The following is a 57,671-nucleotide window of genomic DNA, read 5'->3' on the forward strand; positions in this document are numbered from 1 at the left end:
CACGATCGGGTCGACGCCCCAGGCCTGCATCGAGTAAACCTCCGAGGCACTGGCTCCCACGAGTCCTTGGACTGCTGACCGCTGCTGCGCTCGTCACCGCGTTCATTCTCCTCCGTGGTGTTTTCGCTGGCCCCGCCGTCACGAAAGAGGCGACGTTCGGCGACACCGTGCGTCTCGCGAATGAGACCGAGATCACCGCGCGCGACTTCGACGTGGTCTTTCCTGGCGCCGATCAGACGGAGTACATCGTCAGTGCGACCATCGAATTCTGCGCGGGTGGCGACACCGATGCGGATGATCTGCCTCCGGAGACCCAGCGCACCGTTTCGCCCGAAGACTTCGTGATGGTGAATAAGGATGGGCAGGAGGGCCGGCTCATCGACAGTGATGACCAGCTCACCAAGGTCACCCTCGACCGCGACGAGTGCACAACGGGCGAGCTGGTCTTCGAGAGCCCGGAAGTGTTCACTCCCGCGATCGGTTACGCCAACGAGGTCGGCGACGAGATCACCTGGCTCGAGTAGCCCGGTCAGCCGGCTCGTGGGATCAGGCTCGGGTTACTCGGCGACGCGGGCGGCGATATCCGTCCGGAACTGTGCGCCCTCAAGCCGGATGTGGCCGAGCGCGTCGTATGCGCGAGCGCGCGCCTCGGTGAAGTCGTCACCGAGCGCAACAACGCTGAGCACCCGACCGCCCGTCGACACGAGGTCGGCGCCCTGTTTCGCGGTTGCGGCGTGTGCGATGTGAACGCCGGGGACGGCATCCGCTTGCTCAAGTCCTGAAATCGGCAGGCCGGTGACGGGCGATGCCGGATAGTTCTTGCTCGCGAGGACGACGGTGACGGCGGATGCCGGCGCGAACGTCGGTGGATCGATGGTGCTGAGGGTTCCGGTTGCGGCTGCGTACAGCAGCTCAGACAGCGGTGACTCGAGGCGGGGCAGCACCACCTGGGTTTCGGGGTCGCCGAACCTGGCGTTGAACTCGATCACCCGGATGCCCCGGTCGGAGTCGTTGTCGCGTTTCGAGGTGAGGATGAGGCCCGCGTACAGCAGCCCGATGAACGGGGTCTGCTCCTCGGCGAGCTGTCTCACCACGGGGATGGCGATCGTCTCGAGTACTTCGGCGACGAATGCGCTCTCGCTGCCGAACGACTCATCGAGCCAGGGGAGCGGCGAGTATGCGCCCATTCCGCCGGTATTCGGGCCTTCGTCGTTGTTGCCGAGGCGCTTGTAGTCCTGGGCGGGGGAGAGTGGCACGACCGTGTGCCCGTCGCTCACGAAGAAGAGCGACACCTCCTGGCCGTCGAGGAACTCCTCGACGAGCACGCTGCCGCGCTCGAGGTAGGTGCGTGCGTGCGTGAGCGCGGCATCCCGGTCGGTGGTGACGAGCACTCCCTTGCCGGCGGCGAGGCCGTCGGCCTTCACGACGTAGGGTGCGCCGAACGTGTCGATCGCGGCCTCGGCTTCGGCGATCGTCGCTGCACGGCTGGCGCGGCCGGTCGGAACGCCGGCGATGTCCATGATGCGCTTGGCGAAGGTCTTGGAGCCCTCGAGCTGGGCGGCGGCCCTGCCCGGTCCGAAGACGGGGATGCCCTGTTCGCGAAGTTCATCGGCGACGCCGGCGACGAGCGGTGCTTCCGGCCCGATGATGACGAGCTCGATGGCTTCGGCGATCGCGAAGTTCGTGACGGCGACCGGGTCGTTCGGATCGAGGTCGACCGTGGGTACAGTGGCCGCGATGCCCGCGTTTCCTGGGGCGGCGATGACGCGGTGTGCGGCATCCTCCCCGACGAGGGACAGGATGATGGCGTGCTCGCGGGCGCCGGAACCGAGGACAAGTATCTTCACGCGTACTAGCCTAGAGCGCATGGCACGTGCACGGATTGCTGACGATATCGGGCGTGAGGCCGTCGACAGGGCGGTCCGCGAGGCAGCCCTCCGCGATGACATCGCCACCGCGGTGCGCTACACGCTTCAGCTGCTCGCGGAACACTCGGAGGGCAATACCCTCGAGGTCCGTGTGCCGCCGTTCGGGGCCGTCCAGTGCATCGAGGGGCCGCGGCACACCCGTGGTACCCCGCCGAATGTCATCGAGATGGGTGCGGACACCTGGCTGGACCTCGCGACGGGACGATTGTCGTGGGCTGAAGCGGCGGCATCCGGAGCGGTGCTCGCCTCTGGGCAGCGTGCCGACCTCACGGGCCACATACCGGTGTTGCGCCTGCCGAGGTAGCGCCCGCCCGCCCTCGCTCGCCGAGCGCTGCAGGTACATGCCCGCGCTGCACATACTTCTGCAGCGCAAGCATGGATGTGGCGCGCTCGGCGAAAGCGCGCCGGGCTCGGGCGCCCGGTGAGCGCGGGCCCGCCCGCCCGCTCGCGCCCGCGCTAACTAGCGCCCGGCGCTCCGAGCGCTGCAGATGCATGCCCGCGCTGCACATACTTCTGCAGCGCAAGCATGGATGTGGCGCGCTCGGCGAAGCGCGCCGGGCTCGGGCTCTCCGTCAGCGCGCGTCCGCCCGACGAAAGGGAGCCGCGCTCAGCGCCCGGGGAGGGCGTCGAGCTCGCCGAGCGACCGGCGCGCCAGGAGCGTCGCCCCCGCAGCCGCAGCCGGCATAGTGACGAGCGCGCCGAACGGCACGAGGAAGAGCAGGAAGACGGCGACACCAAAGCCGAGCGTCGTCGAACGCTGCGCGCGGAGGGCAGTCCGGCGCTGGGCGAGCGCGAGTCCACGCCGCTCGAACGCCACGGTCGACAATTCGAGCGCGAGAAACCAGCCACCGGTAACCGCGCCGAGCAGCCACGCGAGCAGCGTGCCGATCACGGGAACGAAGCCGAGCAGGAACAATCCGATACCGATGCCAATGGTGACCGCAAGAACCCGGATCGATTCGCCGATGCCCCGCGCAATCGACGCGAGAATCGGAGCCTCGACCTCGTGCGGAACGCCCCCGAGCGACTGTTCAACGCGCTCGGAGATTTTCTCGAAGAAGGGCTGGCCGATCAGCAAGGTGATGGCGGCGTAGCTGTAGACGAAGATCATCAGTCCAGCACCGACGAGCGCAGCCATCACGAGGATGCGAATCCCCGTGCGGTACACCTCGTCCCAGTTCTCGGCGAACGGCGTGACGAAGGTTGCGATGTTCTCGAGGTTGAGCGCGAGCGCCACCGCGGCGGCGACGATCAGGACGAGCGTGATCAGCCCGGGAATCGCCCCGATCAGCATCAGCCGCGGTGAGGTGGCCCACAGGCGAAACCCTCGCCCAAGCAGACGGATGCCCATGGCGAATCCCGACACGAACCCGGTCTTCGTCTTCTGATCAGTCATGCCATCAGGCTAGCGGTCCGGCCCGCACCCGGCGCGGCGGCGTTCAATCCGATTTGCCGGGCGGTGGCACAGTTTGATGGGCGAGAATAGGAGCATGAATTCTGAGCCAGAGCGGCCCGCTGCCCCCGAACGCTTCTCCGAAGAGCCTGCGACAGTGCAGGTCCGACGTTCACCGCGGTACGCCAACTTCATGTTGCTCGGCGCGCTCCTCGGAGCCATTGCCGCGTTCGTGCTCACGCTCGCCTTCCCCGAGAACCCCGACTTCGGTCGCCTCCAGGTCTTCGGCTTCCTCCTCCTCATCGGAGTGGCCGTCGGCGTCGGACTCTTCGGTCTGCTCGCGATCCTGCTCGAGCGGCTCGTCGGTCGGAAGGTGCACAGCGTACGAGCCGATAGGGTAGAGGTGCACGTGGCCCGAGCTGAGGAAATCGATGCTCGGACGGATGCCGAAAAGCCGGTTTCCGACGCGTCAACCGAGCACCATCCCCCGCAACTTCCCCCCACCAGCTAGGGCAACGCGTGAGCATGAACTCCACGATCCACGACGGCTCAACGAGCTATCGTGCAGCCGGCGTCGATACCGCGGCGGGAGATCTCGCCGTCTCGCTGATGAAGCAGGCGGTTTCCGCCACCCACGGCCCCGAAGTTCTCGGCGGATTCGGCGGGTTCGCCGGACTCTACGACGTGTCGTTCCTCACGTCATATACCCGGCCGCTGCTCGCGACATCCACCGACGGCGTCGGTACCAAGGTCGCGATCGCCCAGGCGATCGACAAGCACGACACCATCGGCCAGGACCTCGTCGGCATGGTGGTCGATGACATCGTCGTTGTCGGAGCGAAGCCGCTCTTCATGACCGACTACATCGCGTGCGGCAAGGTCGTGCCCGAGCGCATCGCCGACATCGTTGCTGGCATCGCCCGCGCCTGCTCCGCAACCGGAACCGCACTCGTCGGTGGCGAGACGGCAGAACACCCCGGCCTGCTCGGCCCAGACGACTATGACGTCGCGGGAGCCGCCACCGGCGTGATCGAGGCCGACGCCCTGCTCGGCGCACACCTCGTCGAAGACGGCGACGCTGTGATCGCCCTCGAGTCGTCGGGGCTCCACTCCAACGGATTCTCGCTCGTGCGGCACATTCTCGCCCAGCGCGGCGTCGCGTTCACCGACACATCATCCGAGCTCGGCGGTCTCGTCGGCGAAGTGCTCCTCGAGCCGACCCGCCTGTACACCACGCCGCTCCTCGACCTGATCGCCCGCCACCCGGGCGCCATCCACTCCCTCTCGCACGTCACGGGCGGTGGCATCGCCGCCAACCTCGCGCGCGTGCTCCCCGCCGGCAGCTGGGCCGAGGTCGACCGAAGCACGTGGTCGCCCGCCCCTGTTTTCCGGACGCTCAGTGACATGGCCGGTTCGTCCCTCGAGAGCGCAGAGGGTACGTGGAACCTGGGCATTGGATTCTTCGCGATCGTCAAGGCGGATGCCGTCAACGCGGTCATCGCGGATCTCGCCGCTGGCGGCATCCCGGCCTGGCAGGCCGGAACCGTGCACACGGGAGCACGGGACTTCAGCGGGTTTGAACAGGGCGCCAAGGGCGTCGACGGCGGTGCCGTCCGACTCGTCGGAAGCTACTCGCACTAACACCCCCAAGACCACCGCAACGCAAGGAGCCCGCTAGGTATGTGCGGCATCGTCGGCATCGTTTCCCCTGAGCCGGTCAATCAGCAGGTTTACGACGCTCTGCTGCTGCTGCAGCATCGCGGGCAGGACTCGACCGGCATCGCAACGGCCGACGGCCCGACCTTCCACATGCACAAGGCCAAGGGGCAGGTGCGCGAAGCGTTCCGCACTCGCGACATGAGGTCCCTCCTCGGCAAGATGGGCCTCGGCCACGTTCGATACGCCACGAAGGGCATCGCGGACAACGAGCAGGAGGCCCAGCCGTTCTACGTCAACGCGCCGTACGGCATCATCCTCGTGCACAACGGCAACCTCACGAACACCCGCGAACTCGCCGATGACCTGTTCCACATCGATCGCCGCCATGTGAACTCGACGAGCGACACCGAGATGCTGCTCAACGTCCTCGCCACCGAACTTCAGTCGCAGATCACCGGTCTTGAACTCGACCCTGACCAGGTTTTCACCGCGGTGTCGCAGGTACACGAGCGGGTAGAGGGGTCGTATGCAGCAATCGCCATGATTGCGGGACACGGCCTTCTTGCATTCCGTGACCCGTATGGCATCCGCCCGCTCATTCTCGGCCGGCGCTCCGCCGGGCTCGTTGGGGACGAGTGGATCGTCACGAGCGAGTCGCTCGTGCTCGAGAGCGCCGGTTATGAGGTCGTGCGCGAGGTCGCGCCGGGCGAGGCGATCTTCATCACGACGTCCGGGGAGATGTACTCGCGGCAGTGCGCGAAGAACCCGCGACTCGTCCCATGCAGTTTCGAGTATGTCTACCTGGCTCGTCCGGACTCCGTCATGAACGGAATCTCCGTCTACGAGGCCCGGCTGCGGCTCGGTGACCGCCTGGCGACGACCATCGCCGAGTACGCGCCGATGGGAGACATCGACGTCGTGATGCCCATCCCCGACTCGTCGCGCCCCGCTGCGATGCAGGTTGCCCAGAAACTTGGCATCGAGTACCGCGAGGGCTTCTACAAGAACCGGTACGTCGGCCGCACGTTCATCATGCCGGGTCAGGCACAGCGCAAGAAGAGTGTCCGCCAGAAGCTCAACGCGATGTCGATGGAGTTCAAGGGGAAGAACATCCTCATCGTCGACGACTCGATCGTGCGGGGAACAACGTCGAAGGAAATCGTCGACATGGCACGGGCAGCCGGCGCCAACAAGGTCACCTTCACCTCAGCGGCCCCGCCGGTTCGATACCCGCACGTCTACGGCATCAACATGCCGTCCCGCTCCGAGCTCATCGCCCACAACCGCAAGATCCCGGAGATCGCCCGAGAGCTGGGTGCCGACCACCTGATCTACCAGGAGGTGGCTGACATGAAGGATGCCATCATCCAGGGCTCGAATGTCACCGAGCTTGAGATGAGCTGCTTCACGGGGGAGTACGTCACGGGTACCGTCACCCCCGAGTACCTCGAGTGGGTCGAGCGCAACCAGCTCTCCTAGCCCGATCTGACGGGCTGCGTCGCTGGGTGACTGCCGTTCGGCGGTCTGTGATTAACTCGCACATGGCGTAAACAATGTCAAGAGCCGACAATGTTCTTCCGTAAAACTCTTACTTCGTGAGAGAGTTTTTCTAACGACGGGAGAGAGCACATGAGCATTACACACCGAAACACCGGTCGGCTGCACAGCCCTTTTACCGAGGTCCGCGAGGCCGCTCGCGACCAGGTTCTGATGACGCTGGCAAGCGCAACGGGTCTTCTCTCGGTGGTCAGCGTGACCATCATGATGGTCCTCGGTTCCGGCTGGAACTAGGCTGCAGCATCCGCGCCACTCACAACACACGCACGACGAAAGCACACAAACGCATGACACTCCTGGAGAGTTCCCCTTCCGCCCCAATGACGTGGGCGGCGACGGAGGAACCCGAAGCGCACGCCACCGCCGAGTGGCGCCTCGCCGACACCGATTTCTGGGCAGCGTCCTACCTCGGCTACTTCGGTGGGACGATCGACAAGCAGGGCGAGCACTACTTCGTTCGCGACACCTTCGCCCGTTATATCGGGGACTTCTCCGACCTGCCGACTGCGCAGCGTAAACTGGAGGCTCACCTCGCGTCTCTCCTCGTGGAGCAACGCGACCGGCCTTGAATTGACTGGCTCGGGCGATGATGGCCGGTTCTTTCCGGTTCTGACCCCCCAGAAAGGACGCGAGTGGCATGCCCCTCAACGTCGTTCGACACGAAGCCGAGCACCTCTACGCCCGCGAACCGCACCGCGCAACCGCTCTCGGTGCGGTCCAGGCGGTACTCCGTCTCCACCGCGCTGAAGAAATAAGCATCGAGCGTGTGCGCAAGGCCTCCGGGCTCAGCAAGAACGAATTCCACGCGATGCGATACCTGCTTCAGGCGCAACGCGAGGGTCGTGAGATGGGTCCAAAGGACCTCATAGTCATGCTCGGTCTCTCGAGTGCCGCAGTGACGAAGATCGTGGACCACCTCGTGGAACTCGGGCACCTCGACCGTCTCGCCCACAAGACCGATCGACGCGCCTGGATCCTGCAGCCGACCGCCGCAGGGGCGAAGAACATCGAAGGGTCATACGGCAACTTCCACCTCTCGGTGGTCGAGTCGATGGAGGCGCTCTCGCCCTCCGACGCTGAGGTGGTTGAGCGGGTGCTCTCCGAGGTCACCCAGCGACTCGAGTCTGCTGACAACCAGTAGCCAACCGTGGGCCAGGACTGGCCATCGATCCCGGTGCGCCCCGGTTCGTAGCGGAATCACAGACTCGCGATATAGCGTGTGGGGATGGTTTCAGAGGACGAGTTCGCCCGTGACATCGCCGCCGGCGAAAGCCCAGACCGGCCTGTTCGGCGGATGCTCGGCCGCGCGCGAGCGTGGATCGACGATCGACCGAGGCTCCGACACGCTTACCGCACGTGCGTGGGTATTCTCGGCGGACTGATTGCCGTCGTCGGCCTCATGCTCGTTCCCCTGCCGGGGCCTGGCTGGCTCGTTGTCTTTCTCGGGCTCGCCATACTCGGAACCGAGTTCGCGTGGGCCAGGCGGCTCGCGGCATTCGTCAAGCGCCAGTTGTCGCGCTTCTGGGCATGGTGGAACGCGCGCAAATCAGTTCGCGCAACGGGCTGCGTGCAGACGCCTGGTCAATGACGATCTCGGCGACACCGATCTATGCGGCGCAGAACTAATGCGGCGCAGAATTAATGCGACACCGAACTCTGCGGCGGTTACGCGCGCTTGGGTTCGTCCGCTGCCTTGTAGTCGTCGGCGTATTCCGCCCACTTCGCTGCCTCGCCTGCGTACGACTCGTCGTCGGAGTGCCCCGTGAGCTCGCGCTCAAGAGCGTCGTAGTTCACGTCGGGACTAAACGACTTCAGCTCACGTGCGATCTTCGTGTGCTTTGCCTTTTGACGGCCACGCCCCATGCGAGACCCCCTTACGAATTAGTAGCGAGGCGGTGGAGATCCGCCCTGTGATTTAGCCAACCAGGGAACGATAAAGACTAAATTCGATCTTAGCATGGCGGACCTTGGCTACCCGCCGTTGTCTGGCACAAAGCTGCGGGCAGTCGATCGTCGTCAGCCGCGACGTTGGCGGCGCGGATTCTTCGCCAGGAGCGGGCCTACCGGCGCGGCGGGCGCAGCGGTACTCGGGTCACCGGTCGAACGGGCTCGCCGCGGCGCGCCTGTCCGGGGAGCGGCCGCGACCGACGCCCGTAGATGAGCTCGGAAGAATCGAGCAGCCATGGCACCAGGGCGATGGTGACGCCGTGGACGAGCATGAGTTGCTGTCGCATTCGGTTGGCGCGTCGGTTGTGAAGCAGGCTCTCCCACCAATGACCGACGATGTACTGCGGCATATACACGGTGACGACCGTTGGCCCGCATTTCTCCCTGTACCTTGCAATGTAATCGATGAGGGGAGTGGCAACCTCGCGATACGGCGATTCGAGCACCACGAGCAGAACGCGGATGTCGTGCTCTGCCCACTGTCGCTCGAGCTCCTGCGTGGTTTCGTCGTCGACGGCGATGTGCACGGCGACGATGGATTGGTGACGCGCCGCGATCGCGTAGTCGAGGGCCTTGAGTGCCGGTTTTTGCATCTTGTTGATCAGCACCACGGCGAGGTCGCCGGCAGCCCCAAATGTCGTGGTGTCGTCGACGGTTATCTCCTGCTCGACGTCGCGATAGTAGCGGTTCACCCCGAGCATGAGCGTGTACAGCACGGGGATCAGCAGAAAGACGAGCCAGGCACCGTGGGTGAATTTGGTAATGGTCACGACGATCAGCACGACCGCAGTGAGCAACGCGCCGCCGGCATTGATCGCCAGCGCGCGCATGATCTCGCCCCGATTCGTCGCGCCTGTCCGAAGCAGCCGCACCCAATGCCGCACCATTCCGGTTTGGCCAAGCGTGAATGACACAAAGACCCCGATGATGTACAGCTGGATCAGCAGAGTGAGGTTGGCCTGGTAGACGACCAGAATCGCGCAGGCCGCGAGCCCGAGCACGATCATTCCGTTGGAGAAGACGAGCCGGTCCCCGCGGGTGTTGAGTGACTTCGGGGCATAGGAGTCGCGGGCGAGCACGGCTCCGAGGAGGGGGAATCCGTTGAACGCGGTATTGGCGGCGAGGAGCAGAACGCACGCGGTTGCCGCCTGGATCAGGTAGAACAGGATGCTGTTCGCCCCAAAGACCGCCGCGGCCACCTGGGCCATCAGGCTCGGTTGCGGTGCCGTTTCGCAGTTCGCGAACCCGATGAGGTGACAAGGTTCCTCGGCGTAGTGCACCTGCGCGATGAGTGCGACGGCGGTCAGCCCGGCGAACAGAACAATGGCTGTTCCGCCCATCAGTACGAGAGTCGCCTGGGCGTTCTTCACCTTCGGGCGGCGGAACGCCGGCACGCCGTTCGACACCGCTTCGACGCCGGTGAGTGCACTGCACCCGCTTGAGAAGGCTCGGAGGAGGAGCAGAACGAAGGCTGCCTGGGTGAGGCTCTCGCCTTCGACCGTAAAAGCAGCGCTCTCCGCCACCGGCGCATCGCCGACGGCCGTTCGCATGAGGCCAACAACGATCATGACGAACACGCTGGCGATGAACAGGTAGGTGGGTGCGGCAAACGCCTTGGACGACTCCCTGACGCCGCGAAGGTTCGCCGCCATCAGGAGCACCACAAATCCGACGGCCAGCTCGACCCGCCATGGATTGAACACGGGGAGGGCGGAGATGATGTTGTCGACGCCGGATGCCACGGACACCGCCACGGTGAGCACATAGTCAACAAGAAGAGCCGCGGCGACAACGAGTCCGGCTTTCTCACCGAGATTCTTGTGCGCGACTTCGTAGTCACCGCCGCCGGACGGATAGGCCTTGATGAGCTGCCGATAGCTGGCGACGACGACGAGCAGCAACACGATGACGCACGCCGCCACCCAGGGCGCGAAGCTCAGGAACGCGAGTCCGCCGAGTGTCAGGATCATCAGGAGTTCCTGAGGGGCGTATGCCACCGACGACAGCGCGTCGCTGGCAAAAATGGGCAGGGCAAGTCGCTTGGGCAGCAACTGTCCGTCCAGGTGTGCTGTGGGGAGAGGCTCGCCGATGAGGATGCGTTTGACCTGTCGGCTGTCAGACCCAGGTTTCTTACCCGGAATAGTCACGAGCGCGAACATACTCCTTCGCCACCCAGAGTCAAGAGCGGGAAGGTGACGGCGCTGAAGCGTTCAGCGCACGATCAGGAACCGGTGACGCATCTCGATGAGTGGGTCACCGGCTCCCTGGCGGCGGGGCATCAGCTCTTAAGTCCGCCGAGTGATTCCCTCACCGTGGCGCGCACGCGGTCCAGCTCGTCTTTCAACTGCCGCACGACGTCGTCGGTCACGTCGCCCCCGGCGCTGACATGCCCGCGCAACTCCGACCGGATGGCCTGACGGAAGTCGGCGAGCACGGTGTCGGCGTCGTGAAGAGCGATGCGACTCGCCGTGCGCGGTGCCGCGTCGTCGGTGGAGACGGACGGCGCACTCGTTGCCGACTGCTTGGCCTGTTGGGCGGCGGATGCCAGATCCGCTTTGAGGGTGCGCATCGCGTGCGTCACACCGGTACGAACCTCGTCGGCCAGGCGGCGGACCGAATCCGTCAGCTCGAGTTCGATTGCGTCGAGGTCGACGCGACGGTTCTCGAGTTCGTGGCGGCCTGCGTCCGTGATCGAGTAAACGGTCTTGCGGCCGTCGCTCGACTTGGTGACGAGCCCTTCTTCTTCGAGCTTCGCGAGCCGGGGATAAATCGTGCCGGCGCTCGGTGAGTAGGTGCCACCGAACCGTTCCGAGAGTGCCTGGATCAGCTCATAGCCGTGCTTGGGGCCCTCGGCCAGGAGGCTCAGCAGGTAGAGGCGCAAGCTGCCGTGGCCGAACACCGGGCTCATGCGTGGCCACCACTTATGAAGGCATCGTCATCGCTTTCCGGTTCAGTCGAGGCACCCGTCGAGGCACCTGTCGAGGCGCCCGACTGGGGTGTCTGACCGTCTTCCGCGTCGCTCCTGCGTACAACGGAGACGCTGCCGGAAACGGAATTGGCGAGCACGTCGGTGTAGAAGTTGCCGTCTCCCTCTGTCGTGCTTGAGAACCCGCGACCGCGCGTGCCCCGAATCACTGAGTTGTCGAGCTGGAGGGTGCCAGAGACCGTATTGACGACATATTTCGTGCCTGTGTGCGCGGGGAGCCGTGCGGTGAGGCTGCCGGAGACGGCGTTCGTCGAGATCCGGTCGCACCGGCCGAAGGCGTCGATGAAGACGTTTCCCGACACGGTGTCGCTCGTGAACCGGCTGATCTCGCCCGCCACAGTGATGTCGCCCGAGATGCTGTGCGCGTTGATCGCGCCGACGTGGGACTGCACGCTGATCTCACCGGACACACTGTTGAGGTCGAGGTCGCCCGTGACCGACTCGATCTGAAGTTCCCCGCTGACCGTGGAGAGGCGCGCACTGGTCGTCAGGCCGGAGATCAACGCTCCCGCCGACACCATGCCGAACGTCAGCGCGATCTTCCGAGGCACGAGCACGCTGATCTGCGCCTTCGCGGAGTTCGAGCCGAACGATTTGAAGACCTCGAGGAAGTTGTCCCAGCCGAGTTGAGGGTGGTCGATTTCGAGCACGTCGCCGTCGATTGAGACCTTGAGCTCTTTGCCGGAAACGCTGTGCACCTCGACGCGGGCGCCGGGCTCATCGTGGCCGAGAATGTCGATCTGGCCGCCGATCATGCCGACCTTGAGCTTGCGCACAAGCTCCACGTCGATGACCCGGGATTCCCCGGGGAGCACTATCCATTTTTCGAGTGACATTGTTGATCCTTCTCCTGCCGACCATCAGGGGTCGCCGTCTGTGGAAGACGAGATATATCTCGTTCCGAACACGATATATCGCGTTTTCGCGGAGGGCAAGAGGCCTCGAGCAATACTCAGGATTCAGCTGAGGAGCCGGATCAACCCTGTTCGACCGGCAGGCCGGCGTCGGTCCAGGCGTGGGTCCCGCCCTCGACGTTGACGACGGCGTAGTCGCGACTTTCCAGGTATTCGGCGACCTTCGCGCTCCGCCCGCCGAGGGCGCAGATGAGGTAGAGAGTGTCGTCTTCGGGGAGTTCGTCGATCCTGTCGATGATCTGGCTCATCGGGATGTTGATGGCGCCAGCCGCGCGCACCTGCTGGAATTCGTCTGGCTCGCGCACATCGATGACTGTGGCGCCATCGAGCGCGGCGAGTTCGGAGACGGTGATGGTGTCCATGTGGGGTCCAATCGATCAGAACGTATCCTGCGATTCTCCGCTTGCCGCGCGGCATCCGCAAAACCGATCCGGGATCCCGCTTGACCTTGACGCAGCGTCAACCTCTAGCGTGGCCTCGAACAGGACAGAGAAGGAGCAGCGGTCATGGAGTGGTCGATTCAGGAGATCTCACGCCACGCGGGCACGACCTCGCGGGCGCTTCGTCACTACGACGATATCGGGCTGCTGACCCCGACCAGGATCGGCGACAACGGATACCGGTACTACGACGAAGCGGCACTCGTGCGCCTGCAGCGCATCCTGCTTCTTCGCGATCTCGGGCTCGGACTGCCCGCCATCGGCGAGGTGCTTGCACAGGCGACGGATGCCACTTGCGCCCTCCGCGGTCACCTCGCGTGGCTGCGAAAAGAGAAGGACCGACTCGAGTTGCAGGTCGCGTCGGTCGAAGACACCATACGGAAACTGGAAAGGGGTGAACACCTGATGGCAGAGAACATGTTTGACGGGTTCGACCACACGCAATACAAGGAAGAGGTCGAGGAACGCTGGGGCACGGAGTCCTATGCGGCAGGCGACTCCTGGTGGAGGTCGCTGAGCGATGCGGAGAAGACCGAGTGGCAGGGGCGCTCAGCAGCGCTCGGCTCGGGCTGGACCGCGGCGGCCGAATCGGGGGTCGCTCCCGACAGCCGCGAAGCGCAGGAGCTGGCCCGGCGCCATGTCGAGTGGCTCACATCGATCCCGGGTACCCCGGGGGCGATCAAGGAGTACGTGACGGGGCTCGGCGAGATGTATGTCGCCGACGAGCGCTTCGCCGCCAATTACGGTGGCATCAGGGGCGCTGAATTCGTGCGCGACGCCCTCGCGCTCTTCGCGGACCGCAACCTGTAACGGCGTGGTGAACCTGTGCCAGCGGCATCCGCTCGTCGTGATTGAGGCGAGCGGATGCCGCGCGCACGGTAGGTGCACGGCAGCGTGAGGGGTGGCTGGTCAGCTCGCGGGGGAGTCGATCAGGGGTGCGCTCGGTTCGGTCGAGCCCGACAGGCGGTTGCCCGGTGCCTGATCGCGCGGCAGTTCGATCCGGAACCACGGGATCGTGATGCCGCAGAGCGGGCCGATGAGCACGGCGAAGAGCAGGGTGCCGATGCCGACGTTACCGCCGAGGAGCCAGCCGATGCCGAGCACGGTGAGTTCGATGCCGCTGCGGCCGACCCAGATCGGCCACCCCGTGAGTTCGTGCACACCGGTCATCAGGCCGTCGCGCGGGCCGGCGCCGAACCGGGCGCCGAGGTAGAGTCCCGTGGCGAGAGCGAGCGTGAAAAGTCCGGCGGAGAAGAGCAGGATCCGGGCCCAGAGCACCAGATCCTCGGGGATCAGCCAGAGGCCGAGATCCGCGGCGAGTCCGACGAGGAGCACGTTGAGGACGGTGCCGATCCCCGGCTTTTGCCGCAGCGGTATCCAGAGCAGAAGAAGGAGTGCACCGATCAGGATCGTGATCAGTCCGAAACCCCAGCCGGTCTTGAGCGAGACGCCCTGGGTCAGGACATCCCACGGCGAAACACCGATCCCCGCACGCACAATGAGCGCGATGGCAATCCCGTAGAGGAAGAGGCCAATGAGGAGCTGGAGGATGCGGCGGGTCATGGTTCCAATCCAATTTCACAATTGGCCTTCTGGCAAGAGGCCAATCTCTCTATAGTGGCCCCATGGTTGATGTCCACATCACGGCCCGCGCGCTCTCCTCCTTGCTTGGCCCCTGGCGCAGTGGGGACGCGGCCTACCGGAGCCTCGCCGACCGGATCCGCCTGCTGATCCTCGATGGCCGCATTCCCGCCGACACCCGATTGCCGGCGGAGCGGGACCTGGCCGAGCGCCTCGACGTCAGCCGTACCACGGTGACCGCCGCCTACCGTGAGCTCAGGGACAACGGATTCCTCGAGAGCGTCCGCGGGTCGGGGAGCGTCGCCCAGCTTCCCGGGGTTCGGCCGGGACCCGTGACGGCCCGCCGATCGGGCTACCTCGACTTCAGCAAGGCGGCGCTGCCCGCCATCGGAGCGATGACAGGAGCTGCCGTGCGCGCGGCCGCCCGGCTGCCGCGCTACCTCGACGATTTCGACTACGACACGATCGGCCTGCCCGAGTTACGCGCGGCGATCGCGGACCGGTACATCGAAGCGGGGTTGCCCACCTCGCCGGATGAGATCATGGTCACCCTCGGCGCGCAGCACGCGATTGGACTGATCGCGAGGACCCACCTGTCGCGCGGGGATCGGGCGCTCATCGAACACCCCACCTATCCGCACGCCCACGACGCGCTCCGCTCAGCCGGGGCACGCCTGGTGCCGATCCCGGTAACCGCCGAGGACGGCTGGGACGCCGACGACCTCGAGGACGCGCTCGACAACTCGTCGCCGACCCTTGCCTACCTCATGCCTGACTTTCACAATCCGACCGGCGCGAGCATGCCGCTGGAGACCCGCCGCCGCGTGTGTCGTGCTGCCGCCCGGCAGGGGACAGTGCTGCTCATCGATGAAACGACGCGCGAACTCGATATCGACAGGCCGGGTTCTTTCCCTCCGTTCGCGGCGTCCGATGACGCCGGAGCCAAAATCATCACGGTCGGTTCGGTGGGAAAGACCGTGTGGGGCGGCATCCGTCTTGGCTGGATCCGCGCCGACCGGGGCGTCATTCGCAAACTTGTGGCCGCCCGGTCGATCGGCGACCTCGGCACTCCGATTCTCGAGCAGCTCACCGTGCTCGAACTGCTGCCAGACATGACCTCCATCCTCGAGACGCGACGCTCACAGCTTCGGGCAACGCGTGATCGCCTCGAGGACCTGCTCGGCGATCGCTACCCGTACTGGGACGTGCCGCACGTCAACGGCGGGCTGTCGGCCTGGGTCAACCTCGGAGTGCCCGTCAGTTCACAACTCGCGCTCGCCGCACGCAACCAGGGTCTGCTGATCGCGTCAGGGCCACGGTTCGGCATCGACGGCGCCTTCGAGCGGTTCATCCGCATCCCGATCACCTACGGGGTGGACGACACCGAGCGGGCAATCGACGCCCTCGCAACGGCGTGGCAGTCAATCCTCCGCGCGCCTGTTCCCGAGTCGGCGCTCCTCGCCGAGGTGGTGTGATCGACCGAGTGGATCTCGCCCGCGGAATTACGCCATGACCCGGGCGATAACGGAACGCTGAGCATTTGTCGTACGTGCAGTTCCTGCACGGGCGCTGTGACAGAATTTGCTGTGTAGAGCGGCCACGCGTCGTTTCTCCCGCCGCGCTCGCGGCAGTCACCGCATCGCCCTCAGGAGACCCGTGCACGTCCTTGCCGTTCTAAGCATGAAGAACCGTGCGCTCATCGCACTCGTCACCATCGTCGCCGCGGTCTTCGGCGGGATTGCCCTGTCGAGCCTCAAGCAGGAACTCGCTCCGAGCGTGAGCTTCCCACAGCTCGCCATCGTTGCCAGCTACCCCGGCGCATCGCCCGAGGTGGTCAACGACGACGTCTCCACCCCGATTGAAACCGCCATCCAGGGCGTTGCCGGTATCGAGTCGACGAGCACAACCTCATCGACCAACCTCGGTCTCATCTCCGCGACTTTCACCTACGGCACCGACCTCGCCACCGCCGAGCAGAAGATCAACCAGGCGATCAACCGGATCAAGTCGACACTCCCCGAAGACGTTGAACCCGAGGTCCTCTCCGGCGGACTCGACGACCTTCCGGTGATTCAGATCGCTGCCAGTGCAACCGGCGAGAACACCGACGCGCTCGCGGACAGCCTGAACGCAACGGCCGTGCCCGACATCGAAGATATCGAGGGTGTGCGCGAAGCGGCTCTCATCGGTGAGGTCGGCAAGCGGGTCACCATCGTGACGGATGCCGTCCGGCTGGCACAGGAGGGCGTGCAGCGGACCGCGATCAGCGACACCCTCGAACAGTACGGTGTGCTCATCCCGGCCGGTGACATCACCGAAGACGGAAGTACGTTCTCCGTCCAGACCGGCTCAAAACTCGGCTCCGTCGAGGAGCTTGCCGGACTGCCGCTGGTCAGGGATGCGCCCGGGGCACCGGGTTCGGCCGTGCTCACCATCGGTGACGTCGCGTCGGTATCACTCACCGACAACCCGGTGACGAGCATCTCCCGTGTCGACGGCAAGCCGGCGCTCACCATCGCCGTGACCAAGCTTCCCGCCGCCAACACCGTTGATGTGTCCAAGGGCGTTCGCGCACTGATTCCCGACCTCGAGGAAGCGCTCGGTTCCGACGTTCAGCTCGACATCGTCTTCGACCAGGCGCCGTACATCGAGCAGTCCATTGAGTCGCTCGCGACAGAGGGCCTGCTCGGACTGGTCTTCGCCGTTCTGATCATCCTGGTCTTCCTGCTCGATGTGCGTGCGACCCTGGTCACGGCCATCTCCATCCCGACGTCGGTGCTCATCACCTTCATCGGCCTGCAGGCGACGGGTTACACCCTCAATATCCTCACCCTCGGTGCGCTCACGATCGCGATCGGGCGCGTCGTCGATGACTCGATCGTCGTCATCGAGAACATCAAGCGGCACATGGCCGCCGCGCGCGACCGAACGGCTGACGGCCGTGCCCTGTCGATCGTCACCGCGGTGCGCGAGGTTGCCGGAGCCATCACCGCGTCGACGATCACCACTGTCGCGGTGTTCCTGCCGCTCGCGTTCGTCGGCGACATGACGGGTGAGCTCTTCCGCCCGTTCGCGCTCACCGTCACGATCGCCCTCGTCGCGTCGCTCTTCGTCTCGCTGACCATCGTGCCGGTGCTCGCGTACTGGTTCCTCCGCGCGAAGGAGCGGAAACCGGCGAAGGCCGCCAAGTCGGCGACCACGTCAGTCACGGCAGCCACGGCGACAAATGACCAGAAGGCCGTTGAGCCGGGAGCGGCGCACGTCGTCACCGCCGATGCCGTCACCGATGGCGCCGTCACCCCGCACGCTGCCGGGTCCGACGCGACGGCATCCGAGGTCGTCACCGCTCGCGAGACCGCACACACTCAGAGCGCGGTTCCGGGCGACGCCTCGGGCGAGCAGCAGGCACAGCAGCCAGGGCACCGCGAGGCCGAGCCCGCCGTCTATGCCTCCGCTGCCGCCGTCGCGGTGGCCACCCGCCGGGGTCGCAAGACCGGCGTGGAAGACGAAGACGAACTCGAGCACCCGACCCTTCTGCAAAAGGGATACCTGCCGATCATCAACTGGACGCTCAAGCACTCGGTCGTCACGCTGCTGCTTTCGGTGCTCGTGCTCGGTGGCACCCTGGCCCTGGTGCCGTTCATGAAGACCAACTTCCTGGGCGACTCGGGGCAGAACACGCTGAGCGTTTCGCAGAAGCTCCCCGTTGGCTCAAGCCTCGATGCACAGGATGCTGCGGCGTCGAAGGTTGAAGACGCCTTGCGCGGCATCGAGGGAATCGACACGGTTCAGGTCTCGATCGGTTCGTCCGGTGGACTTCTCTCCGCGTTCGGCGGCGGCGGCGAAGGCAGCATCACCTACTCGGTGACGACGGATGAAGACGCCGACCAGGAAGCGCTCCAGTCCACCGTGCGCTCCGAGCTCCAGGACATCGCTGACGCCGGCGAGATCGAACTCAGCTCCGCCGGTGGTTTCGGTGCGTCGAGTGACATCGAAGTCGACATCACGGCGCCTGACCAGGAGACACTGCGGGAGGCGACGGATGCCGTCACCGACGCGGCCAAGGACCTCGAGGGAATGCGCCAGGTCACCAACAACCTCAGCGCATCCAGGCCGTACATCGAGGTGAAGGTCAACAGGCTCGACGCCGCTGCGGCCGGCTACAGCGAGGTTGCGCTCGGCGGCTACATCTCGCAGGCGATGCAACCGACATCCGCTGGTTCGATCGTGCTCGACGAGACCACCGTCAGCATCTACATCGCGACCGACAGCCCGCCAGCGACCATCGGTGAGTTGTCAGCGCTCGAGGTTCCCACCCTTCTCGGACCGGTGCCGCTCGACACCCTCGCGACCGTCGAGGAGGTCGACGGCCCGTCGACGATCACCTCGGTGCGGGGACAGCGTTCGGCCACCGTCGCCATCACTCCGGCGAGTGACAACATCGGTACGGCGAGTGCCGAGGTGTCAACCGCGCTCGACGAGCTCGACCTGCCCGCCGGTACGACCGCGACGCTCGGCGGTGTGACGGCCGACCAGGGCAACGCCTTCCAGCAGCTGGGGCTTGCCATGCTCGCCGCGATCCTCATCGTGTACATCGTCATGGTGGCCACCTTCCGGTCGCTTCGCCAGCCGCTGCTTCTGCTCGTGTCTGTGCCGTTCGCGGCGACGGGTGCCATCGGTCTGCAGGTCATCACCGGTGTTCCACTCGGTGTCGCTTCGCTCATCGGTGTGCTGATGCTCATCGGTATCGTCGTGACCAACGCGATCGTGCTCGTCGACCTCGTCAACCAGTACAGGTCGCGCGGCATGGCGGTGACCGATGCGGTGCGTCACGGTTCGTCGCGGAGGCTCCGCCCGATCCTCATGACGGCACTCGCGACGATCTTTGCCCTGGTGCCCATGGCGCTCGGGCTCACCGGCGAGGGCGGCTTCATCTCGCAGCCGCTCGCCATCGTCGTGATCGGTGGTCTCGTCTCGTCGACGCTCCTGACGCTCATCGTGCTGCCGACGCTCTACAACCTGGTCGAGGGTGCACGTGAGCGGCGTCTCGATCGGCGGGCGGAGACCGAGCGCGAGATCGAGCGTGCGGAAGCGGCGACCGAGCAGGCGGAACCGGCGAAGGCGGCATCCGTCAGCTAAACGCCGAAGGGCAACGTCACCGAGTCAGGACGCCGACGGTTGCAGCGCTCTGGTGCGCTGCGGTCCGCCGCCGCGTCACCGCGCTCGAGATCCGGTCGATGACAAATCCGAGTGCGATGGCGATCACGATTCCCGCCACCGCGCCGAGGAGTGGCTGGTCCTTCACCCAGTGCCCCGCGAGCAGGCCGATGAGAACCGAGTACGCCGCCCATGACACGCCGGCGAGAACCGTGAGCGGCCAGAACCGCCGGTGGGGGAACCCGGTGGCTCCCGCTGTCATGTTCACCGCGATCCTGCCGATGGGGATGTACCGTGCGGTCAGGATCAGCGCTGCCGGTCGGGAACGGATGCCGTGAGCGGCCCAGTCGAAGGCGCGGACGGTTCGCGGGTGCCGCATCCACGCGAATCGGGTGGTTCCGGCGATGCGTCCCAGCAGGTAGGCGATGTTGTCGCCGAGTGACGCCCCGACTGCGGCCACGAGGATGATCAGGATCGGGTTCGGTGCTCCGGCTGAGACGCCGATCGCGGCGGCGGCTACAACCACGGTTTCACTCGGAACCGGTGGGAAGAACCCGTCGATGACGACGACGGTGAAGACGACCGCATAGACCCACGGCGAGGCGGCGGTCGAGAGAAGAGCATCGGTGAGAAAGTCCATGACAGCCGTTTCGATCGCGGCGTCGCAGAAGTGCGGCACCGTTTTCGAGGCTACGAAGGCCTGACGGTCGCGGCATCCTCCTCAGGTATTGGGTGACGTCACCCCAGCGGAGGAGATCCGGGAGGGCGTTATCTCGACAAACCGTGGTGGGCGAAGGTCAGGCCTGGGTGCCGATGGCGAAGCGCACGGCACCGGCCTCGTCGACCTCAGCGTCAAGAATCTTGTCGTCGAGCATGACCGCAGCGTTCTCGTCGACAAAGATGCGGGCGCCGCTCGACTCGACGACGGCATCCGTCGGTTCAGGTGCCGTGGCGACCGCGACGGAAAGGTCGGTCGACGACGGTTCCGGGCTGGTGATCCGAAGGCCAGCATCCTCGGTCCCCGCGCTCTGGAGCGTGATGGTCTTAACGATGGTGCTTGCGTTATCGGTGAGGGTGAGCATGAGCGTCCTTTGCGATCGGCGGTGAGGAGTGTCCCACCCTTCCGAACCTGTCGGCCGACCTCAAGCTGGAGCCCGGCATTCACACGAAAGACGGAGGTCGGAAACGACGAATGCCTCCCCGCCGCGAGGCGAGGAGGCATTCGTTTGGTTCGTGGACCGTTAGGCCCGGCTGCCGCTGCGCGAGTTGCGCGTGACGAGGCCGTAGATCAGGAGCACGACGATGGAGCCGACGATGGCGGTGAGCCAGGTCGAGATGCTCCAGAACTCGTTCATGTCGATGCCGAACAGCAGGCCACCGAGCCAGCCGCCCAGAAGTGCGCCCACGACACCGAGAAGCAGTGTGATGAGCCAGCCGCCGCCCTGTCTGCCAGGAAGAATGGCCTTTGCGATTGCGCCAGCAATCAGACCGAGAAGAAGAAATGCCAGGAAGCTCAAGGCTCCACCTCCATTTGTCCGATGGATCTCCGTTGCCGGAGTCCCGTTGAACCCGCCCGGTTAGGCTGGTGTAACTCGAGAGTACCGCGTTCGGTGTTTATCTGGGGAATTGCCGCAAAGTCATTGCGAAATAGAGAAAAGTACGTGACAATTCCGCCTTTGTGCCGTAATGTAGCCAAGTCGGCTCTGGACACCGTGGATGTACCGCGGAAGGGTTTGTAAGTCTGGTGGGCCGGTTATACATCGCGAAAACGCGACTTGTATTCACTTTGATGTGAAACGGTCCCGGCCATCGACTGCCCGGGTATATGAATGCCGCAGCTCTGCTGTGCGCTTCTCGATTCATGCATGAACTAAAACCCGGAAAGTACTATGCCCAAGAACAATAAACCCGCTGGCGGCCGCCCCGCCCGCAACTTCGACCCGAGCTACGCCCGTAAGAGCGGCGGCCCGGCAGGAACCACAGCTGGCAGCAGGAGCCCGGGACACCGCGGATACCGCGCCGCAGAATCCGACGCACCGAAGAAGGCCCGCTGGAACGCCGACGAGCGCGCCCAGCGTCGTCACTCCGACGAGCCGCGCGAACAGCGCGCTCCCCGCGACGACCGTTACGACGGTGGCGCCCAGCCGCAGCGCGGCGAGCGACCCGCGTACAACCGCGGTGAGAACCGCACCGAGCGCCCGGCCTACGGCCGCGATGACCGTGCTCCCCGCGATGACCGTGCACCCCGCGGCGACCGCAGCGAGCGTCCCTCGTACGGCCGTGACGACCGCGCCCCGCGCGGCAACGGTGAACGTCCCGCGTACAACCGTGGCGAGAACCGCACCGAGCGCCCCGCGTACAACCGTGGCGAGAACCGGACCGAGCGTCCCTCCTACGGCCGCGACGACCGCGCGCCCCGCAGCAATGGTGAGCGTCCCGCGTACAACCGTGGCGAGAACCGCACGGAGCGTCCCGCGTACAACCGTGGTGAAGGCCGCACCGAGCGCCCCGCGTACAACCGCGACGACCGTGCACCTCGCGGTGACCGCGCCGAGCGCCCCTCGTACAACGACCGCGCCCCGCGCGGCAACGGTGAGCGCCCCGCGTACAACCGTGGTGAGAACCGCACCGAGCGTCCGGCGTACAACCGTGGCGAGAACCGCACGGAGCGTCCGTCATACAACCGCGAAGACCGCGCTCCCCGTAGCGACCGCTCTGAGCGCCCCGCGTACAACAACGACCGCCCGTTCACGCGTGGCGAGCGCATCGAGCGTCCGTCGACGCGTCGCATCTCTGCGGGCCGCGACGACCGCGCACCGCGCCGCGACAACAACTTCGACCGTCCCCGCGACGCCGGAGCAGACAAGAACTTTTACCCGAACCGCGACGCCAAGGGAAACTTCACCCCCGAAGACGACGTCGTGCTCGAGCGCCTCGAGGCACAGGCCACGCTGGCCGTTGACGTCGAGGGCATTTCGTTCACCGACCTTGGCCTCGGTGGCAACATCGTCGCCGCTCTCGCTGAACTCGGCGCACCGAGCCCGTTCCCGATCCAGGCAGCAACCATCCCCGACGTCATCGCCGGCAAGGATGTCCTCGGCCGCGGTCGCACCGGATCAGGCAAGACCATCGCCTTCGGCGCACCGCTCGTCGAGAAGCTCATGGAAAACGGCGGAGGCAAGAAGCGTGCCATGGGTCGCAAGCCCCGCGCGCTGATCCTCGCACCGACCCGTGAACTCGCGCTGCAGATCGACCGCACAGTGCAGCCGATCGCCCGCAGCGTCGGCCTCTTCACCACGCAGATCTACGGCGGAGTGCCGCAGGGCCGCCAGGTTGGCGCTCTCCAGCGTGGCGTCGACATCATCGTCGGCACCCCGGGCCGGATCGAAGACCTCATCGAGCAGGGACGCCTCGACCTCTCCGAAGTGACCATCACGGTCCTCGACGAGGCCGACCACATGTGCGACCTCGGCTTCCTCGAGCCTGTGCAGCGCATCCTGCGCCGCACGGCAAATGGTGGCCAGAAGCTGCTCTTCTCGGCAACCCTCGACAAGGGTGTTGCCTCGCTCGTCAAGGAGTTCCTGCCGTCCCCCGCCGTGCACGAGGTTGCCGGCGAAGACCAGGCCTCAGCGACGATCGACCACCGCGTTCTCGTGGTCGAGCACCGCGACAAGGACCGCATCATCGAGGAACTCGCGAACCGCAACGAGAAGACACTGATCTTCTCGCGCACCCGGGCATACGCCGAGCGTCTCGCTGACCAGCTGGAGGATGCAGGCATCCGTGCAGTGTCCCTCCACGGTGACCTGAACCAGGCCCGCCGTACCCGCAACCTCGCGCAGCTCACCTCAGGTCGAGTGAACGTGCTCGTTGCAACCGACGTCGCGGCTCGTGGCATCCACGTTGACGACATCACCCTCGTCATCCAGGCCGACGCGCCCGACGAGTACAAGACGTACCTCCACCGTTCGGGCCGTACGGGCCGCGCGGGCAAGGTCGGTACCGTCGTCACGATCATCCCGAAGGCGCGCCAGCGTCGCATGACCGACCTGCTCGGTCGCGCCGAGATCGAGGCTGACTACGTTCAGGCTCGCCCCGGTGACGAGATCATCGAGGAGCTCGCCGGTCGCATGACCAACAAGAAGCTCACCGCCTAACAGCTGAGCCGCCAGAACACCCGTTCCGGTCGAGACCACCCGTTCGCACGTGTGTTCTCGACCGGAACGGGTGTTTTCGTGTACCTGGTCGCCGATGCGGCCTCTCAGAACAACATCGGCTGTTCGGTCGACGGCAGGATGCGCGCGCCTGTCGAACCGTCATCACTCGTGAACGCGGGCCGCTCTCCGGCGTCGTTTCGCAGCATCCCGAGCGCTTTCGATCGGATGCCGCCCGTCGCCGGATCTTCACGGCCGCGTTCGAGCCCGTGGGCGCGGATCAACGGCGAAATGCGTGCGGCGAGCCAGGTGCGGTACTCCTTCGGCGCGTACTGCCCGCGGGCGTAAAGTGCTGTGTACTTCGGGACAAGTTCGGGATGCTGCCGCTCGAGCCAGTGCATGAACCACGGCTTCACTCCCGGTTTGAGGTACAACGAGGTGAAGAGCACGCTCGTTCCTCCCGCCGCCTTCACCTGCCGCAGTGCCTCGTCGAGGTGGGCCTTCGTGTCGGTGAGGTACGGCAGGATCGGCATCAGGAACACGCTGCAGTCGAGCCCTGCGTTGCGCACCGCGGTGACGGTGGCGAGTCTCGCCTTCGCCGACGGTGTGCCCGGCTCGATCGACTTCTGCAGCTCGTCGTCGTAGATGGCGATCGACATGGCGAGGTCGACGGGCACGGTCTGGGCGACCTCGGCGAGCAGCGGGATGTCGCGGCGGAGCAGCGTGCCCTTGGTGAGGATCGACAGCGGTGTGCCGGAGTTCGCCAGCGCGGTAATGATGCCCGGCATGAGGGAGTACTTGCCCTCTGCGCGCTGGTACGGGTCGGTGTTGGTGCCGAGCGCGACGGGGTACTTGCCCCAGCTCGGCTTGGCGACCTCCTTCGCGAGCACGTCGGCGACGTTGATCTTCACGACGACTTGGTTGTCGAAGTCGTCGCCGGCGTTGAAGTCGAGGTAGCTGTGGGTGGGGCGGGCGAAGCAGTAAACGCACGCATGACTGCAGCCACGGTAGGGGTTGATGGTCCAGCCGAACGGCATCTGCGACTGCCGCGGGATCTTATTGAGCGCTGACTTCGCGAGGACCTCGTGGAACGTCACTCCGGCGAACTCCGGCGTCTGCACGCTGCGCACGAGGTTGTTGAGCTTGGCGAGGCCCGGGAGCGCCGAGGGCTCCTCGGTGCCGAGCTGCTGGCCATCCCACCTCATGCACTCTATTAGAACATGGATTCGAGAATAGCGGGCTATCTGTGGAGTGAAAGTGCGCGAGCGCGTTCTATGTGCGCCAACCGCTGCAGATCCATGCCCGCGCTACAGAAGCTTCTGCAGCGTAAGCATGGAAGTGGAGCGCTCGGTGAAGCCGACCGCTAGAGCAGAGTCCCGGCCACGAGAAGGAGGCCCGCGCCAACCGCCCAGAACAGCACGACGAACGCCCAGTCCCGGGCCCGGAACGGCACGAGGTACCGCTCCGTCCGTGACGAGTGCGCCCCGAACGCCCGCGCGTCCATGGCCAGGGCAACCCGCTCGGCGTGACGGATAGCCCCGACGAGCAGCGGCACGATGTAGCCGAGACCGCGACGGATGCCGGCGAGCGGCCCCCTGCCGCCTGACACTCCGCGAACGCGGTGCGCCCGTCTGATCTGCTCGAGTTCCAGCCGGAACCGGGGCACGAACCGATAGGCGGCGAGTGCCGTGTACCCGATGCGATAGGGCACGTGCAGCTGCTGCACCAGCGCCCGCACCAGATCGGGTCCCGTCATCGTGAGCCCGGCGATCAGCGCGAGCGACATCAGCGCCCCGAGTCGGAGTGCCGTGGCCAGCCCGATCAGCCAGGCCCCGAGATAGAAGCGGTACTCGCCGAGCTGGAACAGGAGCGGCGTGTCGTCGACGCGCGCGGCATCCGTCCACAGCCCAAAACTGAGCGACAGCACCGCGACAATCGCCGGCAGGCCGAGCCAGAGCGCAACCGCGAGCCGGGCACTGAGTTTTGCCCCGACGCTGAGAAGCAGAAGCGCAAGCAGGATAAAGACGAGCGGAGTCGCAATATCGCGCACGAACAGCAGGTAGACCATGAACGGCAGTGGCCCCGCGATCTTCGCCAGCGGGTTGAGCCTGTGCAGAAAATGACGGGCCGTCACACCTCGCCGTACGGAGTAAGGGTCGAGCGCCGCCGTCACGTGAGGCTCCCCGGGAGGTCAGCGACCCGCGAGAGTGACATCCACGACGGATGCCGCGTCACGCCCCGCATCGCCCGCGCGAGTGGGGGAAGAATGAGCCCGGCCATCGAGAGCAGTTCGCCGTCACCCAGGATCTCAGCGGCCGGCCCGAACGCCAGCAGCCGCCCGTCGTGCATCACAGCGACGTGGCTCGCATACTCCGCAACCAGCTGGAGGTCGTGGGTCACGGTGATCACCGTCGTCCCCGAGCGGTGCAGGTCCCGAAGCAGGGTGAGCAACTCGTTCGCCCGCTGGCGATCCTGGCCAAACGTCGGTTCGTCGAGGACGAGAACCGGGGCGCCGGTGATGAGCGCCGTGCCGACCGAGAGCCTGCGCTTCTGCCCGCCGGAGAGAAGGAACGGGTGGGCGTCGCGGTGCTTTTTCAGTCCGAACCGCTCGAGCATCGCTGTCACTCGCGCCTCGATCTCATCCGCGTTCAGCCCGCCGCCAGAGCGTCCGCGGCGCACCCGCAGCCCGTGGGCGAGTTCGTCGAACACCGTGTTCTCGATGAACTGGTGCTCGGGGTTCTGGAAGACGAAACCGACGTGGTCCGCCAGCATCCGCGCGTCACTCGTCGCCGGATCAAGATCGCCGACGCGGACCCGCCCTTTCGGCGGCGGAACGACTCCGGCAAGAGCCTGCACGAGCGTGGTCTTGCCCGCTCCGTTGGCGCCGATCACCGTGACGAAATCACCCCGGCCGATCTCGAGCGACACGTCACGGATGATCGGCGTGCGGCCGCGGGTCACGGTGAGACCGCGAACGCTCACGGCCGCGTCCCTCGGAACGACGGCCGGCTCGGGCGTGCGTTCGGCGAGAGGGGGAAGAGAACGGATGCCGTTGAGCGCGTCCGTCAGCTCGGCCGGGGTGAGCGGGAGTGGATCGAGTACCACTCCGGCGCTCCTCAACCGCAGCGCGGCCAGGGTGGCGACGGGCAGCCAGACCCCGAGTTTCGCGACCTCGTCCGCGGCCCCGGCGAGCACGGTTCTCGGGTCGCCCTGGAACGCGAGTTTCCCGGTGCCGTCGAGGACGATGACCCGGTCGACGAGGTCCATGGCCGCGTCGAGGTTGTGCTCGATGAGGACGACCGCGTGGGTCCCCGCCGCTGCGATTTCGCGGAGGACCGCGTAGACATCGGCAATTCCGGTCGGGTCCAGGTTGGCGGTCGGCTCGTCGAGTACGAGTACCCCGGTGCCCATCGCGAGGGCGCAGGCGATGGCGAGTCGTTGCTTGCCACCGCCCGACAACAGGTCGGGGTTGTCGAGACGCCTTTCCCACAGTCCGACGGCATTCAGTGCGCGTTCGGCTCGCTCGAGCACCTCGGCGACGGGGAGAAGGAGGTTTTCCGGGCCAAAGCAGACCTCGTCGAACACCGTGCCGGTGACGAGCTGAGAATCGGGGTCCTGGAAGACCATCGCGACGTCCTGCGACAACCGCGACACCGTGGCATCCGCCGTTCGGATGCCGTTGACCGTGACGGTTCCGGAGAGCGTCCCGGCGACCGCGTGCGGGACGAGGCCGTTGAGTGACAGGGCGAGTGTCGACTTGCCGCAACCCGACGGGCCGAGGAGCAGGACGACTTCTCCCGTGCGAACGTCGAAGCTCACACCGTTGGGGGTGTCGTCTGCGCTCCCGGCATAGCGGATCCGCACATCGTCGAGCCGCAGCGCGGCGGTGTGATCCGGCATTCAGCTGGTCACGCGGAGGTCACTGGTGCGTTGGCCGAATCCGGGACGTGTGGCCTGCGGTCGACCTCACGCTGCAGCCCCCGCGCCACCCCGGTCTTGTCGATTCGGCTGGCGATGACCCGCCCGAGCCAGGTGAAGATAATCGGGCTCACGGCGAACAGGCCGAAGTACACGACACTGAGGCCCGCGCTGAACTGTTCGGCGCCGATGGCCAGATAGACCCCGGCGCCGAAGATGATCCCGGCGATCGCCGCAGCGAGGTAGAAGACCCAGGCCCGCCAGTACCGGTAGCGGCTGACGAGGAACGGCAGTTCCTGCAGCAGCCCGATCGCAAGGCCGGCGCCGAGGTAGCGAAGGAACCACTGGGGGCTGAAGGCCGCGGCAATGAGCCCGGCGAAGAGACCGGTGAGCAGCGCGACTCCGCCGCGTCGAAGGAGTGACTGTGCGACAACGCCGGGGAGGAAGTACACGCCGACAAGCGAACCGTAGAGAACCGGGATAGTCGCAGACATGAGCCCGTTGAGATAGCCGCTGACCACAAAAACGAGGCCACCGGCGACGCCGATGGCTGCGCAGGTGAGCAGGAGGCGGGTGCTCGCGTTTCGCATGTCGATCTCGGTTTCGGGTGAGCTGGTTCAGGGGTGAGGTAACCCTAAGTTTAGTGCGTGTCGTCTGGGAGTCGCGCTCAGGATTGTCGGCGACGCGGCGTCAATCGCACTCCTGGCAACGGCGGTGCCGGGATCCGTTCACCACCGTGGCCACCAACCGAACCAAAACGGATGCTGCGCGATTCCCACGCGTCCCGCGCGCTCACGATCTCCTCGTGGCTCCGTGCCACGAAGTTCCACCACATGATGAGTTCCTCCGCGAACGGCAGGCCTCCGAGCAGGACGAACCGGCATCCGTCCGGGCTCGCGATGTCGAGCGATTCACGCTCCGTGCCGAGGTAGAGGAGCGGCCCGCGCGTGAGCGATTCTCCGGCCACCTCGAGAGTGCCCGAGAGCACCATGACCGCGTACTCGTAGTGCCCTTCGAGCGGGAGCGTGACGCGCGCACCAGCGTCGATCACGGCATCCGCCCCGACCAGTGGCGTGAACACGGTTGCCTCCGAGACGACGTCGCCGAGCCTTCCGACGAGGACGCTCGCGGTGAGGCCTTCCGCGCGGTAAACCGGAAGCTCGGTATGGCGCTCGAAGAACGGATCGATGTCGGCGACGTCGCGGGGGAGCGCCACCCACAACTGGAGGCCCCGAAGCGGGCTGCCGACGGGGCCGAGCGAGAACTCGGAGTGGGAGATGCCGTACCCGCTCGTCATGATGTTGAGTTCGCCCGGCTCGACGGCGACGTCGCTGCCGACGCTGTCACGGTGACGGATGCTGCCTTCGACGGGCCAGGTCACCGTCTGCAGTCCGGTGTGCGGGTGCGGCAGCACCTTCATCCCGACCTCTTCGTCGTCGAACCTGTCGAGGAAGCACCACGCGCCGACCATGGGCAGCGCGCGCTGGGGGAGCGACCGGTGCACGACGATCCCACGGATTCCTCCGAGCGGGACCTTGCGGGACTCGAGCCGGCGCGTCGTCTGCCCCGTCGCACCGGGGCGCGAGCTGAGCGACTCGCTCACCGGCTGGTCGAGTCGCGTCATTGCTGGACTGGTTCCCAGTCGACGGTGCCCTCGAACTCGGGATGACGCTTCAGCCAGGACTGAACGAACGGGCAGAAGGGGACGATCGTCTCGCCGCGAGTGGAGGCGTCCTCAAGGGCGCTCCGCACGAGGGTGGAGCCAAGGCCCATCCCCTCGAACTCCGGCTGTATGAGCGTGTGAGTGAAGGCCAGTCGGCCGGGGTTCTGGCGGAATGCGACGAAACCGGCCAGCGAGCCACCGACCCGGATCTCATACCTCGACTCGTCGTCGTTCCTCGTGACGCTGGTGGTCTGGTCGGCATCATCAGCCACAGGTTCCTGCTTTCTCACGAACGACGGAAGGGTTCACTCCAACCTATTCCTGTCGTCGTCGGGGCGCGAGTGGATTGCCTCATCCGGTCCGGTCCGGTTCGGTCACGGCACGGCCGGGCGGCACGGCCACGGTCACGGTCAGGCGAGAGCGAGCATTCCTGCTGCGACGAGCGCGAGCACGAGTCCGAGCCACTGCACGGGGGCGATCCGTTCCCTGAGCACCACGGCGGCAAGAAGGATGGTGCCTGCGGGATACATCGCCGTGAGCACGCTCATCACCGAGAGATCACCGATCCGGATGCCGATGAGCAGCAGCGTATTGGCGAGCGCGTCGACGATGCCACACGCGATGGCGAGGCCCAGGCCCTGGCGCCACCCGGTCCGCGCTGGTGCGGAGGGGCGCCGACCGCGACCGGGGTTTCTGGTACGCAGCCAGACCAGGAACACGGCGGTGAACATCAACGCGGCGTTCACGGCCCGGTTCATCACGAGTGGGACGACCCCGGAATCCTCGGGCGTCTGGTCGATGAGGATGATGAACGCGCCGATCATCGCGCCGGAGCCGATCGCCATCAGCACACCACGGATGCTCGGTCGCACCGCGCCCTTTTCGGGAACAAAACCGACCAGGATGACGGCGACGAGCGCGAGTCCGAGAGCGAAGAATCCGAGGACGCCGAACTCGTCGCCCGTGGCCAGCCCCCAGGTCATCGGCACTATCGCCGACACGACGGCGGTGAGCGGTGACAGGATCGACATCGGCCCGATCGCGAGGCAGGCGTAGAGCAGCGAGATGGCGATGGCACCGGTGACGCCGGACAGCCCTCCCCACAGCACGGCTTCCGCCGACCAGCGCCCGAAGCCGAGAGGCAGTACGGCGAGGAGAACGACAAGACCGGACACCGCCGCGAGCGCTGTGACCCTGAGCGGGCTGATTCGCTTCGACGCGAGGCCGCCGAGGAAGTCGGCCGCGCCATAGACGAGAGCGCCGAACAGGCCGATGACCGCGGTGAGCATGACGAAAGCGTAGTTGACCTGCCACAGCCGGGCGCCCGCCGCGGTCCCGGGAGCCCCTGTGCCCGGCGGGCAACGTACAGTGGAGGGAGGGCCAGTCAGCCCACACTCCCGCGGGAAGGACGATCATGCGCGCTCGGCGGACCCGCGTGCTCCGCGGCCTTCTCGCGGCCGCACTGGCCACCTTCGCCGCCGCGCTCTCCCACACGATTTCCGGCGACTCTGCTCCCGGCATCTTCGCGCTCGCCGTGGCATCCGTCCTCGCCGTATTCGTGTGCATCACCCTCGCCGGTCGAGCGCTTTCGCCCTGGCGTCTCGCGGTTTCGGTCGTGCTCAGCCAGCTGGGTTACCACCTCCTCTTCGCGCTCGCGCCAGCCACGACGGGCACCGCGACGACGGGCACAGCGTCCAGCGCGGGGCACCACCCCGGAATGGTTCTGCTGTCGACGGATGCCGTGACCCACGCCCACGCGACGCCCGCCGCGGCCATGTGGCTCGGTCACGCGCTCGCCGCCGGTGTCACGATTGTGGCCCTGGTTCGCGGCGAGCGAGTGCTCGTTGCTCTGTCCGAGACCCTCCGGATGGGCGTTCGGGCGCTCATCATCGCCCGTGTCGTCCCTATTGGCGGCGGCGGGGTTCGCACCGCGGTCGACTGGCTGCCCGTGCTGATTGCCCGTCAGCGCGTGCTGCTCTCAGCCATGCGCCATCGCGGGCCTCCCGCACCCGTTCGCCGGACCCGCTCGTTCGCCTGACAACGGAGGGGACTTGCCCTCCCCGACGGGGAGCATCCGTTCGGCACACCCGCAGACCATTTTCTTTCGCCGACCGCCGCTTTGCGCGCCGGTCGCACCTCAACGAATTTCGGAACTCATGAATCGAACTCACACAGTCCACCCAGGCACACAGCTGGCCCACGCGCAGGGGCAACCCGCGCCCAGAGCATGGAAGGTTGGGCAGATGCGTATTCGCCGCCTTCTTGGACTCTCGACACTCGCCGGGCTGCTCGCGGTTGCCGGCCTCGGCCTCGCCGGGGCGCCCGCGCATGCGCACAACGCGCTGGTCTCCTCGACACCCGCTGCCGATTCCGTCGTGACGGAGCAGCCGGGTACATTCTCGGTCACCACCAACGACGCCATCCTCGAGGCGGGCGGCACGTCGAATGCCATCCAGGTTCGCGGCCCTGGTGCCGAGACCCTCTACTACGGTGACGGTTGCATGACCGTTTCGGGCAGCACGCTCAATACCCCGGTGCAGCTCGGCCAGCCGGGCGACTACACGGTCCTCTGGCAGGTGGTGTCCGCTGACGGGCATCCGATCTCGGGAGAATTCACGTTCACCTGGCAGCCGGCATCCGGCCAGGAACTCGCGGCGGGAGTGCCAGCCGTGCCGATGTGCGGGCAGGCCCAGGCGCCGGTTGAATCGGCCTCGCCGGAGCCGGAGCCGAGGTTCACCACCCAGGCAACAGACACCGCCTCCCCGTCGGGTCCGATCGAGTCTGAAGACACGACCGCCGCGCCGAACGACTTCCTCTGGATCGGCGGGGCGCTCGCCGTTCTCGTGATCGCGGCAGTGGTTGCCGTCGTCCTGGTGCGGCGAAAGAAGGGTCCGCCAGCTGGCCCCGGTGCCGACGAGGCTGGCGAAGCTGACGCGGCTGACGCTTCTTCGCCACGGGACCCGCGCTAGCGAGGGCCCAGCGCTCGACGGCGCCCGGCGCCGAGCGCTGCACATGCATGCGGGCGCTGCAGAAGTATCTGTAGCGCCGGCATGGGACTGCAGCGGTGGCGGTTCGCCAGCCGTGGGGCACCTCCCGCGATTACCGAGCGCTGCACATGCATGCGGGCGCTGCAGAAGTATCTGTAGCGTCCGCATGGGACTGCAGCGGTGGGGGTTCGCCAGCCGTGGGACACCCCCCGCGATTACCGAGCGCTGCACATGCATGCGGGCGCTGCAGAAGTATCTGTAGCGCCCGCATGGGACTGCAGCGGTGGCGGTTCGCCAGCCGTGGGACGCCTCCCGCGATTAACCGTTGTCAGCGGCAGCGGCTATCGTTTGCGAGGTGACAAACGTGCTGCCAGAAGCGTCAAAGGCCCCCACCGCAGCCGACGTGCTGCACTCGGTCTTCGGCTTCGACTCTTTCCGTGGTGAGCAGCAGGCGATCGTCGACCAGGTCATCGCCGGCGGTGACGCCGTGGTGCTCATGCCCACCGGCGGCGGCAAGAGCCTCTGCTACCAGGTGCCCTCACTCGTGCGCGACGGCACTGGCATCGTCGTGTCGCCGCTCATCGCCCTCATGCAGGACCAGGTCGACGCACTTCTGGCCGTCGGCGTCCGGGCAGCCTTTCTCAATTCGACCCAGGACTCGGTCGAGCGTGACCGCGTCGAGCAGGCGTACCTCGCCGGACAACTCGATCTGCTCTATGTCGCCCCCGAGCGACTGAGCTCGGAGGCCACCAAGCGGTTCCTCGCGAACGGCAAGATCGCGCTCTTCGCCATCGACGAGGCCCACTGTGTATCGCAGTGGGGCCACGACTTCCGCCCCGACTATCTCGCCCTCGGCGAGCTGGCCGAGCGCTGGCCTGACGTGCCGCGGATCGCGCTCACGGCAACGGCGACGGATGCCACGCACCGCGAAATCACCGAACGCCTGCACCTGCAGAACGCCGCGCACTTCGTCGCGAGCTTCGACCGGCCCAACATCCAGTACCGCATCGTGCCGAAGAACGAGCCGCGCAAGCAGCTCGTCGATTTCATCTCCAAAGAAGGAGCGGGCGAGGCCGGCATCGTTTACGCGCTCAGCCGCAACACTGTGGAGAAGACCGCGGCCCACCTGCAGGCACACGGCATTCACGCGCTGCCGTACCACGCGGGCCTCGATGCATCGGTTCGCCAGAAAACGCAGGCCAGGTTCCTCCGCGAGGACGGCATCGTCATCGTCGCGACCATCGCTTTCGGAATGGGCATCGACAAGCCCGACGTGAGGTTCGTCGCCCACATCGACCTGCCGAAGAGCGTCGAGGGGTACTACCAGGAGACCGGTCGCGCCGGCCGTGACGGAGAACCCTCCATCGCATGGCTCGCCTACGGGCTGCAGGACGTGGTGCAGCAACGCCGCATGATCGACGAGTCACCCGGCGACCTCGCCCACCGCAGGCGCATGTCCGCACACCTCGACGCGATGCTCGCACTGTGCGAAACGGTCGAGTGCCGCCGCACCAACCTGCTGAGCTACTTCGGCCAGCCGTCAGAGCCATGCGGCAACTGCGACACCTGCCTGGATCCGCCCCAGGTCTGGGACGGAACGATTCCGGCACAGAAGCTGCTCTCCACGATCGTCCGGCTCAAGCGCGAGCGGAACCAGGAGTTCGGTGCCGGCCACCTCATCGACATCCTCCGCGGAAAGACCACACCGCGCACCACTCAGTGGAAACACGAGTCGATAGCGACGTGGGGAATCGGGCAGGACCTCAGCGAGCAGCAGTGGCGTGGCGTCATCCGGCAGCTCCTGGCCAAGCGCCTGCTCGCAACGCGCGGTGAATACGGCACCCTCGGTCTCACCGACGACAGCGCATCGGTGCTCTCCGGCACCCAGCAGGTGCCCATGCGCACCGAGCCGGAGCGGCGAGCGTCCGCCAGCAAGGCGCGCCGACAGGCGGCATCCGACCTCGCCCCCCAGGATGTCGAGCTCTTCGAGGCGCTCCGCGCGTGGCGCGCGGCGACGGCGAAGCAGCAGGGTGTGCCCGCGTACATCGTCTTCGGCGATGCAACGCTGCGCGCCATCGCCGCCGCGCGACCCGATTCCTTCGATGCGCTCGCGACGATCACCGGTATCGGCGAGAAGAAGCGGGCCACCTACGGGCAGCCGTTGCTCGACGTCGTTGCGGGCCGTGAACCCGCCGAGCCTCAGGAACTGTCGACTCCTTAGCTGTCGACTTCTGAAATCGCTACCCCTCATCTCACAGCCGTTAACGCACTCAAGCGCCGGGCCCGGGGCACAGCGCTTGAGTGAGAAAGAGTATTCGGCTGCTTAGCCCTTGCGAGCCTTGTCTTCGCGCTTCGCCGACTTGTCGGCGCGCTTCTCCTTCAGTGACTTCGCTGGTTCTTTCTTAGCGGAGTTTTTCTGGGGTGATTTGCTTGGCATGAGTGCTCCTTCGACCTGCCAGCCGCGTCGGCTGTGTCTCTTGACCATACGCTGTATCCGCGCGAAGGGCACGTCTGCGATCGCTCGACGGAATCTCGCGCTGCACCTTGTGGGGTCTGAATGAGGAATCACCCCCCTGACTGTAGGTTTCCACAGCGTGAGTGTGGGGCCTGTTCTCTCCAGTTGTAGCGGTGGAACGGCATTTTTCGTATCGGCATGTGCCGCTCGTAGGTTTTATTCAGACGTACTTCAGTGCCGAAAGACAAGGACCTTCCCATGGCTGACACCACCATCCGCCCCGATGAGATTACCCGCGACGACGTGCTCGCTGACCTTCCCGCGGGTGGCCCGGACGGATCCAGGGTGAACGTGCCTGACCTCGCACACCGGTTGCTCGGTACCTGGCCGGAGCAGCGGCTGAATGCCAGGGCACTCGCCGCGCGCGAGGAGTTCCACCGCATCGAGGGTCAGAGCGTCGACGAGCACCGCGAGCGTGTCTTCGGCCAGCTCAAGCTCCTCGTCGAGAACGGCCAGGTTCACCGCGCCTTCCCCGTCGCGCTCGGCGGCAAAGACGACCACGGCGGAAACATCGCCGGGTTCGAGGAACTCGTCACCGCCGACCCGTCGCTGCAGATCAAGTCCGGTGTGCAGTGGGGCCTCTTCGGATCGGCCGTCATGCACCTCGGATCTCCCGAGCACCACGCGAAGTGGCTGCCAGGCATCATGAGCCTCGACATCCCCGGGGCGTTTGCGATGACAGAGGTCGGCCATGGCTCCGACGTCGCCTCAATCGCGACGACGGCCACCTATGACCCAGAGACGCAGGAGTTCGACATCCACACGCCGTTCCGTGCGGCCTGGAAGGACTACCTCGGCAACGCGGCGGTGCACGGGAAGGCTGCAACGCTCTTCGCCCAGCTCATCACCAACGGTGTCAATCACGGCGTTCACTGCTTCTGGGTTCCTCTCCGCGACGACGAGGGCAACTTCCTCCCCGGAATCGGCGGTGAAGACGACGGAATCAAGGGCGGGCTCAACGGCATCGACAACGGCAAGCTTCACTTCACCCACGTCCGGATCCCTCGCACGAACCTGCTCAACCGATACGGCGACGTCGCCGAGGACGGCACGTACTCGTCGCCCATCTCGAGCCCGGGTCGCCGGTTCTTCACGATGCTCGGCACCCTCGTGCAAGGGCGTGTGTCGCTTGACGGAGCCGCTGTCGCGGCATCCGCTGTCGCCCTGCAGATCGCGATCACCTACGGAAGCCAGCGGCGTCAGTTCAACGCGGCCAGCGACACGCAGGAAGAGGTCATCCTCGACTACCAGCGTCACCAGCGCCGGCTGCTGCCGAAGCTCGCCACCACCTACGCGGAGATCTTCGCCCACGACACGCTGCTCGTGAAGTTCGACGGTGTCTTCAGTGGCAAGTCCGACACCGAAGACGATCGGCAGGACCTCGAGACGCTCGCGGCCGGCCTCAAGTCGCTGTCGACCTGGCACGCACTCGACACCCTCCAGGAAGCGCGCGAAGCGTGCGGTGGCGCCGGCTTCATGGTCGGGAACCGGTTGACGAGCCTGCGCGCCGACCTCGACGTCTATGTCACCTTCGAGGGCGACAACAACGTGCTGCTTCAGCTCGTCGGCAAGCGGCTCCTCGGCGACTACGCCAAGCGGTTCAAGGGCGCTGACGCGGCGACGCTCGCCCGATTCGCGGCGGAACAGGCTCGCGGAAAGGTCGTGCACGGCACCGGACTTCGTTCTCTCGCGCAGACCGTTGCCGACTTCGGCTCGACGGCGCGGTCCGTCGGCCACCTGCAGAACGAGGCAACACAGCGCGAGCTGCTCACGGCCCGTGTCGAGGGAATGGTCGCCGGGATCGCCGGTCGGTTGCGGGCAGCGAGCAAGCTGAGCGCAACGGATGCCGCTGCGCTCTTCAACGCCAACCAGAACCAGCTCATCGAAGCGGCTCGCGCGCACACCGAGCTGCTCCAGTGGGAAGCATTCACCGAGGCACTCGCCGACGTCACCGACCCGGGAACGAAGAAGGTGCTGACCTGGCTCAGGGACCTGTTCGGACTCGGGCTGATCGAGAAAAACCTCTCCTGGTACCTGATCAACGGCAGGCTCTCCGGCCAGCGCGCCGGTGCCGTTACGGCGTACATCGACCGGCTGCTCGCGCGGCTCCGTCCGCACGCCCTCGACCTGGTCGAGGCGTTCGGGTACAGCCAGGAGCACCTCCGGGCGCCGGTAGCCTCCGGCATCGAAGCCGAGCGCCAGGACGAAGCCGCAGCCTACTTCGCTGATCTTCGCGCCTCGGGCACCGCACCCGTGCAGGAGAAGTCTCTCAAAGCGAAGAAGAAGTAAGCGCAGACGAAGCCGCCCTTCCCGACCGGGGAGGGCGGCTTCGTTGTGGGCGGGAGCTGTCGACGGGCGTTGACGCTACCGGCGCAAACGGCGGTACGCCCTGGCCGACAGCGGCAGAAACACGAGCGTGATCAGGAGCGGCCAGCCGAGCGCCATGCCGAGCGCGGCATCCGGCAGCCAGCCCGACGTGATGCCGGTCGGATTGCCGAACAGCTGGCGCGTGGCTGTGGCCGTGGCTGAGATCGGGTTCCACTCGGCGACGGCGCCGAGCCAGCCCGGCATCGTCTCGGGTGCAACGAAGACATTGGACAGAAAACCGATCGGCCAGATCAGGACCTGAACCGCCATGGTCGCACCGGGTCCGCGAAAGACCAGCCCGAGAAAAATGCCGATCCAGAGCAGGGCGAACCTGAGCCACAACAGGAGCAGGACGGCGAGTAACGCTGAACCGAGGTCTGTGGTGACGCGCCACCCGATCAGCAGCCCTCCACCGAGAAGCACGGCGAGGTTCAGGATGGACGACGCCATGTCCGCTCCGCTGCGCCCGAGCGCCACCGCCGAACTGTGGATCGGCATCGACCGGAAGCGATCGGTGATGCCCTTGGCGGCATCCGTCGACATCGCCAGCATCGTGCCTTCGAGTCCGAACAGCATGGTCAGCGTGAACATGCCGGGGAGCAGAAAGGTGATGTAGTCGCCGCCGCCGGGAACCTCGATCGCGCCGCCGAAGAGGAACCCGAACATGAGGAGCAGCATGATCGAGAACAGCAGCCCGAAGATCGGCAGGGCGGGCTGCCTCACCCAGTGCAGCAGCTCGCGCTGGGTGAGGATCCAGCCGTTGCGCAGGGCCGACGAGCGAGGAACCGACGAGCGGGATGCCGGCGCGTGCGGCGCCGGGGAGTGGGACGCTGTGAGCGTGGTCATGATGGGTTCTCCTGTGCGGTGAGTGCGAGGAACACCTCGTCGAGGGTGGGTCGGCGGAGCACGAGGTCGACCGGCTGGATGCCGGCGGCGTCGAGAGCACGCACCGTTGCCATGAGCGCCGCGGTGCCCGACGGCGCCTCTGCTGTCACGGTGCGCGCCGCCTCGTCGAGGGTGGCCTCGCCGTCGCTCCGGATGGCATCCGCCGCTGCCGCGAGGTCAGCGGCATCCGCAACGGTGACGACGATGCGATCGGCGCCCAGTTGCTTTTTGAGTTCGTCCGGGGTTCCCGAGCGGATGACGTGACCCGCGTTCATGACGGAGATCGTGTCTGCGAGCTGGTCGGCCTCGTCGAGGTACTGGGTGGTGAGGAGGACTGTTGTGCCCGCGCGGGCGATTCGGCGGATGGTGCGCCAGACCTCGTTGCGTCCTCGCGGGTCGAGCCCCGTCGTCGGTTCGTCGAGGAAGAGGACCGCGGGGGAGAGAATGAGGCTCGCCGCGATGTCGAGGCGTCGCCGCATGCCGCCCGAGTACCCGGACACCGGCCGGGTGGCTGCCTCGGTGAGGTCGAAGGCCGCGAGCAGTTCGTCGGCGCGGACCCCCGCGCTGCGCTTGCCCAGGCCGAAGAGCCGGCCGAACATGACGAGGTTCTGCCTGCCGCCGAGGATCTCGTCGACAGCGGGGCTCTGCCCGACGAGGCCAATGCTCGCCCGGACACCGGCCGGCTGGGAGCGCAGGTCGTACCCGGCGACGGTCGCCTCGCCGGAGTCCAGGTCAATGAGGGTTGCGAGTGCGCGAACGGCCGTGCTCTTGCCCGCACCGTTCGGCCCGAGCAGGCCGTGGATCCTGCCCGCCGGGATGGTGAGGTCGAAGTCGTCGAGCGCGTGAACGGCACCATAGCGTTTGCGCAGCCGGGTGGCGCTGAGGGAAGGTGCCTGCGGGGATCGGGCGGGAGGGGAGCCGGGCCGGGAGGAGGCTGGAAGGTTCACAATACTCCTTGTCGTATGCCGTACGGAGTTAATGAGGAAACTGAGCGTACACCATACGGAGTAAGTACACTAGGGGCATGACCGCGAACGATGACCCAGGGCACACAGACCCGGATCGCACGCTGGCGCTGCTCTGGCGCCACACCCTCGGCGAACAATCCGGCGCTCGCGGGCCGAAGCAGAAGACGACGGTGGACGCCGTCGTCGCGAACGGCATCGCCCTCGCTGACGAGGAGGGGCTCGAAGCGTTCTCGATGCGCAAGGTCGCCGAGCGCATGGGCATGGGCGTGATGAGCCTGTACACCTATGTGCCAGGGCGGGAGGACCTGATCGGGCTCATGGTCGACCAGGTCACCGGCGAAGTTCCACACCCGCCGCTGGAGGGCGACCTGCGCTCCCGGCTGGATACCGTTGCGCGGCACCTGTGGGCTGAGTGTCGGAGGCACCCGTGGCTGCTGTCGGTCGATACGTCGCGGCCAGCGCTCGGGCCGCACATCTCCGACCGCTACGAGTGGGAGCTCTCCGCCGTGGAGGGAATCGGTCTCAGTGACATCGACATGGACCAGGTGGTCACTCTGATAGCCGGGTTCGTGCTGAGCGCTGCCCGGATGGCCCGCGACATGGATCAGACCCAGCAGCGGTCGGGTGTGAGTGACGCCGAGTGGTGGGCGGCCAACGCGCCGGTGCTCGAGAAGGTCATGGACGGGTCGAGGTATCCGCTCGCCGGCCGCGTCGGGCAGGCCGTCGGAGAGGTGTACCAGGCGGCGAGCGACCCGCAGCTGGCGTTCGAGTTCGGGCTTGCCCGCGTGCTGGACGGGATCATGGCCTACGTCGCGTCAGATCGGTAGCGGGCGAACTGAACCTCCGCGCCCGGCGACGGGACGGCATCCGCCCCGCCATCATCTTGGGCGCTACACAAACATGCGGGCGCTGCAGAAGTATCTGCAGCGCCCGCATGGATCTGGCGCGGTCGAGGTGACGAGCTAGCCCGCGGCGACCGCGGCAGCAATCGCCGCCGGGATCGGGGTCTCACCCGAGATTGCTTCCCAGGTGAAGCCGGCCGTCTCGGGGAAGGTCAGCGCTGCGGTGATCAGCGACGCGACATCCGCGCGGGGGATCGAGCCCCGCTCGGTCTCGGTCGCGAGGGTGACGAGGCCGGTCGGCTCATCGTCAGTGAGCGCACCTGGCCGGAGGATCGTCCAGTTGAGCGACGTCTTCTTCAGCTCGATGTCCGCGTTGCGCTTGGCGGCTACGTAAGCGGCCCAGACGTCGTCGCTGGTGTCGACCTCGCCGTCGATTCCCATCGCGGAGACCTGAACGAACCGCGTGACCCCGGCGCGCTCGGCAGCCTGCGCCGACTTCACCGAGCCCTCATAGTCGACGGTGTGCTTGCGTTTGGCGCCTGAATTAGGGCCGGCGCCCGCGGCGAACACGACAGCATCCGCCCCGTCGAGGATCGGGACGAGGTCGTCGACGCTCGCCGTCTCGATGTCGCAGACGACCGGCTCTGCACCGAGAGCACTGATTTCAGACGAGTGGTCAGCGTTGCGGAAGACGCTGACGACCTCGTCGCCGTTCTCGACGAGCTGTGAGGTGAGGATGCGGCTGATCTTGCCGTGTCCTCCGATGATGACGATTCGGCTCATTGTTTTCTCCCTGGTCGTAAAGGTCGTAGAAGTCGTAGTGGTGGCGCCGTCGGTCAGGACGGGCGCTCCTCAGGCGACTTCGTCTTCGCGGGGTCGGTCTCGGGCAGAGACCCGAGGACCTCGTCGATGCTCGCGAGGGTCTCCTTCGAGAGGCTGACGCCGGACGCCTTGACGTTCTCGCGCACCTGCTCGGGGCGGGAAGCGCCGATGATGGCGCCGGCCACGTTGTCGTTGGCGAGCACCCAGGCGACGGCAAGCTGCGCCAGGCTCAGGCCGTGCTCGTCGGCAATCGGCTTGAGGTTCTGCACCGCGGTGAGCACCTCGTCGCGGAGGAACACCTTCACCGAGTCGGCGCCGCCCTTCGCGTCTGTCGCGCGGGAGCCCTCCGGCAGCGGCTGGCCCGGCAGGTACTTGCCCGAGAGAATGCCCTGGGCAACGGGGGACCAGACGATCTGCGAGATGCCGAGCTCGCGGGAGGCCGGCACGACCTCTTCCTCGATGACCCGCCACAGCATCGAGTACTGGGGCTGGTTCGAGATGAGCTGGAAGCCGAGCTCCTTCGCCAGTGCAGAACCACGGCGCAGCTGGTCTGCGTTCCATTCCGAGACGCCGATGTACAGCGCTTTTCCCTGGCGGACGATGTCGGCGAAGGCCTGCATCGTCTCTTCGAGGGGAGTGTGGTGGTCGTACCTGTGCGCCTGGTAGAGGTCGACGTAGTCGGTGCCGAGCCGGGTCAGCGACCCGTGGATCGACTCCATAATGTGCTTGCGGCTGAGACCGGAGTCGTTGGGTCCCTTTGGTCCGGTCGGCCAGTACACCTTCGTGAAGATTTCGAGGGACTCACGCCGTTCGGAGGCGAGCGCCTCGCCGAGCACGGTTTCCGCCGCGGTGTTCGCGTAGGCGTCGGCCGTGTCGAACGTCGTGACGCCGCTCTCGAGAGCCGCGGCGACGCACTGTTTCGCTGTGTCGTTCTCAACCTGTGACCCGTGGGTCAGCCAGTTGCCGTAGATGATTTCGGAGATTTTCAGGCCTGAATTGCCGAGATAGCGATTGTCCATGCGGCCACGCTACGCCCAGCCGGCGGTTCGAGGCCACAGAAGTTCGAGACCTTGCACCAGCTCGCGTTCTGTGCCACAGGTTTTCTGGCGGATGCCGCGATGCGGCTTCGAGAGAAGGTGCTGGACCCCCTGTCGCACCGCGCAGACAGGGATACTGTCGAGGTATGCGCGAGATGTATCCGGAGATTGAACCGTACGACACAGGGCACCTCGACGTGGGTGACGGCCAGCTGATCTACTGGGAGACGAGCGGAAACCCGGACGGTAAACCCGTCGTCTTCCTGCACGGCGGGCCCGGCGGTGGAACGACCCCGAGCCAGCGGCGCGTCTTCGACCCGGAAAGGTACCGCATAGTTCTCTTCGACCAGCGCGGCTGCGGCAAGAGCACGCCGCACGCGAGCGCGCCGGAGGCCGACCTCGAGTCCAACACCACCTGGCACCTGGTCAGCGACATCGAGAAGCTGCGTGAACACCTCGGTGTGGACACCTGGCAGGTCTTCGGCGGGTCGTGGGGCAGTTCGCTCGCCCTCGCGTACGCCCAGACCCACACCGATCGGGTGTCCGAGCTCGTCCTCCGCGGCATCTTCACCCTGCGCCAGGTCGAACTCGACTGGTTCTACGAGGGCGGCGCATCCGCAGTCTTTCCTGACCTGTGGCAGGGTTTTCTCGAACCGGTGCCGGTCGACCAGCGCCGCAATCTCATCCGAGCGTATTCAACGCTCCTCAACGACCCGGACCCGGCCGTGCACGAGCCGGCGGCGGTTGCCTGGTCGCGCTGGGAGTCGTCGACCATCACCCTTCTCCCCAACGAGGCGACCGTTGCGCGCTTCACCGAACCCGCCTACGCCGTTGCGTTCGCCCGCATCGAGAACCACTACTTCATGAACGGCGGCTGGTGGGAGGAAGGCCAGTTGATTCGGGATGCTCCGAAGCTCGCCGGCATCCCCACCGTCATCGTGCAGGGTCGATACGACATGTGCACGCCACCGATGACGGCGTGGGCGCTCGCCGAAGCCATGCCGCACGCCGAGCTGAAGATGATTCCGGATGCCGGTCACGCCTTCGACGAGCCAGGAATCCTGGATGCCCTCATCGAAGCGACCGACCGGTTCGCCTCCTAGCGGTGACGCTCGTGCCGCGCAAGCGGTTCTGCGGGTGCGATCGGGTGCGGGTAAGTTATCCCGGTGACCTTCAATCCAGACTCTGACATCTCCGGCAGCAACGTACGCAAGCGCGGTCGTGGAACAGCGATCGGCGTCGGCGGTGGTGGACTCGCTGTCGTGGCGGTCTTCCTCATCGCCCAGTTCACCGGGATCGACCTGAGCGGGTTCATCGGGGGAGGCGGAGAAGCCGGCGGTTCGGCGCCATCGGCCACGTCCCTCAGCGAGCAGTGCAAGACGGGCGAGGACGCCAACGAGAACATCGAGTGCCTCATGGCAGGGGCGGGGTCGTCGATCGATGACTTCTGGATCGACAACTACAGCACGGTCGCGAGCGGCGAGTACCGGACCCCGGGCTTCGACCTCTTCGAATCATCGACGACCACCGCGTGCGGAGCGGCATCCAGTTCGACCGGGCCGTTCTACTGCCCCGGCGACGAGACGATTTTCGTCGACACCTCATTCTTCGCGCAGCTGCGCCAGCCGCCGTTCGACACGACGGGCGGTCCGCTCGCCCAGTTGTACATTGCGGCACACGAGTGGGGGCACCACATCCAGGCGATCTCGGGAATCATGGAGTCCGCCGACCGCATGGGAACCGGTCCCGACTCCGATTCCGTGCGCATCGAGCTCCAGGCCGATTGCTTTGCGGGCGCCTGGGTAGCTGGAGCGAGCGAGACCGAAGACAAGAACGGTGTGACATTCCTCGAGCGGCCGACAGCGGCGCAGATCGCCGACGCACTCGATGCCGCCGCCGCGGTCGGTGACGACCGCATCCAGGCGGGTTCGGGCCAGGGCGTGAACTCCGAAGCGTGGACCCACGGGTCGAGCGAACAGCGCCAGCGCTGGTTCAACGCCGGTCGCGAGGGTGGACCCGGCGCCTGCGATACCTTCGCGGTGGACGGCTCCCAGCTCTAGATTGGTCAGGAAGCTCGAGTTTCGGGACCGGTGCACGCGGTGATCCTCTGCACCGTGATGGTCTCGTCTCACCACCTCGGCCCATAAACTGAGCTTTTCTCACCCGAAGAGGGGGGATCGCTCGCTACCTGCTCCGGGTTACTCTTTCAGCACAGAACGTGAAAATCCATCACGTTTGGTGTTCTACGGCCGCGCTGAGCCGTCCTTCCTCCTCCCTTGCCCACGGACAGGCGGTGGTGACTTTCGCGGCCTGTTTTCGGTGAGAAGAGTGCTGAAGTGCCCCGTCCGAGCAAGCCGACTTCCCGGCTAAGCGTTTTCGACTCGAACAGGTCGGTCGCGCTCGCAGCGGTCTTTGCCATTCTCGCCACCCTGGCCGTTCCGCTCAGTGCCGCGGCCGCACACGCCGCAGAGCCGTGCGCTCCCGGTTCGAATCCCATTGTGTGCGAGAACTCAAAGCCGGGTACGGCCCCGGACATCTGGGACATCGATCGTGCGGGAGACGCGAGCATCCAGGGATTCGCCACAGATATCAGCGTCAATGTGGGCACTCGCGTCGACTTCAAGATTGATTCCGAGGTTCTCGATTACACGGTCGACGTCTACCGCACGGGTTATTACCAGGGTCTCGGCGCTCGCTTCATTGAGCGCGCAATTCTTGCCCCTAACCGTGCAGAGGACCAGGACGAGTGCATCACTGACGAAGCGACGGAGCTCTACGACTGCGGTACGTGGGACGTGTCCGCATCGTGGGACGTGCCACCCGACGCAGTATCCGGCGTTTACATTGCACTCCTGACCCGAGTCGATACCGGCGGCTCAAGCCACATCATCTTCATCGTCAGAGATGAGGACAGCTCCTCCGACGTGCTTTTCCAAACGTCTGACCCTACGTGGCACGCGTACAACACCTATGGCGGCAGTGACTTTTATCAGGGCGCCAACAACGGGCGGGCGTTCAAGGTCAGTTATAACCGGCCGTTCAACACCCGCGCGGACATGGCAGGCCGTGACTTCTATTTCTCAAGCGAGTACGCACAGGTTCGATTCATGGAGAAGAACGGGTACGACGTCAGCTACTTCAGTGGTATCGACACGGACCGTTACGGCTCCCTCCTCACCAACCACCGCGTCTTCCTCTCGGTCGGCCACGACGAATACTGGTCGGGCGCGCAGAAAGCGAACATCGAGGCCGCCCGCGACGCCGGTGTGAACCTTCAGTTCCTCGCGGGCAATGAAGGATACTGGCGCACACGCTACGAACCGTCCGCAGACGCTGGTGCCACTGCATACCGCACGCTCGTGAGTTACAAGGAGACGTGGAGCTACCAGAAGATCGACCCCAAAGACGAGTGGACCGGGACCTGGCGCGACCCTCGATATGCGCCGGCGTCTTCGGGTGCAGGCCAGCCCGAGAACAAACTGATCGGCACCCTCTATCAGGTGAACTATTCCGACCTGCCGGTCTCAGTTTCCTCACGCGAAGGTAAGTTGCGTCTCTGGCGGAACACAAGTCTGGCGAATCTGCCCCCGGGCTCGACGGCGTCACTGGCCCCGCACACTGTCGGCTACGAGTCGAACGAAGACGTGGACAACGGCTTCCGCCCAGCTGGTCTCGTGCGCCTGTCAACGACGACAGGCGACGTTCCCGAATATCTTCAGGATTACGGCAACACGGTGAAGGCCGGCACGACGAAGCATCACCTCACCCTGTACCGCGCGCCGAGCGGTGCACTCGTATTCTCGGCTGGCAGCGTGCAGTGGGCGTGGGGCCTGGACGATGAGCACGACGGAGACGGCGCATCTGCCGATCCCCGGATGCAGCAGGCGCAGGTGAATCTACTCGCAGACATGGGAGCGCAGCCGGCCTCCCTTGATCCGGCGCTTGTACGAGCGACAGCGAGCGCGGACACGACGGCTCCTACGGTGGTTATCACCAGCCCTTCGCCCGGCGCGACCGTCTACAGCGGATCGATTGTCGAAGTGACAGGCACAGCTGCAGACGTGGGCGGCGAGGTCGCCGGGGTCGAAGTGTCGACCGACCAGGGGGCCACCTGGCATCCCGCGACAGGTACCAGCGAGTGGTCATATCGCTACGTGCAGAAGGGCATGGCTGCGACGCCGACCCTGGTGCGGGCGATCGACGACAGTGCCAATTACCCGAGTTCACCGGCGTCGCACACTATTCAGGTCACCGGCCCGTATTCGTTCTTCGGCGACACAACCCCTGCCACGCCCGACTCGGGCGATTCATCCGCGGTAGAACTCGGGCTGCGCTTCACGCCAGCAGTTGGCGGGTTCGTAACCGGCGTTCGTTTCTACAAGAGCAGTGCAAATACCGGTACTCACACGGGATCGCTCTGGCGGGACGACGGCGTTCGGCTCGCGTCAACAACGTTCTCGGACGAGAGTCCGTCCGGCTGGCAACTGGCTACTTTCGCCAGCGCCGTTCCGGTAACGGCGGGCCGAACATACGTGGTGTCGTATTTTGCACCGAACGGGCACTATGCCGCGGAGTCAAACTTTGGCGACTACGCCACGATCGACCGCCATCCGCTGAAGGTCAACGGGGGATATGGATCATCCGCTGCGGGAGTGCACAGCACCGAGGGGACGTATCCAACGAGAAGCTTTGGTCGAGGAAATTACTTCGTTGATGTGGTCTTCGACACCGTTGACACATCGCCACTCGTAGCGATGCAGCAATCGCCCCACCCCGGATCGTCAAGTGTGTCAACGACAACGCCCATCCGCGCGGTGCTGTCGAAGGACGTGGCCGCGGAGTCCGTCGACATATCCGTGACGGACAGCCTGGGCGCCCAGCTGAGCGGCGGCACCGCGTACAACCCGGACACGCGCACCGCAACGTTCACCCCGGCCATTCCCCTCGCCAACTCCGCTACGTATTCCGTTTCCCTGAAGGTCTGGGGTGTAGCGGGCGCAGAGCCCGTCTCAGGTGGCGATTGGTCGTTCAGCACAGCGAAACCCAACGCGGAGCCGGGGATATGCCCGTGCAGCCTGTACAACGACAGCGAGCTGCCAGGGATCATCGAGGTGGGCGACCCGGATTCGGTGACCCTCGGCGTGCGCTTCTCCGCGACCGCGCCGGGAATTATCCGGGGAATTCGTTTCTACAAGGCGACGGGGAATACCGGGATGCATGTTGGTTCCCTGTGGTCCGCGGGGGGTGACTCGCTCGCGACAGCGATCTTTAGCGAAGAGAGCTCATCGGGCTGGCAGACGGCATATTTCGCCCAGCCGGTATCGATTACCCCTGGAACCGAATACGTGGCGTCCTACCTGGCACCCTCTGGGCGCTATTCCGCCACCGCGGGAGCGTACGGAGCAGGGTTTGCCAACGGGCCGCTTCGAACCTCGGCCAGCTCAGGGTTGTACAGCTATACCAGTGCATTTCCCGATCGGGCAACGTCAACCTCGTATTCAGTGGACGTGGTTTTCGAGACAACACCGGATCCGCTGGTTGTCCAGAGCACACTCCCCGCAGATCGAGCTGTCGATGTCGCCAGAGACACCAGCATCTCCATCACTTTCTCCACGGCGATCAGCGACGGATTCGACATGACGGTGTCGGCTGGCGAGCATGAGATCAATGGAGTGGCTTCGGTCAGTGTCAACCGCAAGACCATCGTCTTCACTCCGGACGATGATCTGCCCGCTGACCAGGATCTCGATGTCGAGGTCTCAGGGATCCGCTCGACCGGAGGGATCGCCCTGGCGAATCACCTGTGGACTTTCCACACGGCGGAAGACGGCGCAACCAGTGCCAGATACACGCTCCTCGGGAATGAGACACCGGTCGTTGTGTCGGCCACCGACGATTCATCGCCCGTCGAGCTTGGCATGGTGTTCACCGCCAGTGAAGCGGGCTCGGTGACGGCGATCCGTTTCTTCAAAGGCCAGGGAAACAGCGGCACTCACACTGGATCACTATGGAACTCGGCCGGTGAACGACTCGCAACAGTGACATTCCAGACCGAGTCAAGCACAGGCTGGCAGACCGCGTCCTTGCCAGCGCCCGTCCCGTTGACCGCCGGGCAGGAATACGTCGTCTCGTACCTCGCACCCACGGGGCACTACTCGTACACGGGCGCCTATTTCCAGACTCCGCGCACATCCGGACCGCTGACCGGGGTCGCCGGCCGATTCCTCTATGGCAGCGCCGGAGGGTTCCCGATCCATTCTTTCAACGCCACGAACTATTTCGTGGATCTGGAGTTCACGGCCCTGGCCGCGACTCCCACTCCCACTCCCACACCGACGCCGACTCCGACACCCACACCGACACCCACACCGACACCCACGCCGACACCCACGCCCACACCGACACCCACGCCCACACCGACACCCACGCCCACACCGACACCCACGCCCACACCGACACCCACTCCCTCACCACCGGCCGAGCCCGCGGTGGACCCGCTTACCCAGCCGGGAGTCACCTCCCTCTTCCATCCCGACAGCGAACCCGCAGCGACCAACTGGGAGGATTTTGACCCGGTCCAGGTCGGAATGTCGTTCACCTCGGCGGTCGACGGCGAAATCCTGGGAGTGCGCTTCTATAAGGGCACCCTCGATACCGGCGAACACACAGGCGCCCTGTGGGGTCCCACCGGGAACAAGCTCGCGAGTACCACTTTTACTCAGGAGAGTGCGAGCGGTTGGCAATTCGCCGTGTTCGACGCTCCTGTCCCAGTGCAGGCGGGAACCGTGTACACCGTCAGTTATCTCGCCCCTCACGGTCGATACTCCGTGACACCGAACGGGCTCCAGAGCGAAGTGGTCAACGGCCCACTGACAAGCGTGTGGAACGGCGGCAGATACTCCTACTCCACGGAAGCACCGACCGCGCCGATCAAGCACAACTTCTGGGTCGACGCGATGTTCAGGGCCTCACCATGACCGCTCTCTCCGCCCACGGCCCGACCCACAAACCACACCACCCCGAAGGGGAACACATGTCACAGGAGAAACTCCGGATCGCCGTTGTCGGCGCCGGCTACTGGGGTCCGAACCTCGCGCGCAATTTCTCGGCAAGCCCCGAGTGGGAGCTCGTCGCGATCTGTGACCTGGACCGGGAGCGGGCCAGTCGACTAGCCGAGCAGTCTGGCCAGGTGTCAGTGGTCACGTCCCTGACCGAACTGCTGGAATCCGACATTATCGACGCGATCGCGATCGCCACTCCGGCGCGAACGCATTATCCGATTGCCATGCAGGCGCTCGCCGCTGGCAAACACGTTGTCGTGGAAAAGCCGCTCGCAGATTCCGGCGGTAATGGCCAGGCGATGGTCCTCGAAGCGGCCACCCGCGGCCTCATCCTCATGGCCGACCACACCTATTGCTATACGCCGGCGGTCCTCAAAATCCGAGACCTGATTGCCGATGGAGAACTTGGCGAAATCCTCTTCATTGACTCGGTACGCATCAACCTTGGCCTGATCCAACCCGATGTCGACGTGTTCTGGGACCTCGCCCCGCATGACCTTTCCATCCTCGATTTTGTCCTTCCCGGCGGCCTCAGGCCAACGGCGGTGGCTGCGCAGGGAGCAGACCCGCTCGGGGCAGGGAGATCCTGCATCGGTTACCTCACGCTCCCGCTGGAAAGCGGCGCGATCGCCCACGTGCACGTGAACTGGCTGAGTCCAACCAAGATCCGTCAGATGGTGATCGGCGGAAGCAAGCGCACGCTCGTCTGGGACGACCTCAATCCGCAACAGCGGCTCAGCGTTTACGACCGTGGCGTCGATCTCGGTAAGCAATCAGCCGGGCGCACCGACGAGAGGGACGCGAACATTTCTTACCGACTCGGTGACACCTGGTCTCCCGCCCTTCCCGAGCGAGAAGCGCTCTCGACCATGGCGGCGGAGTTCGCTTCCAGCATCCGGTCCGGCCGGCCCTCCCGCACTGACGGAGAAGCCGGGCTTCGGGTTCTCTCGGTGCTCGAAGCGGCAACTCGAAGCCTGGCCCAATCCGGAGCCGCGGTAATCCCTATACGAGGCGAACAGATGGAGACGGCGCGATGAGTGAACTGCACGGAGCACAGGCTCTGGTCACCGGCGGAGCAGGCACGATTGGGTCGACCATCGTAGATCAGCTTCTCGAGGCCGGGGTGGATCATGTCGATGTGCTCGACAACCTGGTTCGAGGGCGGAGGGCGAATCTCGACGGTGCCATTCAGTCCGGACGGGTCACCCTCGTCGAGGGTGACATTCGCGACCGTGACCTGGTCCACGACGTCACGCGTGGCAAAGATCTGGTCTTTCACCAGGCGGCGATCCGCATCACACAGTGCGCCGAAGACCCGCGACTGGCGCTCGAGGTGCTCGTCGACGGTACCTTCAACGTTCTCGAAGCAGCGGTGGAGGCATCCGTCGATAAGGTCATCGCGGCGTCGAGCGCTTCCGTCTATGGCATGGCCGAGCAGTTCCCCACCACGGAACGCCACCACCACCACAACAACGACACGTTCTATGGAGCGGCCAAGTCGTTCAACGAAGGGATGCTGCGGAGTTTCCGTGCGATGTACGGACTCGACTTCACCCTCCTGCGTTACTTCAACGTTTACGGACCTCGTATGGATGTGCACGGTGTGTACACCGAAGTGCTTGTGCGCTGGATGGAGCGGATCGCCGACGGCAAGCCGCCGCTGATCTTCGGTGATGGTCGGCAGACCATGGACTTCGTCTTCACTACCGACATCGCCAGGGCAAACCTGCTCGCCGCAGCGTCGGGGATCACCGATGGCGTCTACAACATTGCGAGTGGAACCGAGACGAGTCTTCTCGATCTCGCCGAAACGCTGTTGCGGGCGATGGACTCTGACCTCGAGGTCGAACATGGCCCTGAACGCGCCGTTAATGGCGTGGCCCGCCGCCTCGCAGACACGTCGGCCGCCAGCCGGGACCTGGGGTTCGACGCCACAGTTCCGCTCGAGGACGGTCTCCGTCAGCTCGTCGCGTGGTGGCAGCCGCTGCGCGACGAGATCTCAACGACGCAGTCAGCGGTACCGGCATGACGCGCATCAACGTGATGAAGCCCTGGCTCGGCGCGGAAGAGATCGCGGCGGTCACCGCGGTTCTCGAGTCCGGCTGGGTCGCTCAGGGGCCGCAGGTCGCGCGTTTCGAAACGCTTTTCGCGGATGCCATGGACGCGTCGTTCGCGGTCGCAACGTCCAATTGCACGACTGCGCTGCACCTTGCCCTGGTGGTTGCAGGCGTCCGTGCCGGTGACGACGTTGTCGTGCCGTCGTTCTCGTTCATCGCGACGGCGAATGCGCCGACATACGTCGGCGCGCGACCGGTCTTCGCCGATGTCGACAGAGACACCGGAAACGTGACGGCAACCACGATTGCCGAAGCCCTCACCGAACGGACAACCGCGGTTATCGTCGTCGATCAGGGCGGCGTCCCGGCTGACCTCGATCCCATCCGTGCTCTCTGCGATGAGCGCGGCATTCGTGTTATCGAGGACGCCGCTTGCGGCGCGGGATCGACCTATCGGGGTGCCCCGGTCGGGGCGGGGGCTGATATCGCGGCCTGGTCGTTCCATCCCCGCAAACTTCTCACGACGGGTGAGGGCGGGATGCTCACGACAAACAGGGAGGCCTGGGCCGATCGAGCGCGGCGACTTCGGGAGCACTCGATGAGTGTGTCTGCCACCGCGCGTCACTCGAGCGTGCTTGCTCCGCCCGAGGAGTACAGCGAGATCGGCTTCAACTACCGCATGACCGATCTTCAGGCAGCTGTCGGTATCGTTCAGCTCGGTCGACTGGCCGAGATCGTCGTGCGACGACGGGAAGTGGCGGCAACTTATGCTGAGGCCCTCGCCGATGTCGACGGAATCCGGGTCGTAACCGACCCTCCGTGGGGAACGAGCAACTTCCAGTCCCTGTGGCTGGAAGTTGGTTCCGGCTATCCCCTGACCAGGGACGGGCTCCTGGAGCACCTCGCCGCTGCTGAAATCTCTGCCCGCCGCGGCATTATGGCGTCTCACCGCCAGCCTGCCTACCGTGGTCGGGATACCGGCTCGGCTGACCTTTCTGTGACCGAACTGCTCACGGACACGACCCTGATTCTGCCGGTGTTCCATCAGATCACCCCGGACGAAATCGGGCGGGTGGTCGACGCGATCAAGGAACCGGCAGGTCACCGGATGGCCGATCGAGGTCACGTTGACGCGAGGAGGTGACGGATGGAGAAAACTCTGTTGATCGGGGCCAGCGGGCTAGCTCGCGAAGCGCTCGCGTTGGCACGGGCTGGCTCATCCCACACGGTGTTCGGGATACTCGACGACGGCTGGGCGGATATGGGCGAGTCCTTCGCCGGACTGCCCGTTCTCGGTGCCATTGAACGAGCCGTTGACTACATCGACACCAAGCTCCTCGTTTGCGTTGGCGCTGGAGCTGTCAGGGAAGCGATTGTCGACCGACTTGCACTGCTCGGGGTTGAGCGAGATGCGTACACAACGCTCGTGGATCCGAGCGTGAGCAACAACGGCGGCGCCACCGTGGGGCCCGGATCAATAGTGCTGGCACACGCCGTTCTCACCGCCGATGTCTCGATCGGCAGTCACGTCGTCGTTATGCCGAACGTCACCCTGACCCACGGCGACACGGTGGAGGACTTCGGAACCATAGCGGCGGGAGCGACGTTTGGCGGCGACGTACGAATCGGACGAGGCGCCTACATCGGCATGAACGCCTCGGTGAGACAGCGCCTGAACGTCGGTCAATACGCCGTGCTCGGGATGGGAGCAGTTCTGCTCCAACACCTTCCTGACGGAGAAACGTGGGCCGGAATACCGGCCATGGCTCTCGGTGCACCGCCTGAGAACATCACTCCAATCCCGCCAGCGGCTGGTGCGGCACCAACAACCGAAAGGTCATCATGAACGTTCTCCAGAGGATCCCGCTCGTGGACCTGGGCGCGCAGCAGGCGGAAGTGAGTGAAGAGATCAACGCGGGTTTGAGGGATGTGTTTGACAACACCGCGTTCATCGGTGGTCCGCAAGTAGGCGAATTCGAGAAGGCGTATGCCCGGCTGGTTGGCACCGTCCATTGCGTCGGGGTTGCCAACGGCACAGACGCTCTCGAGCTTGCGCTCCGGGCTTCCGGGGTCACGCCGGGCGGAGAGGTGATTCTGCCGGCGAATACATTCATCGCGACAGCCGAAGCCGTCTCACGGATCGGTGCGCGACCGGTTCTTGTCGATGTCGACCAGACGCATCTGCTCATCGACCCGAGTCGTGTCGCGGAGGCCGTGACCGACCTGACGCAGGCGATCGTTCCCGTGCATCTTTTCGGGCAGGTCGCCCCGGTCGAACTCCTGACGCCGATCGCGCTCGCGAGCGGCGCTGTGATCGTGGAAGATGCGGCGCAGTCGCAGGGCGCAACCAGGCACGGCAAGGCGGCCGGCTCGCTGGGTGTGGCGGCAGGTACCAGCTTCTACCCGGGCAAGAACCTGGGAGCCGCAGGCGACGCCGGCGCTGTGACGACGAGCAGTGACCAGGTTGCGGCGCACGTCCGACTCCTCGGCGCCCATGGAAGCGCCGTCAAATACCAACACGACGTTATCGGAATGAACTCGCGCCTCGACACGGTCCAGGCCGTCGTCCTGAACGCCAAGCTACGCCGTCTCGAAGGGTGGAACGAGGCTCGTCGAACGGCGGCTGCTTACTACGCCGAATTGCTTGCCGATGTCGACCCGGTTACATTGCCCCAGACTTCTGCCGGGAACGTCGACGCGTGGCATCTTTACGTCATTCGGGTAGCGGAGCGCGATCGGATCATGCGAGTGCTCGGAGAAGCCGGCGTCGGGGTGGGAGTCCACTACCCGGTGCCTGTGCACAGGACTCGCGCTTTCAAACACCTCGGCTACAGTGCCGGCGCCTTTCCCGTGACGGAAGCCGCAGCCGAAACGATGCTCTCCCTTCCTATCTACCCGCACATCACTCGTGAGCAGCAGCGCTACGTGGTGCGCCATCTGGTGAATGCGTTGCAGCAGTGACCAGGTCTTCCCGGAGCGATCCCGCCGGCCGTCGCGCCCAGCAGGGCGCTTCGAGTGCATTCGCCTGGAGCCTGGCAAATACGCTGGTGTCCAGGGTTGCAACCCTGGGGATCGGTATTGTTCTCGCTCGCGTGCTTGGCCCCGAATCCTTCGGCACCTTTGCCGTCGCTCTCATCGCGCTGATGGCGGTCCTCAGCTTCAATGAGTTGGGGGTCAGCCTGGCGATCGTGCGATGGCCAGACGATCCGAAGAGGATCGTGCCAACCGTTAACACGATCTCTGTGTTGGGCAGTGCGGTCTTCTGCGCCGCAGCCTTTGCGGCCGCTCCCGTTTTCACCGCTGCTATGGGAGATCCTGAGGCCACGGACGTGATACGTGTCCTGATTATCAGTGTTCTCGTCAACGGCATAGTGGCGTCACCTGCCGCGCTTCTCCAGCGTGAGTTCAGGGAAAAGCCCCGCATGATCATCGATCAGATCAACGTCTGGGGAGGGTCGGTGCTTTCGGTCGTTCTCGCGCTCGCGGGTATGGGCGCCATGTCGCTGGCAATAGGGCGACTTGTGGGCAGCGTCATCGCGGCAGTGCTATTTTTGGTCGTTTCGCCGATGCCGTACCGCTTCGGACTCGACCGGGCAGTCGTCGGGCCTTTGCTGCGTTTCGGGTTGCCGCTCGCCGGCACGAGCATCATCGTTTTCGTGGTTGGCTACGCCGATCAGTTGATCGTCGGGAGCGTCCTCGGGGGCGTCTACCTGGGGTTCTACGTCCTGGCCTTCAACCTGTCGAACTGGCCGGTCAGTATCGTGTCGCAGCCGCTGCGGCGGGTCGCCCCTGCGGCATTCTCTTCGCTGCAACACCGGGAGACAGAAATGCAGGGAGCGTTGGTGTCACTCGTTGGCATCGTTGCCGCTGCGATCCTTCCTCTCATCGCGTTCATCGCCGGGGCGGCCGTACCACTGGTCAGCTTTGTCTACGGGAGCGAGTGGATCCCGGCAGCGAGCGCGCTCTCCTGGCTCGTCCTTGGTGCTACCTGCAGGGTGTTTTGCGAGCTGGCATACGACTACCTCGTGGTTAAGGGGAAGTCCGGCACGGTCTTCTCCGTGCAGGTCGGCAGTCTGGTGGTTTTGATTCCGGCTTTGACCGCTGGTGCACTCACGAATGGTTTGGCGGGGTTGGCGGCAGCGCAGGCAATCACATCACTCATCCTGATTCTGCCGCTTTACGCGTGGCGCCTCTCGCGCAGTGGTATCGCGGTTCGTCGGTTGCTGGGTGCCGTCTGGATGCCGATCAGCCTCGCGGCCCTGGTCGGCGTCGCTGTCTGGTTTCTCTCCTCCCGAATCGAGAGCCCACTCGTTGCTCTTATGTCGGGACTGACGCTGGCCGGAGCGGTTTCATTGGCGATGTTGTATCGGCGCCGCGCAGACCTTCAGATATTGCGAGCTATCGGTCGTGCGGGTAGCGCAGGGCGCAGCGGGGCAGGAAGTCCGACGTCGGACGAGGAGATGGCGAAGTGAGAGTTCTCGTTTACCCCCACGACCTGGGGATCGGCGGAAGTCAGATCAATGCGATCGAGATAGCGGGGGCGGTCCAGCGCCTGGGGCATGACGTGGTTGTGTTCGGCCGTCCCGGGCCTCTCGTGCAGCAAATCGACCGCAGCGGTCTCGAATTCATCGAGTCCCCGAGGCCTCACCGAAGGCCTTCTCCCAACGTCGTGCTCGCGCTCTCCAAATTGGTGAGGGGCCGCGCTGTGGACATCGTCCACGGGTACGAATGGCCGCCAGCGCTCGAGGGCCTCGCAGCGATTCGGTCCGCTGGGAGAGGGTCGGCGGTAGCGACGGTGATGTCCATGTCGGTTGCGCCGTTCATTCCGAGATACATGCCGTTGATCGTCGGCACCGATCAAATTGCCCACGCTGAACGAGGCTTCGGCCGGGAATCCGTTGCACTCATCGAGCCCCCGGTGGATCTGGAACAGAATCGACCGGACGGCGACTTCGGCCAGGAACAGTTCAGGACGACATGGGGGCTTGCCCCCGGCAGGTTGGTTGTTTCACTCGTTACGCGCCTGGCCGACGAGTTGAAGCTGGAAGGGGTGCTTGCCGCCATCGCCGCCATTGGGGAGTTGTCGGTGAACCTTCCGGTCTGCCTCCTCATCGTCGGCGACGGACCAGCGAGAGCCCGTGTGGAGCGCGAGGCAGCACAGGTGAATGGCGCGAGGGGCAGGGGAACGGTCGTCGTTACCGGGCAGCTTGACGATCCGCGCGCCGCATATGCGGTGGCCGACATCGCGCTCGGTATGGGAGGTTCCGCGCTTCGATCCCTCGCTTTCGGAAAGCCGTTGGTGGTTCAAGGGGAGCGGGGATACTGGGAATTGTTGACGCCTTCGTCGCTTTCGCAGTTCCTCTGGCGCGGTTGGTATGGGATTGGACAGGACGCCCTCCGGGGGTCCGAAGTGCTGGCATCAATCCTTCGAGACCTGCTCAGCGACGAAGTATTGCGACGCGAGCTCGGACTATTCGGCCTGCAGACCGTGGGAGAGAGGTTCTCACTCGAGGGGGCGGCGCGCCGTCAGCTGGAGATCTATGACGAGGTGTCGACGGCGCGGCGGATCCGTCGGGTCGGTGACGATGTCCGTGCCATCCGGGCGTTCGCGGGATACGAACTGGGCAGGGTGGCCGACCGCGTAAAAGGCACCCTCAAAAGTGACGATTTCAACTCAGCGCCGGTGGCGGGGGCCTCACCCCTGGATAGCGCGCGATGGACAGGAGCGGTGCGATGAGCGCGGAAGCAACGGTGGTCTGGATTTCCGGTACGAACTGGGACGACGTTCCCGGAACAGACCAGCGAATGGTTCTTGCCATCGCTGCCTCTGTTCACGTGATCTGGGTGGACCCTCCGGTCGGATGGAATCCGTTAGGCGGAGCTCAGCCCAGGCTTATGGCGCGGGACGTGCTGCCCGGCGTGACCCGCCTGACGATCACGACCCTGCCGGGCGTGACCAGGCCTGTAATCCGAAGCGCAACGTCGTGGCTTCTCAGCGACCAGATCCGGAAGCTTGTGGCCGCGAGGAGCGCTCACGTCGTTGCAACGGTTGTGGCGTTCCCTCTGGCTCGCTTTCCCGAGGGCATCGGCGGGATCAGAGTGCTCTATGTTACGGACGACTGGTTAGCAGGGGCTCGGCTCATGGGCTTATCCCGAGCGTCGGTGAAGAGAATCCTCACGAAAAATCTCCACAGAGCGGACTTTGTTGCGGCCGTCTCGCCGCAAATTCTTGAGCAGTTATCGCTTCTTGTCGACCATCGGGGTGAATCGGTTGTTCTCCCCAACGGCTGTCCGCTCCCTGTCAGCGATTACCGGCCAGCCGTGCGAGATCGCGTTGTGGGGCTCGTTGGACAGCTCAATGAGCGGCTTGACCTCGGGGTCCTCGAAGCTGTGCGGGATACCGGGGTAGCGATCCGCGTGATCGGGCCGCGATCGCACGGAAACGCCGCGTTTGAGCGGCGGCTGGACCGCTTCCTGGCCTCACCCAATGTCGAGTGGGCCGGTGCTGTACCGGGCGGCGAGGTGCAGGAGCACCTGTCGCGGCTCGCCCTCGGGCTGACGCCCTATGTGAATTCGGCCTTCAACCGCGCAAGCTTCCCGCTGAAAACTCTTGAGTATCTTGCAGCGGGAATTCCGGTGGTTTCAACCGATCTGCCGTCTTCCCGTTGGCTGAACACCCCTCATATCACCCTCTGTTCCGAGCCTTCCGACTTCGCTCGTGCGGTAGAGACCGCGCTCCAGCAGCCGGACGATACCGCCGCGGCCCTGGCGCGCCAGGACTTTGCCAGACTGCACAGCTGGGATGCCCGCGCCAAACAATTCCTCCAACTCGT

General features: G+C 65.4%; 51 protein-coding genes (2 of these 51 running past the window's edge). 29 read left to right on the forward strand and 22 right to left on the reverse strand.

Annotated features, from left to right (window positions below; all coding sequences use genetic code 11):
• On the forward strand, positions 1 to 524 hold the end of the coding sequence (locus AC1C2M_RS15235; protein ID WP_495437450.1) for a hypothetical protein. Its footprint begins 1,705 nt before the window's first position; 524 of the gene's 2,229 nt are visible here — the last part of the coding sequence; its start codon lies off the left edge, out of view; the stop codon is at positions 522 to 524.
• Positions 525 to 557: 33 nt separating this feature from the next.
• On the opposite strand, the gene purD is transcribed toward AC1C2M_RS15235, so the two are convergent.
• Complete coding sequence (gene purD / locus AC1C2M_RS15240; protein ID WP_495437451.1) at positions 558 to 1,847, reverse strand: phosphoribosylamine--glycine ligase; 1,290 nt, start codon at positions 1,845 to 1,847, stop codon at positions 558 to 560.
• Positions 1,848 to 1,866: 19 nt separating this feature from the next.
• Here purD and AC1C2M_RS15245 point away from each other — a divergent pair, with 19 nt between their 5' ends.
• Entirely contained in the window at positions 1,867 to 2,232 is a 366-nt protein-coding gene (locus tag AC1C2M_RS15245) for a sterol carrier family protein (protein ID WP_483405998.1), read from the forward strand.
• A 303-nt stretch (positions 2,233 to 2,535) separates the two neighbouring features.
• Here the strand turns inward: AC1C2M_RS15245 and AC1C2M_RS15250 are convergent, their stop codons facing one another.
• Entirely contained in the window at positions 2,536 to 3,324 is a 789-nt protein-coding gene (locus tag AC1C2M_RS15250; protein WP_495437453.1) for an EI24 domain-containing protein, read from the reverse strand.
• A gap of 94 nt (positions 3,325 to 3,418) precedes the next feature.
• Between AC1C2M_RS15250 and AC1C2M_RS15255 the strand changes: the two genes are divergently transcribed.
• The 7 genes from AC1C2M_RS15255 to AC1C2M_RS15285 all read left to right on the forward strand — a co-directional run bounded on the left by AC1C2M_RS15255 (position 3,419) and on the right by AC1C2M_RS15285 (position 8,125).
• Positions 3,419 to 3,832, forward strand: a complete 414-nt coding sequence (locus tag AC1C2M_RS15255; protein WP_483405996.1) for a hypothetical protein — start codon at positions 3,419 to 3,421, stop codon at positions 3,830 to 3,832.
• A gap of 14 nt (positions 3,833 to 3,846) precedes the next feature.
• Entirely contained in the window at positions 3,847 to 4,962 is a 1,116-nt protein-coding gene (purM, locus tag AC1C2M_RS15260) for a phosphoribosylformylglycinamidine cyclo-ligase (RefSeq protein WP_495437571.1), read from the forward strand.
• A gap of 39 nt (positions 4,963 to 5,001) precedes the next feature.
• The gene (purF, locus tag AC1C2M_RS15265) at positions 5,002 to 6,459 is read left to right on the forward strand and encodes an amidophosphoribosyltransferase (RefSeq protein ID WP_483405995.1); all 1,458 of its coding nucleotides are present in this window, start codon (positions 5,002 to 5,004) and stop codon (positions 6,457 to 6,459) included.
• 150 nt (positions 6,460 to 6,609) lie between these two features.
• On the forward strand, positions 6,610 to 6,771 hold the full coding sequence (locus AC1C2M_RS15270) for a hypothetical protein (protein WP_483405994.1): 162 nt from the start codon (positions 6,610 to 6,612) through the stop codon (positions 6,769 to 6,771).
• A gap of 53 nt (positions 6,772 to 6,824) precedes the next feature.
• Positions 6,825 to 7,106, forward strand: coding sequence for a hypothetical protein (locus tag AC1C2M_RS15275; RefSeq protein WP_495437454.1), 282 nt, complete (start codon positions 6,825 to 6,827; stop codon positions 7,104 to 7,106).
• A 68-nt stretch (positions 7,107 to 7,174) separates the two neighbouring features.
• On the forward strand, positions 7,175 to 7,678 hold the full coding sequence (locus tag AC1C2M_RS15280; protein ID WP_483405992.1) for a MarR family winged helix-turn-helix transcriptional regulator: 504 nt from the start codon (positions 7,175 to 7,177) through the stop codon (positions 7,676 to 7,678).
• 84 nt (positions 7,679 to 7,762) lie between these two features.
• On the forward strand, positions 7,763 to 8,125 hold the full coding sequence (locus AC1C2M_RS15285) for a TIGR02611 family protein (protein WP_495433655.1): 363 nt from the start codon (positions 7,763 to 7,765) through the stop codon (positions 8,123 to 8,125).
• A 77-nt stretch (positions 8,126 to 8,202) separates the two neighbouring features.
• Here the strand turns inward: AC1C2M_RS15285 and AC1C2M_RS15290 are convergent, their stop codons facing one another.
• From AC1C2M_RS15290 to AC1C2M_RS15310, 5 genes are all read right to left on the reverse strand, one after another.
• Positions 8,203 to 8,400, reverse strand: a complete 198-nt coding sequence (locus AC1C2M_RS15290; RefSeq protein ID WP_108391919.1) for a DUF3073 domain-containing protein — start codon at positions 8,398 to 8,400, stop codon at positions 8,203 to 8,205.
• A gap of 197 nt (positions 8,401 to 8,597) precedes the next feature.
• Positions 8,598 to 10,643 carry an APC family permease gene (locus AC1C2M_RS15295; RefSeq protein ID WP_495437455.1) on the reverse strand — a complete coding sequence of 682 codons (2,046 nt, stop codon included), beginning with the start codon at positions 10,641 to 10,643 and terminating at the stop codon, positions 8,598 to 8,600.
• A 119-nt stretch (positions 10,644 to 10,762) separates the two neighbouring features.
• Positions 10,763 to 11,392: a PadR family transcriptional regulator gene (locus AC1C2M_RS15300; protein WP_483405989.1), complete on the reverse strand. Its 630-nt coding sequence runs from the start codon at positions 11,390 to 11,392 to the stop codon at positions 10,763 to 10,765.
• On the reverse strand, positions 11,389 to 12,306 hold the full coding sequence (locus AC1C2M_RS15305) for a DUF4097 family beta strand repeat-containing protein (RefSeq protein ID WP_483405988.1): 918 nt from the start codon (positions 12,304 to 12,306) through the stop codon (positions 11,389 to 11,391). Before AC1C2M_RS15305 ends, AC1C2M_RS15300 begins: the two co-directional genes overlap by 4 nt.
• A gap of 140 nt (positions 12,307 to 12,446) precedes the next feature.
• Positions 12,447 to 12,746, reverse strand: a complete 300-nt coding sequence (locus tag AC1C2M_RS15310; protein ID WP_483405987.1) for a rhodanese-like domain-containing protein — start codon at positions 12,744 to 12,746, stop codon at positions 12,447 to 12,449.
• Between the two features lie 144 nt (positions 12,747 to 12,890).
• Between AC1C2M_RS15310 and AC1C2M_RS15315 the strand changes: the two genes are divergently transcribed.
• On the forward strand, positions 12,891 to 13,634 hold the full coding sequence (locus AC1C2M_RS15315; protein ID WP_495437457.1) for a MerR family transcriptional regulator: 744 nt from the start codon (positions 12,891 to 12,893) through the stop codon (positions 13,632 to 13,634).
• 99 nt (positions 13,635 to 13,733) lie between these two features.
• Here AC1C2M_RS15315 and yczE read toward each other — a convergent pair whose 3' ends face one another.
• Positions 13,734 to 14,387, reverse strand: a complete 654-nt coding sequence (yczE, locus tag AC1C2M_RS15320) for a membrane protein YczE (RefSeq protein WP_495437458.1) — start codon at positions 14,385 to 14,387, stop codon at positions 13,734 to 13,736.
• Between the two features lie 62 nt (positions 14,388 to 14,449).
• On the opposite strand from yczE, the gene yczR reads away from it, so the two are divergent.
• The gene (yczR, locus tag AC1C2M_RS15325; protein ID WP_495437459.1) at positions 14,450 to 15,880 is read left to right on the forward strand and encodes a MocR-like transcription factor YczR; all 1,431 of its coding nucleotides are present in this window, start codon (positions 14,450 to 14,452) and stop codon (positions 15,878 to 15,880) included.
• Between the two features lie 205 nt (positions 15,881 to 16,085).
• Positions 16,086 to 19,544, forward strand: a complete 3,459-nt coding sequence (locus AC1C2M_RS15330) for an efflux RND transporter permease subunit (RefSeq protein ID WP_495437461.1) — start codon at positions 16,086 to 16,088, stop codon at positions 19,542 to 19,544.
• A gap of 16 nt (positions 19,545 to 19,560) precedes the next feature.
• Here the strand turns inward: AC1C2M_RS15330 and AC1C2M_RS15335 are convergent, their stop codons facing one another.
• From AC1C2M_RS15335 to AC1C2M_RS15345, 3 genes are all read right to left on the reverse strand, one after another.
• Positions 19,561 to 20,202: a DedA family protein gene (locus AC1C2M_RS15335; RefSeq protein ID WP_495437462.1), complete on the reverse strand. Its 642-nt coding sequence runs from the start codon at positions 20,200 to 20,202 to the stop codon at positions 19,561 to 19,563.
• A gap of 157 nt (positions 20,203 to 20,359) precedes the next feature.
• Positions 20,360 to 20,644, reverse strand: coding sequence for a Fe-S cluster assembly protein HesB (locus tag AC1C2M_RS15340; protein ID WP_483405981.1), 285 nt, complete (start codon positions 20,642 to 20,644; stop codon positions 20,360 to 20,362).
• A 159-nt stretch (positions 20,645 to 20,803) separates the two neighbouring features.
• Positions 20,804 to 21,079 (reverse strand): GlsB/YeaQ/YmgE family stress response membrane protein, encoded by a 276-nt coding sequence (locus AC1C2M_RS15345; RefSeq protein WP_483405980.1) that lies wholly within the window; start codon positions 21,077 to 21,079, stop codon positions 20,804 to 20,806.
• Between the two features lie 372 nt (positions 21,080 to 21,451).
• On the opposite strand from AC1C2M_RS15345, the gene AC1C2M_RS15350 reads away from it, so the two are divergent.
• Positions 21,452 to 23,719 carry a DEAD/DEAH box helicase gene (locus AC1C2M_RS15350; protein WP_495437464.1) on the forward strand — a complete coding sequence of 756 codons (2,268 nt, stop codon included), beginning with the start codon at positions 21,452 to 21,454 and terminating at the stop codon, positions 23,717 to 23,719.
• Between the two features lie 104 nt (positions 23,720 to 23,823).
• Here AC1C2M_RS15350 and AC1C2M_RS15355 read toward each other — a convergent pair whose 3' ends face one another.
• The 7 genes from AC1C2M_RS15355 to AC1C2M_RS15385 form a co-directional block, all read right to left on the reverse strand.
• Positions 23,824 to 24,921 (reverse strand): Rv2578c family radical SAM protein, encoded by a 1,098-nt coding sequence (locus AC1C2M_RS15355; RefSeq protein ID WP_495437466.1) that lies wholly within the window; start codon positions 24,919 to 24,921, stop codon positions 23,824 to 23,826.
• 158 nt (positions 24,922 to 25,079) lie between these two features.
• Positions 25,080 to 25,889, reverse strand: a complete 810-nt coding sequence (locus AC1C2M_RS15360) for an energy-coupling factor transporter transmembrane component T family protein (protein WP_495437468.1) — start codon at positions 25,887 to 25,889, stop codon at positions 25,080 to 25,082.
• Positions 25,886 to 27,616 carry an ABC transporter ATP-binding protein gene (locus AC1C2M_RS15365; RefSeq protein ID WP_495437469.1) on the reverse strand — a complete coding sequence of 577 codons (1,731 nt, stop codon included), beginning with the start codon at positions 27,614 to 27,616 and terminating at the stop codon, positions 25,886 to 25,888. The genes AC1C2M_RS15360 and AC1C2M_RS15365 overlap by 4 nt, the downstream gene beginning before the upstream one ends.
• Before the next feature lie 8 nt (positions 27,617 to 27,624).
• Complete coding sequence (locus AC1C2M_RS15370; RefSeq protein ID WP_495437470.1) at positions 27,625 to 28,224, reverse strand: ECF transporter S component; 600 nt, start codon at positions 28,222 to 28,224, stop codon at positions 27,625 to 27,627.
• Between the two features lie 77 nt (positions 28,225 to 28,301).
• A complete protein-coding gene (locus tag AC1C2M_RS15375; RefSeq protein WP_495437472.1) occupies positions 28,302 to 29,258 on the reverse strand; it encodes a pirin family protein in 957 nt (318 codons plus the stop codon).
• A complete protein-coding gene (locus tag AC1C2M_RS15380) occupies positions 29,255 to 29,569 on the reverse strand; it encodes a GNAT family N-acetyltransferase (protein ID WP_495437474.1) in 315 nt (104 codons plus the stop codon). Before AC1C2M_RS15380 ends, AC1C2M_RS15375 begins: the two co-directional genes overlap by 4 nt.
• Before the next feature lie 138 nt (positions 29,570 to 29,707).
• Positions 29,708 to 30,586, reverse strand: coding sequence for an EamA family transporter (locus AC1C2M_RS15385; protein ID WP_495437475.1), 879 nt, complete (start codon positions 30,584 to 30,586; stop codon positions 29,708 to 29,710).
• A 125-nt stretch (positions 30,587 to 30,711) separates the two neighbouring features.
• On the opposite strand from AC1C2M_RS15385, the gene AC1C2M_RS15390 reads away from it, so the two are divergent.
• From AC1C2M_RS15390 to AC1C2M_RS15405, 4 genes are all read left to right on the forward strand, one after another.
• Positions 30,712 to 31,335 carry a hypothetical protein gene (locus tag AC1C2M_RS15390; protein WP_495437477.1) on the forward strand — a complete coding sequence of 208 codons (624 nt, stop codon included), beginning with the start codon at positions 30,712 to 30,714 and terminating at the stop codon, positions 31,333 to 31,335.
• A 205-nt stretch (positions 31,336 to 31,540) separates the two neighbouring features.
• Positions 31,541 to 32,266 carry a copper resistance CopC family protein gene (locus tag AC1C2M_RS15395; RefSeq protein WP_495437478.1) on the forward strand — a complete coding sequence of 242 codons (726 nt, stop codon included), beginning with the start codon at positions 31,541 to 31,543 and terminating at the stop codon, positions 32,264 to 32,266.
• A 382-nt stretch (positions 32,267 to 32,648) separates the two neighbouring features.
• Complete coding sequence (gene recQ / locus AC1C2M_RS15400; protein WP_495437573.1) at positions 32,649 to 34,505, forward strand: DNA helicase RecQ; 1,857 nt, start codon at positions 32,649 to 32,651, stop codon at positions 34,503 to 34,505.
• Between the two features lie 492 nt (positions 34,506 to 34,997).
• Positions 34,998 to 37,088, forward strand: coding sequence for an acyl-CoA dehydrogenase family protein (locus tag AC1C2M_RS15405; protein ID WP_495437480.1), 2,091 nt, complete (start codon positions 34,998 to 35,000; stop codon positions 37,086 to 37,088).
• A gap of 75 nt (positions 37,089 to 37,163) precedes the next feature.
• Here AC1C2M_RS15405 and AC1C2M_RS15410 read toward each other — a convergent pair whose 3' ends face one another.
• Complete coding sequence (locus AC1C2M_RS15410) at positions 37,164 to 38,012, reverse strand: ABC transporter permease (RefSeq protein WP_495437482.1); 849 nt, start codon at positions 38,010 to 38,012, stop codon at positions 37,164 to 37,166.
• Positions 38,009 to 38,998: an ATP-binding cassette domain-containing protein gene (locus AC1C2M_RS15415; protein ID WP_495437483.1), complete on the reverse strand. Its 990-nt coding sequence runs from the start codon at positions 38,996 to 38,998 to the stop codon at positions 38,009 to 38,011. Before AC1C2M_RS15415 ends, AC1C2M_RS15410 begins: the two co-directional genes overlap by 4 nt.
• A 77-nt stretch (positions 38,999 to 39,075) precedes the next feature.
• On the opposite strand from AC1C2M_RS15415, the gene AC1C2M_RS15420 reads away from it, so the two are divergent.
• A complete protein-coding gene (locus tag AC1C2M_RS15420) occupies positions 39,076 to 39,846 on the forward strand; it encodes a TetR/AcrR family transcriptional regulator C-terminal domain-containing protein (protein ID WP_483405964.1) in 771 nt (256 codons plus the stop codon).
• A gap of 135 nt (positions 39,847 to 39,981) precedes the next feature.
• Here the strand turns inward: AC1C2M_RS15420 and AC1C2M_RS15425 are convergent, their stop codons facing one another.
• The gene (locus AC1C2M_RS15425; RefSeq protein ID WP_483405963.1) at positions 39,982 to 40,644 is read right to left on the reverse strand and encodes an SDR family oxidoreductase; all 663 of its coding nucleotides are present in this window, start codon (positions 40,642 to 40,644) and stop codon (positions 39,982 to 39,984) included.
• Positions 40,645 to 40,697: 53 nt separating this feature from the next.
• Complete coding sequence (locus AC1C2M_RS15430; protein ID WP_495437485.1) at positions 40,698 to 41,702, reverse strand: aldo/keto reductase family protein; 1,005 nt, start codon at positions 41,700 to 41,702, stop codon at positions 40,698 to 40,700.
• 164 nt (positions 41,703 to 41,866) lie between these two features.
• Here AC1C2M_RS15430 and pip point away from each other — a divergent pair, with 164 nt between their 5' ends.
• From pip to AC1C2M_RS15485, 11 genes are all read left to right on the forward strand, one after another.
• A complete protein-coding gene (gene pip, locus AC1C2M_RS15435) occupies positions 41,867 to 42,823 on the forward strand; it encodes a prolyl aminopeptidase (protein WP_495437487.1) in 957 nt (318 codons plus the stop codon).
• A 63-nt stretch (positions 42,824 to 42,886) separates the two neighbouring features.
• Positions 42,887 to 43,780, forward strand: coding sequence for a KPN_02809 family neutral zinc metallopeptidase (ypfJ, locus tag AC1C2M_RS15440; RefSeq protein ID WP_495437489.1), 894 nt, complete (start codon positions 42,887 to 42,889; stop codon positions 43,778 to 43,780).
• Positions 43,781 to 44,056: 276 nt separating this feature from the next.
• Positions 44,057 to 48,697: a DUF4082 domain-containing protein gene (locus AC1C2M_RS15445; protein WP_495437491.1), complete on the forward strand. Its 4,641-nt coding sequence runs from the start codon at positions 44,057 to 44,059 to the stop codon at positions 48,695 to 48,697.
• Between the two features lie 56 nt (positions 48,698 to 48,753).
• Entirely contained in the window at positions 48,754 to 49,818 is a 1,065-nt protein-coding gene (locus tag AC1C2M_RS15450; protein ID WP_483405959.1) for a Gfo/Idh/MocA family protein, read from the forward strand.
• A complete protein-coding gene (locus AC1C2M_RS15455; RefSeq protein WP_495437493.1) occupies positions 49,815 to 50,810 on the forward strand; it encodes an NAD-dependent epimerase/dehydratase family protein in 996 nt (331 codons plus the stop codon). Before AC1C2M_RS15450 ends, AC1C2M_RS15455 begins: the two co-directional genes overlap by 4 nt.
• Positions 50,807 to 51,982 (forward strand): DegT/DnrJ/EryC1/StrS family aminotransferase, encoded by a 1,176-nt coding sequence (locus tag AC1C2M_RS15460; protein ID WP_495437494.1) that lies wholly within the window; start codon positions 50,807 to 50,809, stop codon positions 51,980 to 51,982. The genes AC1C2M_RS15455 and AC1C2M_RS15460 overlap by 4 nt, the downstream gene beginning before the upstream one ends.
• A gap of 3 nt (positions 51,983 to 51,985) precedes the next feature.
• A complete protein-coding gene (locus tag AC1C2M_RS15465; protein ID WP_495437496.1) occupies positions 51,986 to 52,684 on the forward strand; it encodes a NeuD/PglB/VioB family sugar acetyltransferase in 699 nt (232 codons plus the stop codon).
• Positions 52,681 to 53,799, forward strand: a complete 1,119-nt coding sequence (locus AC1C2M_RS15470; RefSeq protein WP_495433700.1) for a DegT/DnrJ/EryC1/StrS family aminotransferase — start codon at positions 52,681 to 52,683, stop codon at positions 53,797 to 53,799. The genes AC1C2M_RS15465 and AC1C2M_RS15470 overlap by 4 nt, the downstream gene beginning before the upstream one ends.
• Positions 53,796 to 55,310: an oligosaccharide flippase family protein gene (locus AC1C2M_RS15475; RefSeq protein ID WP_495437498.1), complete on the forward strand. Its 1,515-nt coding sequence runs from the start codon at positions 53,796 to 53,798 to the stop codon at positions 55,308 to 55,310. The genes AC1C2M_RS15470 and AC1C2M_RS15475 overlap by 4 nt, the downstream gene beginning before the upstream one ends.
• Positions 55,307 to 56,575, forward strand: a complete 1,269-nt coding sequence (locus AC1C2M_RS15480) for a glycosyltransferase (RefSeq protein WP_495437500.1) — start codon at positions 55,307 to 55,309, stop codon at positions 56,573 to 56,575. The genes AC1C2M_RS15475 and AC1C2M_RS15480 overlap by 4 nt, the downstream gene beginning before the upstream one ends.
• Positions 56,572 to 57,671 carry the 5' portion of a glycosyltransferase gene (locus AC1C2M_RS15485; protein ID WP_495437502.1) on the forward strand. Its footprint extends 70 nt past the window's final position, so only the first 1,100 of its 1,170 coding nucleotides appear in the window; its start codon is at positions 56,572 to 56,574; the stop codon falls past the right edge of the window. Before AC1C2M_RS15480 ends, AC1C2M_RS15485 begins: the two co-directional genes overlap by 4 nt.

The organism is Mycetocola sp. Y444 (assembly GCF_059445295.1).

Bases quoted from the DNA above. Each gene is read 5' to 3' on its own strand.
- AC1C2M_RS15245 (WP_483405998.1), top strand. From the start codon at position 1,867: ATGGCACGTGCACGGATTGCTGACGATATCGGGCGTGAGGCCGTCGAC.
- AC1C2M_RS15250 (WP_495437453.1), bottom strand. From the start codon at position 3,324: ATGACTGATCAGAAGACGAAGACCGGGTTCGTGTCGGGATTCGCCATG.
- AC1C2M_RS15255 (WP_483405996.1), top strand. From the start codon at position 3,419: ATGAATTCTGAGCCAGAGCGGCCCGCTGCCCCCGAACGCTTCTCCGAA.
- purM (WP_495437571.1), top strand. From the start codon at position 3,847: ATGAACTCCACGATCCACGACGGCTCAACGAGCTATCGTGCAGCCGGC.
- purF (WP_483405995.1), top strand. From the start codon at position 5,002: ATGTGCGGCATCGTCGGCATCGTTTCCCCTGAGCCGGTCAATCAGCAG.
- AC1C2M_RS15270 (WP_483405994.1), top strand. From the start codon at position 6,610: ATGAGCATTACACACCGAAACACCGGTCGGCTGCACAGCCCTTTTACC.
- AC1C2M_RS15275 (WP_495437454.1), top strand. From the start codon at position 6,825: ATGACACTCCTGGAGAGTTCCCCTTCCGCCCCAATGACGTGGGCGGCG.
- AC1C2M_RS15280 (WP_483405992.1), top strand. From the start codon at position 7,175: ATGCCCCTCAACGTCGTTCGACACGAAGCCGAGCACCTCTACGCCCGC.
- AC1C2M_RS15285 (WP_495433655.1), top strand. From the start codon at position 7,763: ATGGTTTCAGAGGACGAGTTCGCCCGTGACATCGCCGCCGGCGAAAGC.
- AC1C2M_RS15290 (WP_108391919.1), bottom strand. From the start codon at position 8,400: ATGGGGCGTGGCCGTCAAAAGGCAAAGCACACGAAGATCGCACGTGAG.
- AC1C2M_RS15295 (WP_495437455.1), bottom strand. From the start codon at position 10,643: ATGTTCGCGCTCGTGACTATTCCGGGTAAGAAACCTGGGTCTGACAGC.
- AC1C2M_RS15300 (WP_483405989.1), bottom strand. From the start codon at position 11,392: ATGAGCCCGGTGTTCGGCCACGGCAGCTTGCGCCTCTACCTGCTGAGC.
- AC1C2M_RS15305 (WP_483405988.1), bottom strand. From the start codon at position 12,306: ATGTCACTCGAAAAATGGATAGTGCTCCCCGGGGAATCCCGGGTCATC.
- AC1C2M_RS15310 (WP_483405987.1), bottom strand. From the start codon at position 12,746: ATGGACACCATCACCGTCTCCGAACTCGCCGCGCTCGATGGCGCCACA.
- AC1C2M_RS15315 (WP_495437457.1), top strand. From the start codon at position 12,891: ATGGAGTGGTCGATTCAGGAGATCTCACGCCACGCGGGCACGACCTCG.
- yczE (WP_495437458.1), bottom strand. From the start codon at position 14,387: ATGACCCGCCGCATCCTCCAGCTCCTCATTGGCCTCTTCCTCTACGGG.
- yczR (WP_495437459.1), top strand. From the start codon at position 14,450: ATGGTTGATGTCCACATCACGGCCCGCGCGCTCTCCTCCTTGCTTGGC.
- AC1C2M_RS15330 (WP_495437461.1), top strand. From the start codon at position 16,086: ATGAAGAACCGTGCGCTCATCGCACTCGTCACCATCGTCGCCGCGGTC.
- AC1C2M_RS15335 (WP_495437462.1), bottom strand. From the start codon at position 20,202: ATGGACTTTCTCACCGATGCTCTTCTCTCGACCGCCGCCTCGCCGTGG.
- AC1C2M_RS15340 (WP_483405981.1), bottom strand. From the start codon at position 20,644: ATGCTCACCCTCACCGATAACGCAAGCACCATCGTTAAGACCATCACG.
- AC1C2M_RS15350 (WP_495437464.1), top strand. From the start codon at position 21,452: ATGCCCAAGAACAATAAACCCGCTGGCGGCCGCCCCGCCCGCAACTTC.
- AC1C2M_RS15355 (WP_495437466.1), bottom strand. From the start codon at position 24,921: ATGAGGTGGGATGGCCAGCAGCTCGGCACCGAGGAGCCCTCGGCGCTC.
- AC1C2M_RS15365 (WP_495437469.1), bottom strand. From the start codon at position 27,616: ATGCCGGATCACACCGCCGCGCTGCGGCTCGACGATGTGCGGATCCGC.
- AC1C2M_RS15370 (WP_495437470.1), bottom strand. From the start codon at position 28,224: ATGCGAAACGCGAGCACCCGCCTCCTGCTCACCTGCGCAGCCATCGGC.
- AC1C2M_RS15375 (WP_495437472.1), bottom strand. From the start codon at position 29,258: ATGACGCGACTCGACCAGCCGGTGAGCGAGTCGCTCAGCTCGCGCCCC.
- AC1C2M_RS15385 (WP_495437475.1), bottom strand. From the start codon at position 30,586: ATGCTCACCGCGGTCATCGGCCTGTTCGGCGCTCTCGTCTATGGCGCG.
- AC1C2M_RS15390 (WP_495437477.1), top strand. From the start codon at position 30,712: ATGCGCGCTCGGCGGACCCGCGTGCTCCGCGGCCTTCTCGCGGCCGCA.
- AC1C2M_RS15395 (WP_495437478.1), top strand. From the start codon at position 31,541: ATGCGTATTCGCCGCCTTCTTGGACTCTCGACACTCGCCGGGCTGCTC.
- AC1C2M_RS15405 (WP_495437480.1), top strand. From the start codon at position 34,998: ATGGCTGACACCACCATCCGCCCCGATGAGATTACCCGCGACGACGTG.
- AC1C2M_RS15410 (WP_495437482.1), bottom strand. From the start codon at position 38,012: ATGACCACGCTCACAGCGTCCCACTCCCCGGCGCCGCACGCGCCGGCA.
- AC1C2M_RS15420 (WP_483405964.1), top strand. From the start codon at position 39,076: ATGACCGCGAACGATGACCCAGGGCACACAGACCCGGATCGCACGCTG.
- AC1C2M_RS15425 (WP_483405963.1), bottom strand. From the start codon at position 40,644: ATGAGCCGAATCGTCATCATCGGAGGACACGGCAAGATCAGCCGCATC.
- AC1C2M_RS15430 (WP_495437485.1), bottom strand. From the start codon at position 41,702: ATGGACAATCGCTATCTCGGCAATTCAGGCCTGAAAATCTCCGAAATC.
- pip (WP_495437487.1), top strand. From the start codon at position 41,867: ATGCGCGAGATGTATCCGGAGATTGAACCGTACGACACAGGGCACCTC.
- AC1C2M_RS15450 (WP_483405959.1), top strand. From the start codon at position 48,754: ATGTCACAGGAGAAACTCCGGATCGCCGTTGTCGGCGCCGGCTACTGG.
- AC1C2M_RS15455 (WP_495437493.1), top strand. From the start codon at position 49,815: ATGAGTGAACTGCACGGAGCACAGGCTCTGGTCACCGGCGGAGCAGGC.
- AC1C2M_RS15460 (WP_495437494.1), top strand. From the start codon at position 50,807: ATGACGCGCATCAACGTGATGAAGCCCTGGCTCGGCGCGGAAGAGATC.
- AC1C2M_RS15465 (WP_495437496.1), top strand. From the start codon at position 51,986: ATGGAGAAAACTCTGTTGATCGGGGCCAGCGGGCTAGCTCGCGAAGCG.
- AC1C2M_RS15470 (WP_495433700.1), top strand. From the start codon at position 52,681: ATGAACGTTCTCCAGAGGATCCCGCTCGTGGACCTGGGCGCGCAGCAG.